We start from the raw sequence: 57,671 nt of genomic DNA, 5'->3' as shown, positions 1-57,671 counted from the left end.
AATTTATTTTCCAAAAACTGCCAATTCCGCCATCAAAAAGTCAATAAATTGCCGCGCAGTTCGTCCCGAACGTCCATTATGACGAGTCGCCCATTGTAGGGCGCGAAACTGTAAATCTTCAGGACTGATTTTAATTCCCCCTTGACTGGCTAAATGTCTTACCATATTCAAATAGGTATTCTGGTCAGCAGGTGGAAAGGTTAAGGTTAAACCAAAGCGATCGCTAAAGGATAATTTTTCCTGTACCGTATCCCAAACATGAACTTCATCTTGATCTTTCGGGGAAGGTCGATCTTCAAAATATTCTCGAATTAAATGGCGACGGTTAGAAGTCGCATAAACAATCACATTTTGCGGACGGGCGGTGAGGTTTCCTTCTAATACGACTTTTAAGGCTTTAAAAGCATCATCATCTTCTTCAAAGGATAAATCATCCACAAAAATAATAAATTTCTGCGGTACTCCTCGTAATTGTTCTACCACTAACGGTAAGTCTTTTAAATCGGATTTTGCCACTTCAATTAAACGTAAACCGCGATCGCTATATTCATGTAATAACGATTTAATTAAGGAGGATTTACCCGACCCACGACTGCCATATAATAAAACATTTAAAGCTGGATATCCAGCCAATAATATTTCTGTATTTTTTAATAAAAGATCCCGTTGATTTTCATATCCGATTAACTGGCTCAAATGCACTGGATCAGGGTGATTAATAGTTAATAATTTGCCATTTTGCCAACGAAACGCATCGGCTTGGGCAAATAAACCCGTTCCAAATTTATGATAATGATTCGCTAAACTTTCTAAGGCTTCTGACCAATTTTCTAAGGTTTTAAATTTATTTCGTAAGGGTAATTCTTGGATTTTTTCTAACGGTTCCGGTTGCGGTTGCCAAATTATGGGGTTTTCCGATAATTGGGCGACGGTTCTTAACCAATGGCTGATTTTTTCCCCGTTATATTGATAGAGACTTTGGAGGATTTTTAAATCTTGTTTTGCCGCTTCAATTAAAACCGGAGGCAATTGCTCAAGAGAGGTTTGTTGGGCTTGTTGGGTAAAGGGATTATCCGCCCTTAAAATTTGAGTAATTAGATGTTCTTGCCAACTTTGTTGATATTTGGCTTGGACTTGAAACCAACTACCATAAGCTTTTAAACAATTTAAAATACTCGATTCACTATGATGAAATGTTTCTAAAAGATATAAAAATGCTTGCCCGATTTCATGATCAAAAATATCTTGATACAGTAGTAGGGTGGCAACCTGACGCTGTAGGAACCTAACCTGTGAAATAATGGGGCTATTCAGAGAAGACATAAAATAGGATTAAAAAGTAACAAATAGGAATTAATGATTAACTTCGTATTATAGCAAAAAATGAGTCGATAATACCATAAACTTTTATAACGTTAAATTTTAATTTTTGATACAATTTAGAAGAATTGTTAATCCATAGATTCCTAGAAGTTGTATAAAGAAACTTTGTAGTTGTTTTTTGGGCATGGGTTATGATGGATTTTGGGGTAATTGCGGCGATCGCCTACGGTTTATTAGCATTTATCGGTGGTATTGTGGGTTATACTAAAGCCAAAAGTAAGATTTCTCTATTTGCGGGTTGTTCCACAGGAATTTTACTGATTTTGGGTGGTATTATCCAAATCCAAGGAGTAAGCTGGGGATTAATATTCTCCATTGTGCTTTCGGTTTTTCTGATGATTACCTTTATTTCTCGTTTACTCAAAACCCGTAAATTTATGCCCTCTGGATTAATGATTATTGCCGGATTTATAGCAGTTACGATGATGGGGTATCAACTACAAATGGTTTTATAATCAAATTTTATAAGGCAATATTCAATGGGCTTTTAGCCATTTTACCAACATTTTAAATCATTAAAAGTCCGGTAGAGATTGCTATATAGCTATCCGTGTAGGATTTGTGGAAAAAATCCCGTAGGGGTTTGGTCTCCAAACCCTCTTTGCACCTGGGTTGGATATTCCAACCCCTACAATAAAATATTACAAATCAAAAAATATTACAATATATTTAAAAATTGCTACATGATAGACAAAATGTCGTACGACGGTTAACCTATAAGCACTGGGATATTACTTATTGCGGAGTTTGAAAGATGAACTATGAATATCTTAACCGTTCCAGTTCTTCCTGTAAACTTAGAACGTCTGAATCGTTTACTCAGGGGAAATTGTCACCTGCAACAAAAATTGCTATACCTGTTCCTGAAACAAGCTGAAATCCGAACTCAGAGCTTGCGCCAAGGGATTGTCAATCGGGATTTTATCAGTATTAAACAACAAGCTCATGCTTTAAGAGGATCAAGTGCAACCGCAGCCATATTACAAATCCCAGAAATTGCGGAACAACTCGAAAATCTCGCCGAAGCAGAAAATTTAGAAGGAGCAATGGAGTTAGTTGAAAAACTACAAGAGTGTTTAATTCGGGTTCGAGTTTTTGTCCAAGAAGAAACTTTATCTCAATCAACTCTTTGATATCTAATTAATAGAATGGCTCTTATAATTAGATTTCATATTAATTAAGCAGCACTCGTACCTAAAATCTTCCTAGCGAGCGGGGACGCTCGCACTAATATTCAGGGAGATAATATTAACTCCAATCAACTCAAAAAACCTTACTCAATCCAACCGGAACGTAAAGCCCGAACCGCAGCTTGAGTACGATCATCCGCACAGAGCTTATTCAGAATACTGCGAACATGGGTCTTAACCGTTCCCACCGTAATATAGAGTTTTTCAGCAATTTCAGCATTACTCCGTCCAGCCACAATTAATTCTAAAACCTCCAATTCCCTGTCCGTTAAAGGACAAGATTTTAAAAATTCTTGATACTCAGCTTCTACCGCATTAATCATCACGGTTTTCTGATCACCCGCAGCCGGAATATCCGGTTGTTTTTTCTTCGCTTGTTTGAGAACTGTGCGGGCAATCACGGGATCAATCCAAGCATTGCCTTCATAGGTTGTATAAATCGCATCCTTGAGTTTATCAATACTCACATCCTTAACACTATAGGAATCTGCACCCGCTGCAAAAGCTCCCATGACCGCATCGTCATTATCGTGCATGGTCAGAATCAGAACCTTGGTTTCCCGCGCCCCACTACTGGCAATATGTTGCTTAAACTTTTGGGTTAATTCAATGCCATCCATATCCGGTAAACCGATATCAATAATGGCAATATCAGGCTGGGTTTGTTTGAGAATTTCCAAACCCGTTTTTCCATTAGCCGCCTCCCCAACAATCTTAATATTACTGTCCTGTTGTAATGCCGTTCTCAAACCCACCCGGGTTAAATCATGATCCTCTACCAGAACAATATTGATTTTAGTCATAACGGAATTTTCCTAATTGTTGTAAAAGTCTGTATTATTTGCCAATTTGTTGTTAAAATTAATCACAAATTCAGGGCGAATATTAACCTCATCACACTGTATCTTTGAAAAAAATTTCCCAAATTATGCCCCGTTCTATTACCCCACCTCCAAAATCCAGCGATCGAATTTTAGCCGTTGACGACTCCCCAGATAACCTATTTTTAGTAGAAGCTATTTTAGCCGAAGAAGGATATGAAGTTGTCTGTAAACCTGATGGCATTTCTGCCTTAGCCTTGATTAAAACCCATCCTCCTGATTTAGTATTATTAGATGTAATGATGCCAGGGATTGATGGCTATGAAGTCACTCGACGGATTCGCAAAAATCCCGATCTTCCCTTTATCCCCATTTTATTAATTACTGCCCACGATCATTCTAGCGTGGTTGAGGGATTAGATGCCGGGGCGGATGACTTCATTCGCAAACCCGTTGAAGTTGATGAACTTTTAGCCAGGGTGCGATCGCTCCTAAGACTTAAACATAGCATTGATCAACAGAAAGCGATGTCTCGACAACGGGAAGACTTTGTTTCCCGCCTGACCCATGATCTGCGGACGCCTTTGGTAGCAGCCGATCGAATGTTACATTTATTCCAACAAGGTGCCTTGGGGGAAATTTCTTCTCCAATGGCAGAAGCGATCGCATCCATGATTAAAAGTAACCAAAACCTTCTGCAAATGGTTAATACCTTACTAGAGGTTTATCGGTATGAAGCGGGTAGAAAAACCTTAACTTTCTCCTATTTCGATTTAGGTCAATTAGTCCAAGAAGTAATAGCAGAACTCAGCCCCCTGATTCAAAATAAAGAATTATCCCTGCAATTTACCCCTTCCCAGGATTGTCTAACCCATGCCCCGGTTATTATTGGCGACCCCTTAGAAATTCGGCGGGTTGTTACCAATTTAGTGGGAAATGCGATTAAATTCACCGATCGGGGGAGTGTCAAAATTCGTCTGTATTCAACAGAAATGCAACTCAATATTAGCAATCAGCCTCAAAAAGTCATGATTTTGGAAGTTGAAGATAGCGGAATTGGTATAGCTCCCGAAGATCAAGTTCTCATCTTTGAACGATTCCGTCAAGGCGATAATAAACGTTCGGGTAGTGGGTTAGGATTACACCTGATTTCACTAATTGTAGAAGCCCACAAAGGCATGATTCAAGTAAAATCCCAAATCGGTCAGGGAAGTCTATTTAAAATTTGTTTACCCGTTAACCCCCAATTCGGCGGTTAAGAACAGGACGAGTGATGTCTGTTTGACTTATACTGATAAGTTGCCCTAATTTAAACCTTAGTTTAACTTTCATTAAGAGTCATGCGAACCCACTACTGCGGCAATCTCCGATCCACCCATCTTGGCGAAACTCTCACCCTCTGCGGATGGGTTGATAGGCGTCGCGATCATGGGGGTGTAATATTTTTAGATTTACGCGATCGCACGGGTATTGTTCAAATTGTCAGCGACCCAGAACGAACCCCTGACTCCTACAAGGCCGCCGAAGGTCTGCGAAATGAATATGTAGTTAAAATCACCGGGCGAGTCTCCCAACGTCCCCCCGAGTCCCTCAACCCCAAATTAGCCACCGGAGAAATTGAAATTTACGCCGAACGCATTGAACTGCTGAATGGACTGGGAAAACAATTACCCTTTCAAATTTCCGCCTCAGAAACCGAAACAGTTCGGGAAGATTTACGCCTCAAATATCGCTATTTAGATTTACGTCGAGAACGCATGACTCGCAACTTACAATTGCGTCATGAAGTGGTCAAAGCCATGCGGCGGTTTTTAGAAGATCAAGAGCATTTTATTGAAGTTGAAACCCCCATTTTGACCCGTTCAACTCCTGAAGGAGCGCGGGATTATTTAGTTCCGAGTCGAGTTAATCCTGGAGAGTGGTTTGCTTTACCCCAATCGCCCCAACTGTTCAAACAATTATTAATGGTATCAGGATTTGATCGGTATTATCAAATTGCTCGCTGTTTCCGAGATGAAGATTTACGCGCTGATCGCCAACCGGAATTCACTCAATTAGATATGGAAATGAGCTTTATGACCCAGGAAGGAATTCTGGCGTTAAATGAAGCATTAGTTGCTCATATTTTTAAAACCGTTAAAGGCATTGAAATTCCCCTTCCTTTCCCCCGTTTAACCTATAAAGAAGCCCTAGATCGTTATGGGAGTGATAAACCCGATACCCGCTTTGGTTTGGAGTTAGTGGATGTTTCCGATATTGTTAAAAATTGTGGTTTTAAAGTATTTTCAGGGGCCGTTACTTCCGGGGGAACGGTAAAAATTTTACCGATTCCGGGGGGAAATGAAGCGATTTCTAATATGCGAATTAAACCCGGTGGCGATCTGTTTAAAGAAGCCTGTGAAGCGGGGGCTAAAGGGTTAGCATTTATTCGGGTACGGGAAGATGGCATTGATACCATTGGTGCGATCAAAGATAATTTAACCGCCGAACAAAAACAGGAAATATTAACCCGAACCAATGCTAAAGCAGGGGATTTACTGTTATTTGGGGCGGGGGATATTGCTACGGTAAATAAAACCTTAGACCGTTTGCGTCTATTTATTGGGAAAGAATTAGAACTGATTGATCCGAGTAAAATTAATTTATTGTGGATTGTTGAGTTTCCGATGTTTGAATGGAATGACGAAGAAAAACGTTTAGAAGCCCTACATCACCCCTTTACTGCTCCCTATCCCGAGGATATTCATGATTTATCCCAAGCCCGGGCGCAGGCCTACGATTTAGTCTTAAATGGCTATGAAATCGGCGGTGGTAGTCTACGGATTTATAAACGGGAAATTCAAGAACAGGTATTTTCAACTATTGGATTAACCCTGGAGGAAGCCTACAGCAAATTTGGCTTTTTATTGGAAGCTTTTGAATATGGAACCCCTCCCCATGGCGGTATTGCCTACGGTTTGGATCGATTGGTTATGTTATTATCGGGAGAGGAATCTATTCGAGATGTGATTGCATTTCCTAAGACCCAACAAGCGGGTTGTTTATTAACTAATGCCCCTTCAAGTGTTGATCAAAAACAGTTAAAGGAACTCCAGGTTACTTCCACTTACAAACCCAAAACCGACAAATAAACCCATTCCACATTCAGTTGTGAAAAAAACTATGGGGGTTGGGTGCGTAAGTTCCGAACCTATAACGCTTCCCCCATTAACATGATTGATTTAACCAATTCATTAAGTAATGGTGCTAAAGTTTTTTAAATCAGTAAATATAATCGTTGCGGTTAAAGTTTGGGGCGGGAAAACTCCTGATTAGATAAGATTAAATTTATAGGTAGAGATATTGACGGAATGATTCAAGCAAGTTAACCTTGATTATCAACACTAAAATCCCGTAGGGTGTGTAAGGATAGCCTAAGTACAAACTCACTAAATTCTGTTTAACAACATCTAAAAATAAGGGGTAGCATGGTTAAAATCAATGGTGTGATGATGCAATGTTTCCACTGGTATCTTCCGGCCGATGGAAGCCTGTGGAATCAAGTCAAAAACAACGCCCAGGAATTAGCTGATGCAGGAATTACGGCTTTATGGTTGCCTCCGGCTTATAAAGGAACTGGGGGCGGGATGGATGTGGGATATGGGGTTTATGATATTTATGACTTGGGAGAATTTGATCAAAAAGGCTCAATTAGAACTAAATATGGCACTCGTCAACAATATTTAGATGCCATTAATAGCCTGCATAAATCAGAAATTGAAGTCTATGCAGATACGGTATTAAATCATAGAATTGGGGCGGATGGAACCGAAATTGCCAAAGCAACTCCCTTCCCTAATAATAATCGTAAAACCCCTAAAGGAGATTTACGAGATATTAAGGCTTACACAATTTTTAACTTTCCGGGTCGGAAAGGAAAATATTCTACATTTGAGTGGCATTGGTGGCATTTTGATGCCGTTGATTATGATGAATTCACCAAAGAATCGGGAACAGTTTATTTATTTGAAGGTAAGACTTTTGATGATTATGTTGCCCTAGAAAATGGCAATTTTGCCTATTTAATGGGGGCAGATTTAGACTTTCAAAGCGAGGAAGTCAGAAAAGAAATTAGCAACTGGACAAAATGGTATCTTGATACTACGGGTGTCGATGGATTTCGCTTAGATGCGATTAAACATATTTCGGCTTGGTTTTTTCCTGATTGGTTAGATGAAATAGAAAAATATTCAGGTCGGCAACTATTTACTGTGGGGGAATATTGGTCGCCTGATACTAGCATATTGAATTGGTATTTAGACACCGTAGGTGACAGAATGTCGGTATTTGATGTTAGCTTACATTACAATTTTCACTACGCCAGTAAAGCAGGAGGATATCATGATATGCGGACGATTCTGGATGGAACATTAGTCAAAGACCGTGCCATGAATGCCGTTACTTTTGTGGAAAATCACGATTCCCAACCATTACAAGCCCTAGAATCCGTGGTAGAACCATGGTTTAAACCCTTAGCTTATGCAATTATTTTATTACGTCAACAGGGTTATCCTTGTATTTTTTATGGTGATTATTACGGCGCAGAATATGAAGATAAAGGACGGGATGGTAATACCCATAAAGTTTTTTTACCCTCCCATAAACAGTTTATTGATCAATGTCTTTATGCGCGCAAAAATTTCCTTTACGGCCTTCAATATGACTATTTTGATCACCCCGATATTATTGGTTGGACTTGTCTAGGAGACGAACAACATCCGAAAGCAATGGCGGTGATTTTAAGTGATGGGTCGGAGGGAATTAAACCGATGGAAGTTGGGAAACCTAATACTAAATTCTATGACCTGACGGGGAATATTAAAGAACCCATTGAAACTAATGATTCCGGTTGGGGTGAATTTTCTTGTAAGGGGGGTTCGGTTTCCATTTGGGTTCAGGAGTAAGGAATTACGAATTACGAATGGAGAACACCAGATAATAAGCTGTTGAGCATCTAAAATTGTAGGGGGACGGCGCGCCCATTGGTATCAAGTTCATCTGAAAAACCATGATTATAGCTGAGATTAGCTCCCCCTAAATCCCCCATAGTAAGCGAGATATTATTACTAGATTTATCGATATTTGTCTGTCTTCTATACAACCAGAAGAAAAGTTAGAAGTGGTAGATAAATTAATTAACTTTATCCAAAGATTTGATGATGATCTAGGGTATATTAAAGATTACAATTCTTGAATATATTAACCCTGAGAATTTCGGTTGTCCAAATTTACCTATTTTTTTAATTAAAATGCACAGAATTGCAGCCACACCAGGGGGATGGAACCCCGATACAGACGGAGTTATTTTTATTGAACAAACCCCGGCGCCGATTATTTTTTTAACGGCGGCGGATACGGATATTCAAACCTTAGCCACGGTAGTTTCTAAACTTCCGGCGGATTTTCCCCCGTTGCGAGTCACTAATTTATTGCAATTACAACAACAATTAACCATTGATACCTACGCAGAAACTGTTTTAGAAAAAGCTCAAGTCATTATTTTAAGACTGTTAGGAGGACGTTCCTATTGGTCGTATGGGTTGGAAGTTTTACAAGATATTTTTGCTAAAACCAAAACTCAATTAATTATCCTTCCGGGGGAAGATCGTCCCGACCCTGACTTAATCAGTCATTCCACCGTATCGTTATCAATTGTTGATCAAGTTTGGCGCTATTTAACTGAAGCCGGAGTTGATAATTTTGCCAATGCTATGCTATTAATTGGCAATCATATTTTTAATAAAAATTATCCGATTATTCCTCCAGTAACTATTCCAAAAGTTGGTTATTATCCCTGGAATCAAACCGTAAAATCAGATGATTATATTGCGACTGTTGGAATTGTATTTTATCGCGCCCATTACCTATCTGGCAATTTAGATCCGATAGATTCCCTCTGTCAAGCATTAGTTAAATTAAACTTAAAACCTATTCCTATTTTTGTTTCTTCTTTACGAGATCCCGATCTACAAACGGAAATTTTAACCTATTTTAATTCCGGTATTCAATTATTAATTAATACTACCAGTTTTTCCATTTCTTCAACTTCAGAAGATGAAAGTCAACCGCCATTATTTTCCTTAGATATTCCGGTTTTACAAGTTATTTTAAGTGGGGGAAGTTTAGAACAATGGGAGAATAATTTTATGGGACTTTCACCGAGGGATATTGCTATGAATGTCGCCTTACCCGAAGTGGATGGACGGATTATTAGTCGAGTGGTTTCTTTTAAAGCGGTGGAAAATTGGCATCCTACCTTAGAAACTAATGTTGTGCGATATGTAGCGGTACAAAATCGGATTAATTTTGTCGCGGAGTTAGCAAAAAATTGGGTTAATTTAGGGAAAAAAACCGCATCAAAACGACGAATTGCTATTATTTTAGCGAACTATCCCTGTCGAGATGGGCGCTTAGGAAATGGGGTGGGTTTGGATACGCCAGCCAGTTGTATTCAAGTTCTAAAAGCCTTAGAAGAAGCAGGATATTTTCTGGAAAATTCGCCTGAAACCGGAGAAGAATTAATTGATCAATTAACAACAGGAATTACCAACGACCCGGAAGGTTGGGAGTTGCGATCTATGGATCAAAGTTTATCTTTTAAAGACTATCAAGACTATTTTTCTACCTTACCGCTATCTATTCAAACTGCTATTAATAACCGATGGGAACATCATTTTCAAGAGGAACAAAAGACCTCTAAAGGCTTTGCTATTTCAGGCATTCAACGGGGGAATATTTTTATTGGAATACAGCCCTCAAGAGGATATGATCTTGACCCAAGTTTAAATTATCATGCCCCGGATTTAGAACCCACACCGGATTATTTGGCGTTTTATTATTGGTTGCGATCGCAATTTCAAGCCGATGCTATTATTCATTTAGGAAAACATGGAAATTTGGAATGGTTGCCGGGTAAAAGTGTAGGATTATCAGAAAACTGTTATCCTGAAATTGCTTTAGGGGCGTTACCAAATTTTTATCCCTTTATTGTTAATGATCCAGGGGAAGGAACCCAAGCCAAACGCCGTTCCCAAGCGGTAATTTTAGACCATTTAACACCCCCTTTAACCCGTTCAGAACTCTATGGATCATTACAACAATTAGAAGGGTTAATGGATGAATATTATCAAGCCCAAAGTTTAGATCCTTCTCGGTTATCGTTGATTTCAGAAAGAATTATTCAGTTAATTCAACAGGAAAATTTAGAGGCAGAATTGGGTTTACCCAAACTGAATAAACAAGCGGTTTTACAAGATCAAAATTCTATTTTTACTGAATTAGATCGATATTTATGTGAATTAAAAGAGGCACAAATTCGGGATGGATTACATATTTTTGGTCAATGTCCCCAGGGTGAACAATTAAGGGATTTAATCATCTCTATAGCCCGTCATCCTGACACTAAACGATTGGGTTTGAGTCGGGCGATCGCCCAAGATTGGCAATTAGATTTTGATCCCTTAACTTCAGATTACGGGGAAATTATTAATCAAACTATTAATAATCAATTCTGTCGCACCGTTGGGGATGGGGTGGCAGTGATTGAAGAATATGCTATTAATTTAATTGAAGAATTACCCCCCCTAGCCCCCCCTTGTCAAGGGTGGGGACAGGAGTTTTTAATAACAATTCCAGAAAACCACCCAAAACCTTCAGTTCCCTCCATTACTAAGGGGGTCAAATCTATGGAATTAATCCAAAAAGAATTAAGCTGGATTCAGAATAAATTATTACCCAATTTATTGAGAACATCAGAAGAAATTACTAATTTATTAAAAGGTTTAGAAGGTCGATTTATTCCCAGTGGTGCATCGGGGGCGCCAACAAGAGGAAAACCCAATGTTTTACCCACCGGACGTAATTTTTATTCCGTTGATATTCGGGCTATTCCCACGGAAACCGCCTGGAGAGTGGGAGAATTAGCAGCATCCGTATTAATTGAACGTTATACTCAGGAAAATGGCGAATATCCCCGCACTTTGGGGTTATCAGTTTGGGGAACTTCCACCATGCGAACTGGGGGAGATGATATCGCTGAAGCCTTAGCATTATTAGGGGTCAAACCTGTTTGGGATTATCCTTCGCGGCGAGTAGTTGATTTTGAAATATTACCTGTTTCGATTTTAGGTCGTCCCCGGGTGGATGTGACACTAAGGATTTCAGGGTTTTTTAGAGATGCGTTTCCCAATTTAATTGATCTATTTGATCAAGCGGTAATTGCTGTTTCTAATTTAGATGAAACTGAGGATCAAAATCCTTTAGCTGCTCAAGTTCAAAAAGAAACTCAATTTTGGATAGCAGAAGGGTTAACAAAAGAACAGGCAAATTTGCGATCGCGGTTAAGAATTTTTGGCTCTAAACCTGGGGCCTATGGAGCGGGTTTACAAGGATTAATTGAATCCCAAAACTGGCAAAATGATCAGGATTTAGCCACCGCCTATATTAACTGGAGTAGTTACGCTTATACCAGTACAAATTCTGGCTATCAACAGGGAATTTCCGCCTCCGAAGCCTTTGAAAATCGGTTAGAAAAGATGCAAATTGTTCTCCAAAATCAAGATAACCGAGAACATGATTTATTAGATTCCGATGACTATTATCAATTTCAAGGAGGAATGACCGTTGCGGTGAGAACTTTGACGGGGAAAAATCCTGAGATTTATTTCGGAGATAATGCTATTCCTGAAAACCCAAAAGTTAAACTTTTAAAAGAAGAAATTGCTAAGGTCTATCGCTCCCGGGTGATTAACCCGAAATGGATAGCTGGAGTTATGCGACATGGCTATAAAGGAGCTTTTGAACTATCAGCAACCGTCGATTTTTTATTCGCCTATGATGTGACGGCAAATTGTGTTGAAGATTTTATGTATGAAGGGGTAGCCAATGCTTATATTTTTGATCAGAAAGTCCAACAATTTATTCAAGAAAAAAATCCCTGGGCATTACGCGATATGGCAGAAAGATTATTAGAAGCGCATCAACGCCAATTCTGGCAAACAGCGAGTCAAAATATGATCGAACAGTTAAGGGCAATTGTTCATGAAGCCGAGGGAATAATTGAAGGCAAGGTTTAACGGGATAGTTTTGATTTATAATCGGACAAGAGAAATCCCGATTAACCGAAATTATCTAATTCCAGCTAACAATTGCTATGAGTCTATTGTCCATATTAAGCTTACTCATGAGATCAACCCGTAGAAATAGTGGGGTGATGGCGATAGTTTCTCTGATGATATTAATGGTTGGGTGTTCATTCAAGGAATCCTCTCAACCTTCTGTTGCTTCCCAAACTGCGATCGCCGCTTCTATTACCCCTAATTCTCAACCGTTGAATCAGAATAAAATATCAGGAAAAAACGAAAATTTACTCTCTCAAAATCCTACTAAATCTCAAATTTGTATCGAAGAAAATCCCTTTGATGAATCGGTTAAATTTGCCCTACAAGCCTCTAATTTAGCTCAAACCGCCCAATCTCAATCCGATTGGGATGAAGTCGCCCGCCTCTGGTTACAGGCGGTGGCGTGGATGCAAGCGGTTCCTGCTAATAGCCCTAAACGCATCTTTGCTGAGAAAAAAGTAGTTGAATATATGCGAAATTTAACCTATTCTCAACAGCAAGCCGCCCGTTCGGGTTCAGTTTCCCAGTTTCCTAGTTTTGATAGTGAACCTTTAGATCAACAATTAAAATTATATTTGTCTTATTTAAGTACCGTTGGTAGACCAGATATTTTAATTGTGGGAAGTTCTCGCGCATTACAAGGGGTTGATCCGGCACAAATGCAGCAAGCTTTAGCTAAAAAAGGATATCAAAATTTAAGGATTTTTAACTTTGGGGTGAATGGTGCAACGGCGCAAGTTGTCGATTATATTTTAAGAGAAGTTTTAACCCCAGAACAATTGCCTAAATTAATAATTTGGGCCGATGGAGTTCGGGCATTTAATAGTGGTCGAATTGATCGAACCTTTGAGGCAATTATGGCTTCCCAAGCCCATCAAAAAATAGCTGCTGGCATTCGCCCCCAATTAGCTAAAGCCGAACCAAATTCTCAAAGCAAATGTTATCAATTGCCGAACTCTTGTAAACATAAAGATAACTCTAAATTTCAGTTTAAAACTTCTAATTTTATTAAAAAAAATGATTATAATTTAGCTGATAATTCTTCTGAAAATGCCCCATCTAACTATCAAAATTTATTATATCGTCCTTCAGAATTTAATTTTTCTGCTACTCTAGTTTCCTTAAATTCCATTGAAGCCAACGGTTTTTTGCCCCTATCCGATCGCTTTAACCCGAATACTTATTATCAACAAAAACCCTATGTTTCGGGAACCTATGATGGCGATTATCGAGGATTTAATTTAGGAGGAGAACAGGCCAGAGCCTTTGATTCAGTTGTGGCATTTGCTAGTTCTAATAATATTCAATTAGTTGTTGTCAATTTACCGATCACAGATGATTATTTAGATTCTGTTCGATGGTCTTCTGAAGTCGAATTTAATCAACAAATGAAACAGTTATCTCAGGAATATGGCTTTATTTTTATCAATTTATCAGAAAAAGCCTTAAGGCAATATCAATATTTTGTTGATCCGAGCCATTTAAACCGCTATGGAGCTAGTTTAGTGGCGCGAGAAATCGCGGCTAACCCGACAATTCCTTGGCCGCGTGTCAGATAACATTAACAGGGTTTATTGTATTAATAAACCCTGTTTTCCCAAAAAATTATTGAGAGGGTAAATCACCAAAGCGATCGCGGTATTGTTGCAATAAGGTTTCCATTTCTGCTAATCGTTGTTGAGCATTGTCAGCCCGTTGGCGTTCCTGTTCTAATTGTTCGCTAACTTCTTGATAGGAGAGAAAGGGGATACCATCGGGACGATAAATTTCTAATTCTTCCCCGGATAACTCATAGCGAATGCCTAAACGGGGACTCACCCAACCGTTAATTTCTTCAATTACATCTAAACCCATTTCCCGACGAAACCACCCTTTCAATTGATTCCTGTCCGGGTCATAGATATAATATTCTTCTACTCCATAACGGTCATAAAATAACAGTTTTTTCTCCATATCCGTTTGGGAATTACAAGGAGAAAGAATTTCAAAGACAACTTGGGGAGGAATTCCATCTTCTTGCCATTGTTTATAGGATGGGCGATCGCCTTTAGGTCTGCCCAAAGCAATCATCACATCCGGTGCTTGCACAATTGTATTGCGTCCTTCCACGGGATACCAAAACAAATCTCCGGCGACAAATACATTCGGATCATTTGCATAAAGTTGATCTAAATTCTGTTTAATAATAACAATCCAACGGAATTGTTTTGTATTATCAGCCATTGGTTTACCGTCACTTTCTGGATAAATAATATCAGAAGATGGCAGAGATTGTAGTTGAACCATAACTTTATTTTAGCTCTATCAGTCTAGTGTAACCAATTTATCCAATTTTGGTAACAGATCAGGGATAATAATAACAAGACGATGAGAAATAATAGGATAGTATCGTGGAAATTAAACAGGTGATCATCGCCCATAAAGCCCGAGATCCGTTAAGCAAACGCTGGGCGGAACAATATGCTAAACATTTAGAACAGCGTGGATGTCATGTCTTAATGGGGCCCAGTGGGGCTAAAGATAACCCCTATCCGGTTTTTCTCGCTTCTAGTAATGTTTCCATTGATTTAGCAATTGTCTTGGGTGGGGATGGCACAGCTTTAGCCGCTGCCCGACATTTAGCTCCCGAAGGAATTCCAATTTTAGCGGCAAATGTCGGGGGACATTTAGGATTTTTAACTGAATCTTTTGAAGATGTTGAAAATACGGAATTAGTGATTGATCGACTATTTGAAGATCGCTATGCGGTGCAAAGTCGGATGATGTTACAAGCAACGGTTTATGAAGGAAATCGCACGAATTTAGAACCCGTGAGCGATCGCTTTTTAGCCCTAAATGAAATGTGTATTAAACCCGCTTCCGCCTATCGAATGCCCACCTCATTTTTAGAGATGGAAGTGGATGGAGAAGTGGTTGATCAATATCAAGGAGATGGTTTAATTGTCGGAACTCCCAGTGGTTCCACTTGTTATAATACCTCCGCCGGGGGGCCGATTTTACACCCAGGAATGGCAGCGATTAGTGTGACTCCTATTTGTCCTCTGAGTTTATCCAGTCGTCCGATTGTTTTACCTGCGGGTTCTGTTGTTAGTGTTTGGCCGTTGGCTGACACGGAACATGATACCAAACTCTGGATGGATGGGGTATTAGCCACCTCTATTTGGCCGGGTCAACGGGTGGATGTTTCCATGGCAAATTGTGAGGCAAAATTTATTATTCTGCGGGAAAATTATTCGTTTTATCAAACCTTACGAGAAAAATTACAATGGGCTGGGGCAAGAATTAGACATATTAATAATCATCGGAATTGAAGTGAATAGGAGACTCTCATACAGGATTAACTCGATCAGAATCCGAAATCCTCAAGCTCACCTTTGTAGATGGAGGTATAAAACTTCTATGTAGGTTGAATTGAAGCCAATGGAAACCCGATTGCAACACCTAATCCAAGAATTAGAAGACTTGGTAGAAGGAGAAACAGAAAGTTCAGACCATCCCTGGTTAACTCGAACAGTTTTAGAGCAGTTATTTCATCAAAAATATGGATCTACCCTAGAAAATATATTACAAGATTATGGTTATTTTGACCTGAAAACATTTCTGAGAAAAAGCCATATTTTTGCTATTTATGAAACACCAATTCCTCAAAATTTTTATATTTCTTTACTCCGAAAAACGGTTCCTGGTTATCGCCAATCTTCAATCAACAATCAATCAATGTTTTATACAGTAAAACGTCCTTGGAAAGTTGAGAAAAGTACGATCAAAGATTTGCCGAATCAAGGATATTCTAAAAAATCTGCTAAAGTTTCCCCAAAAAATAAGAGTTCAAAGCCAATCTCTAAAAAGTTTAATCCCACTAATAAAAAAATTCAATCTCAGGATGATTTAAAATTTTGCTTAGTAGAAATAGTTAAATATTTACTATCAAATAACCGAGAAAATTATGTCAAAATTGATGAAATAAACACAATATTTTACAGCAATTATGGTCAGAATCTCAGAGAAGTCAGGTGTAATATTTTTCCCGATATTAAATTGATAGATATACTGCAAACTATTCCAGAACTCAAATTAGAAAAAATACAGAATACTTGGCGGATTACTCTTGGTAAGTAGTCAAACAAAAGTTATTCACTGATCAAGACGAATAAATTTCTCCTGAATTAAATAGTTTAACTTTAACCTTTATGATTTGTTGTAGTTAGGGATGCGTGATTATGGTATTTTCTCGCACCCCGACAACGGTAGCCAGTAATCCTAAACAATAAACTAAGAGCTAGTTTTTTTGCTAGTAGTTGAGGATTTTTTAGTGGTGGTTTTGGTGGTTTTAGCTGTGGTTTTAGAAGCTGTTTTTGTCGTTTTAGACTTACTCCTAGAACTCGAACCCGAATCCGCCTTTGCCGCCAACAATTCCAACGCTTGGGCTAGGGTAAACGCCTCTACCGCCGCATCCTTGGGTAAGGAAGCATTGATTTTCCCATGTTTAACATAGGGCCCATAACGGCCATCATAAACATTCACAGGTTCATCATCTGCGGGATGGGTTCCTAACTCGCGTAAAGGCGGAACTTCTTTTTTACCCCGTCCTCCTCGACCACTGGTTTTCGGTTGGGCTAACAGTTCTAAAGCCCGTTCTAAACTAACGGTTAATACGTCATCAGGGGCTTTCAGCGACCGATAATCCTTACCCTCTTTCCCCTGGTCATGGACAATGTATGGCCCAAACGGCCCCAAGGCGGCTTTAATCTTAGCTTCGGTTTCAGGATGGGTTCCCAACAGTCGGGGTAGGGCCAATAACCCCAAAGCCATTTCCAGGGTGACGTTTTCCTTATCAACGCCTTTGGGAATAGACACCCGTTTCGGTTTTTTACTGTCTTCGGCTTCTAACCCCAATTGCACATAGGGGCCATAGGGGCCGATTAATATATAAATAGTTTCTCCCGTTTCCGGGTGAACCCCTAATTTTTCTGGCCCTTCGGTTTTTTGTCCCACCAATTCCCGAATTACCTCCGGGGTTAAATCCGCCGGAGTTAAATCCTGGGGAATGGAAGCGGTAATCATCTCCTCTCCCGTTCCCGCCTCAATATAAGGGCCAAACTTACCGATACAGACGCGATATTGAATGGGATCATTTTCATCCCCCAACTGTTCTAACTCAATAGTTCGGGCGACTTTGGTATCAATTTTACTGGCTTGGTCTTTAACCTGATTTTCCAGTCCCGCATCGCCTAAATAGAATTTTTCCAAATAGGGTAGCCAAGGAGCTTCTCCGGTAGCAATATCATCCAGGGTGTCTTCCATGCGGGCGGTAAATCGCAAATCCACCAAATCCGGGAAGTATGTTTCTAGGAGGTTGGTAACCGCAAAGGCCGTAAAAGTTGGAATCAGGGCGTTATTTTTTAACTGAACATATCCCCGATCAATAATGGTTCCAATCACGCTGGCGTAGGTACTAGGGCGACCAATGCCTTCACTTTCTAGGGTTTTAACTAAAGATGCTTCCGTAAATCGGGCTGGGGGTTGGGTTTCGTGTCCCACTACATCTAACTTTTTGCAGTCGGGATGGTCACCCACTTTCAGGGGGGGTAATAATACCTCTTGGTCTTCCAAGGCCGCTTCTGGGTCGTCGGAACCCTCCACATAGGCCCGCAGGAACCCGGGAAAATCAATCCGTTTCCCCGTACTGCGGAATCCGGCATCCTCAACCTTTAACTCAACGGTAATATTGGTTTGGCGGGAGTCGGCCATCTGGGAAGCCACGGTACGCTTCCAAATTAAATCATAGAGGTTGAGTTCCGCCCCACTCAGGGCTGTTTCTTGGGGAGTACGGAAAGAACTGCCCGCCGGACGGATGGCTTCGTGGGCTTCCTGCGCTCCTTTGGATTTCGTCGTATATTGTCGGGGTTTGGGACTGAGGTAGTTTTTCCCATATTTTTGTTCCACACATTCCCGGGCGGCGGTAATCGCTTGCTCTGATAAATGCACAGAATCCGTTCTCATATAAGTTATATAACCCCGCTCATACAAACTCTGGGCCGTTTGCATGGTTTGACGGGCACTTAACCGGAGTTTACGGTTGGATTCCTGTTGCAAGGTGGAGGTGGTAAACGGAGGAGAGGGTTTGCGAGTAACGGCCTTTTCCTCTAAGTTGGCAACCGTCCAGGGTTTACCCGATAACCTTTGTTTTAAAGCGTCCGCTTGGGCTTCATCTAGTAAAACGACCTTCCGGCCAGCGGCAATTTTTCCCGTACTTTCATCGAAATCGCTCCCGGTTGCGACTTTTACCCCGGCCAGACTCACCAGTTTAGAATCAAATCGACTCTGGGTATGTTCCAGCAGGGCTTTTAAATCCCAATATCCCCCAGACCGGAAGGCCCGACGCTCCCGTTCTCGGCTGACCAGTAAACGCACGGCCACGGACTGTACCCGGCCGGCGGATAATCCCTTGGCAATTTTTTTCCACAACAGGGGGGAAAGGGTATAACCATAGAGGCGGTCGAGGATGCGGCGGGTTTCCTGAGCATGAACCAGTTCTTCATCAACGGTGCGACAATTTTTTAGGGCTTCACGAATTGCCTCTTGGGTAATTTCGTGAAACACCATCCGTTTAATGGGGACTTTCGGTTTCAGAATTTGGAGTAGATGCCAACTAATACTCTCTCCCTCGCGGTCTTCGTCAGTAGCGAGCACGAGTTCGTCCGCTTCTTTGAGGGCGGCTTTGAGTTCTTTAACAATTTTTTGCTTATCTTTGGGGATAACGTAAATGGGTTCAAAGTTCCCTTCCACATTCACCCCCAATTTAGCCCAGGTTTCTCCCTTATATTCTTCGGGGATTTCCTCAGCAGAGGGTGGAAGGTCACGGACATGACCCATTGAGGCTTCTACCCGATAACTCGATGGTAAGAAGTTGCGAATGGTACGGGCTTTGGTTGGAGATTCAACGATGACTAAAGTTGACATAGCACCTTCTCAGGTTACAGCAAACACCGGACTTGGGGAATGAAGAAAAGCGTTGGGAATTGCTTTTGTTGACAATATTAGCACCACCTTTACCCACAAAACTTTTCACAAACCCTGAAAGGGTTAGGTGAGGGGATATCCACACACTCAGGATATGATTAAATTTTAGATGCACAACTGAAGACAGTTGAAGCTGGATCTGAACGATAGCAAAAATTTCTAGTCAATCCATCACCTAAATAACTATGAGTAATCACCTTCTTGTCATTGAAGATTCAGAATTTGACTCTGAAGTTCTCCAAGCAGAATCACCGGTTTTGGTCTATTTTTGGGCGGGTTGGTGTGGCCCTTGTCGGCTTGTGTCTCCTTCTATGGAAGCGATCGCCACAACCTATAGCGATCGCTTAAAAGTGGTGAAAATGGAGATCGATCTCAATCCGATTACCGTGAAATCCTATAAAGTAGAAGGAGTTCCCGCTTTAAAATTATTTAAAGCCGGGGAAGTTGTCCAGTCCCATGAAGGAGCCATTCCTAAATCTAAATTAATCGATTGGCTAGAAGCTGGTTTATCTGCATAGGAAAAGTTGCTTTTTAAATAGAAACTTTCAAGACCGCTATACACTCCCCTAAATTGGGTCTGAAGCCCTGCTATTAGGGTGGTAGAGGCTCCAGATCTAATTTTTAGGGTTGAAAAACAAAAATAGGTAGACTAAGCCCTGATAAAAAATTATTGCCACTGTCATTCTGAATGGAGCGATCGCGCCATGAAGAATATCGCCATTATCAGTATGCAATTTATTTTATTTTACCGCTTACCATTAATCAGTGAATCGCTTTTCTCCTATCATTTCAAAATCTGGGAAGCCATCACTTTGACTTCTGAATTCATCTTTTCAATTTTAGCGGTAAAAATATTCATAGAGCAATCCTAAATAGGTTGTATAGCAAGAGGCAATAGGGAATAGGCAATCTCGCTATAGGTAAATACTTACTGTGAGCAGCTTTTAGCTTTCAAGAATGTCCTAATAGATGTGGCGACTGCTATAACATTTCAATACCGTTGTTTTATCCTATAATAAATAGGAATGAATAAAAATCCTAGGTAAAACTTAGGGGCTTTAGACTCTTTTTTTGTAATTCATTATGAAATTTGCTAATCGTTTAGACCTATTACGCTCTAATGTTTTTGCTGATATGGATCGAGCTAAAGCCAAGGCTGTATTAGCAGGACAAGATTTAATTGATTTATCCTTGGGTTCTTCCGATTTACCCGTGGCTGATCATATTATCACCGAAATTCAGGAATCTTTATCCGATCCGAGTACCCATGGTTATCTGTTATTTCGCAATACCCAGGAGTTTCGGGAAACCGTCGCCCATTGGTATCGCAACCGCTATGGTATTGCCATTGATCCAGAAACCGAGGTTTTACAATTAATTGGTTCCCAGGAAGGAACGGCCCATCTGCCCCTGGCCATCCTCAACCCGGGTGATTTTGCCCTCCTGCAAGATCCGGGTTATCCCTCCCATCTGGGCGGGGTATATCTAGCCGGAGGTCAAATGTATCCGATGCCTTTACGGGCGGAAAATGACTTTTTACCTGTGTTTGAGGATATTCCCGAAACCGTATTAACACAATCTCGGATGATGGTTTTGAGTTATCCCCATAATCCCACCTCCGCTACGGCTCCTTTATCCTTTTTCCAGAAGGCAGTGGAATTTTGTCAAAACCATGATTTAGTGTTGGTTCACGATTTCCCCTATATGGATTTTGTCTTTCCCCGGGGAGAACAAACTATAGCTGAATTAGCCCCATCTATTTTACAAGCCGATCCGAATAAAACCGTTTCCATTGAGTTCTTTACTTTTTCTAAGTCCTATAATATGGGGGGCTTACGGGTGGGGTTTGCCATTGGTAATGCGGAGTTAATTTTGGCTTTACGCCAGATTAAAGCGGTGGTTGATTTTAACCAATATCAGGGAATTTTGAATGGGGCGATCGCAGCTTTAACCGGGCCCCAGGAGCATATTGCCCAGAATATGGAGATCTTCGCAGCCCGACGGGATGTGTTTATTCAAGCAATGCAGAATATGGGCTGGAATATCCCGAAACCCGAAGCGACCCTCTATATTTGGGCAAAACTCCCTGAGCCCTGGTCAAAGGATTCTATTGGTTTTTGTCAACAACTGGTGGACAAAACTGGAGTCGCCGCTTCTCCGGGGGCAGGATTTGGTAAATCTGGTGAAGGATATGTCCGATTTGCCTTAGTTCATCCCCCAGAGGTCTTAGCAACGGCCGTAGATCGGATTGCCGAATTTCTAAGAACATCCTAACCTACCTTTTATGCTCAGAAAAACCCAGAATCAATCATTTTAAATTATCAATAATTAACTGTAAATTTATTCTGTGCCGGGGTAGGAACAGCTTTTGAACCCGAAATCTTAAAAGTTGTTAATAGATTAAAAATTTAGCTCCCTTCCCCGATACACTCAATAGGCAGATCAGTCCAGAATTCCCAAGCTATTATGTCTAGTACAACCTCGCAACCTTCAAATTCCGATCCAACAACCCCGATAACCCGCCATCAAATTGTGATTGTTGGGGGAGGAGCCGGAGGCATTACCGTCGCCGCCCAACTAATGCGGAAAAATTCTAGCCTCGATATTGCCATTATTGAACCCTCAGATAAACATTACTATCAACCCGCTTGGACGTTGGTGGGTGGGGGAGCCTATGACATTGAAGATACAATTAAGGATGAAAAGGACTGTATTCCTCCAGGTGTCAAGTGGATTAAAGCATACGCGGATAAATTTGAACCCGAAAATAATTTAGTGATTACAAAAGATGGTCAACGGATTAATTATCAATACTTAGTAGTTTGTCCGGGAATTCAAATTGATTGGCATTTAGTTGAGGGATTAAAAGATGCGATTGGGAAAAATGGTGTTACCAGTAATTATTCCCTGGAATATGCCCCCTATACTTGGGAATTGTTGAAGAATTTTAAAGGGGGAAATGCAATTTTCACCTTTCCCTCCACACCGATTAAATGTGGAGGAGCACCCCAAAAAATTATGTATTTAGCCGATGATACTTTCCGCAATAATGGGGTACGGGAAAACAGCCGGGTGATGTATTGTACGGCGGTAGCTAAAATGTTCCCAATTCCGGGCTATTGTGAAGCCTTGGAAAAAGTGGTGGAACGTCGGAATATTGAAGTAAATTATAAACATAATCTCAAAGCAATTCAACCGGAAACAAAGGAAGCCATTTTTACGGTGACAACGGATAACGGTGTGGAGGAAGTCAGGATTAAGTATGATTTCATTCATGTCACACCGCCTATGAGTTCTCCTGATTTTATTAAGAATAGTCCCTTAGCAGTGCAACCTGGAGGATGGGTGGATGTGAATAAAACCACGTTACAACATAATGTTTATCCGAATGTTTTTGCCTTAGGAGATGCGTCTTCTTTACCGACTTCTAAAACGGCGGCGGCAATTCGCAAACAAGCACCTGCTTTAGTGGAAAATCTCTATGGTTTAATTCATGCTCAAAAACTAACGGGAAGTTATGATGGTTATACCTGCTGTCCGTTAATTACGGGTTATGGAAAAACAATTATGGCGGAGTTTACATACGAGAATAAACCCGACTCTAGTTTTCCCTTTGATCCTACACAAGAACGCTATAGTATGTGGTTAGCCAAGCGTTATGTTTTACCTTGGTTATATTGGAATCGGATGTTAAAAGGCGCGCCCTTTGAAGCGGAGCGTTTGAAGAAGTTAACCGGTAAATAACGTAGTAAGCCCTTTAGGGCTTCCATAGACAGTTGACTATGAACAGTCAACCGTCAACCATCAACCATTTAAAACTCAATAGTTTGTGGCGCTCTGGGGAAAGGAATTATATCCCGAATATTCCCCATCCCCGTCATAAATTGTACCACTCGATCAAATCCTAATCCGAATCCGGCGTGGGGGACGGTTCCATATTTTCTCAATTCCAAATACCACCATAATTCCTCTGGGTTTATTCCTAAAGTTTTCATGCGGTTTTCTAACATTTCTAACCGTTCTTCCCGTTGGGAACCTCCGACAATTTCTCCAATCTTAGGAGCTAAAACATCCATCGCCCTAACGGTTTTTCCGTCCTCATTTAAGCGCATATAAAAGGCTTTAATTTCTTTGGGATAGTCCGTGACAATTGTGGGCTTTTTAAAGTATTCTTCCGCTAAATAACGTTCATGTTCTGATTGTAAATCCAACCCCCAACTCACCGGATATTCAAACTGTTTATCCGCTTTTTCTAAAATTGCGATCGCTTCGGTATAAGTAATTCGTCCAAACTCATTATTAATAATATTATTAGCCGTTTCTAATACCGATTTATCAATCCTTTCATTGAAAAATTCCATGTCTTCAGGACATTTTTCTAACACCGATTTAAAGATATGTTTCAAGAAATCTTCGGCTAAATCCATATCCCCTTCTAAATCACAAAAAGCCATTTCTGGTTCAATCATCCAAAATTCGGCTAAATGGCGAGAAGTATTAGAATTTTCCGCCCGAAATGTCGGCCCAAAAGTATAAACATTGCCAAAAGCCATCGCCATAATTTCCGCTTCTAATTGCCCACTTACGGTTAAATAAGCTGGTTTTCCAAAGAAGTCTTGACTATAATCTACTTGTTGAGATTCTGTTAGGGGAATATCCTTTAATTTGAAATTAGTTACACTAAACATTTCCCCCGCTCCTTCACAATCACTGGAAGTAATAATCGGAGTATGAACCCATAAAAAACCCCGTTCTTGGAAAAATTCATGTACCGCCGAAGCACAGGCATTTCTCACTCGAAAAACTGCCCCTAATGTATTAGTCCGGGCGCGTAAATGCCCAATTTCGCGGAGAAATTCAAAGGAATGACGTTTTTTCTGTAGGGGGTAGGTTTCGGCGTCTGCATCCCCATAAACCTTAACTTCAGATGCTTTTAATTCTATCCGTTGTCCCTTGGCGGGAGACTCGACTAATACCCCGGAAATTTCTACCGAAGCACCTGTATTTAGTTGTTTTAAAATATTTCCATAGTCGGCTAAATCGGGATTTAATACTACTTGCAAATTAGCTAAAGCTGAACCATCATTAACTTCTACAAAGGTAAATTCTTTTAATTCCCGTTTGGTTCTGACCCAACCCTGAATTGTTACGATTTCGTCAGGTTTACCAGTTCTCAAAAGTTGAATAATTCTACTCACGGTCATGTTGTTTTATCCTTTTGGCTACTATAGCAATCCACACCGAGGTTATAATATTTTATGGTAGGGGTTGGGTCTTCCAACCCTCTTTGCACTGGGTTAGGAGACCCAACCCCTACGATAAAATGCTACAACCACTACACGGATTGCTATATATTATTCCTAGATTAGCGAAAAATGGAGCGATCGCCAATAAAATAACATTAATTAACTAAATCCATGTTCAGCTAAAAACTCTGGGGTAATTTCTGTTAAGGCGGAAATAGCGGAAATACTATCATAACTTTCAACGGAATTCAAGTTTCCTTTGAGATAACTTTGTAAAAACTTACCAACATATTTTCCTAAAATATCCGCTTCAATATTAACCCAACTTCCCGGTTGTAAATAGCGTAAATTCGTTTCTTGATAACTATGGGGAATCACCGCCACTTGAAACCAATTACCCTCAAGATCACAATCAGAAATTGTTAAACTAATCCCATTGACCGCAATGCTACCTTTGGGCACAATATAAGGGGCAATTTGACGTCGCCAAATATTGCTGGCATTAACGGGAGCACCAAACCGCATTTCCCAAGAACTTGCTGTCGGAATCACGGACTGGAGACAACCGACTCCATCAATATGACCCGTAACAAAATGTCCCCCTAACTTACTTCCGGCTCTCAGGGACGTTTCTAAGTTAAAATAACCATCTAAACTCTGTCCCAGTTTTGTCCGATTTAAAGTCTCAGGAGACGCCGTGGCGATAAACCCCTTGTCCCGAATTTCTACCACCGTCAGACAAACTCCATCCACTGCTACACTATCGCCGATGGCCAAATCCTGGAAAATTGAGTCTACATCTCCCAAAACGCAACTAATTTGGAATTGATCTTGTCCTATAGGTTGAAGGGTTGCCAGCGCTTGAATGAGTCCTGTAAACATAGAGCAGTTAGTTGTTAAAGGTTGAGGTGTTGATGGTTGAGGTGTTCACGCTTAACGGTTAATACCTCAACGGCTAAAATCCAATGTCGATTCCGACAAAAATCAAGGCATACTGGAATAAAGTCGGTGTGAGTGTGTATCGCTTAACCACTGAGTTTGTCGGGAATATTTGATAGAGAGGCTAATAAACCCAATGATTGAAATGAAAGTCGCTGGAATTGCACTCGACGCGGCTACACGCAGCCCCATTATTCTACTGCGAGATGCAGTCGAGAGACGTGCTTTACCGATTTATGTGGGCCAGGATCAAGCCAAGTCCATCCTCGGTGCTTTAGAAAATCACAAACCACCCCGACCCCTGACCCATGATCTATTTGTTAATCTTCTCGAAACTTGGGATATGACCCTGGAAAAGATTATCATTCATTCCTTGCAAGATAGCACGTTCTATGCAGTGTTAATTGTGCGTCAAGGGGAAATCAGGAAGGAAATTGATGCTCGTCCTAGTGATGCCATTGCTATTGCTTTACGCACCGATAGTCCCATTTGGGTGATGGAGGAAGTGATTGCAGATGCTTCTATTCCCGTGGATAGGGACGCGGATGAGGCGGAAAGACGGGCGTTTCGAGACTTTATCTCTAACTTGAGTCCTTCGGATTTAATCAAACGTTCAGAATTGAATAAAACCGATGAAACACAATAGGAGAGAGGGGGGAGCAGGGGGAGCAGGGGGAGCAGGGGGAGCAGGGGGAGCAGGGGGAGCAGGGGGAGCAGGGGGAGCAGGGGGAGCAGGGGGAGCAGGGGGAGCAGGGGAGGCAGGGGGAGCAGGGGGGAAATGCGTCTTGTACTTGCTAATAACCAAAAACTAATAATAACTAATAAGCAAGAGTTAATCATCAACTAATCATCAATATATCAATAATGCGTTATAGGCGGTTTGGGAAAACGAACCTGGATCTTTCTTTATTTTCCTTGGGTACAATGCGTTATTTAGCATCTCCAGAAAATGCCTGTTTAACAATCAAAAAAGCGATTTCTCTAGGGATAAATCATATTGAAACCGCACAGGGTTATGGTCAAAGTGAGTCTTTTTTAGGGGCGGCAATATTGGGGGGTTTATCCCTGGAGCGATCGCAATTTTATATTACGACTAAAATCACCCCCAATTCTAACCCAGATGTGTTAGAAAAAAAAATTGATCAATCCCTAGAACGCCTGAATTTAGATTACCTAGACTGTCTAGCAATTCATGGAATTAATACCAGAGAACACCTAGAACAAACCCTTCAAGGATTATCAGGAGTTGAGAAAGCGATCGCCGATGGTCGAGTTCACCATTTAGGGTTTTCAACTCATGCTCCCCTTGAAATCATTTTAGAGGCAATTCAAACAGATTTATTTCAATTTGTCAATCTGCATTATTACTATTTCTTTCAAAGAAATGCGATCGCCCTTGAGTTAGCGGCTCAAAAAGATATGGGGATTTTTATTATTTCTCCGATGGATAAAGGTGGACAACTTTATGCTCCTCCAGAAACCTTAAAAAATCTCTGTGAACCGATTTCTCCCCTAATATTAAATTACCGATTCTTATTAAATGATCACCGGATTACAACTTTAAGTTTAGGGGCGGCGACCCCCGAAGAATTAGATAACCCTTTTTTAAAAGTAGCTGATAACGATATTGAATTAACCTCAGAAGAAATAGCCATTTTTCAAAAATTAGAAACCCAAAAAATAGAACGTTTAGGAACAACAAAATGCAGTCAATGTGATCAATGTTTACCCTGTCCAGAACAGATCAATATTCCCGAAGTATTACGGTTAAGAAATTTAGCCCTGGCTTACGATATGATCGAATTTGGCAAATATCGTTATCAAATGTTTGAAAATGCCGGTCATTGGTTTCCAGGTAATAAAGCAAATCGTTGTAACGACTGTGGCGACTGTTTACCCCGTTGTCCTGAACAATTAGACATTCCCACTTTATTAAGAGATACCCACGAACTGCTGAAAGGGCAAGAAAGAAAACGACTTTGGGAATAAAAATTATCTTCCTTCGTCTCTTTGTGGTTCATTTAATCATATCATAATTTATGAATTTTATCAATAAATTAGCTAAAATTTTTATCTATATCTTGATTTTTAATAGTTTCATTTATCCAGTGCGATCGCAAACATCTCCAGAAATTTCTCTGAATAAACCTACCAAACACTGTTTTTCAGAAGATGCTGTTTTACCCTTTCCTCCCCTATCTCAAACCGAACCAAGCATTCCTAATCTTTGGTTAGCCGAAAAACTCTATGAAGACAAAGTTATGAAAACTTGGTATATTGAAGATGGTGTTGTGCAACTTTCACCTAATCTTTATTTAGATTCTTTTATAACATTAGTAGTAGACCGAGAAAAATGGAATGCAGAACAGTATTTAGGACAATATGTACTGGTCAATCGATTTGCGACCGTAGCTCAAAGTTATGGTTATAATTTGCGAGTTTGTAACCTTCAAGGGGATTTACTTGCCTATTATTACTGTGATTTTACCATATCTCCTTTAGAGTGTAAGGTTAAAATTCGATCTACTGGTTTAAGAAGACGGGATTTTAAATAATTGTAAAATTAATTTTAATATTTGGATCAAGGGATAACCTATAAAAAGTTTTGAATCAACAACAAAATATTACTCTGAATCAATCGATCGCACTGGCTAATTTATTTCACGTCGATTCTAGTTTATTTCTGTTTAATTAACACTATTTACCAATACAAAACCGACTAAATATCCGATCTAAAACCGATTCTGTAACTTCTTCTCCCGTGACTTCCCCTAACGCATGAATCGCACCTCGGAGATCAATTGTCCAGAAATCAAAGGGAAGTTGATCATTAATGGTTGTTTCCACCTGTTCTAAACACAATTTAGCACGGGTTAAAGCGGCGGCTTGACGTTGGTTAATGGCAAACTCCAAATTAGCAGCTTGAATATTTCCTCCGTAAACTGAATTTAATATTGCTATTTCTAAATCTGGAATACCTTGATTTAACCCGGCTGACATAGAAACTATCTCAATATTTTCTATCATTAAACTGTGAATTATGGTCTGTTTCAACTCCTCTAATTGCTCTGAATGAACCTGATCAATTTTATTAATTATAACAATAAAATGACGGTGTTTGATCTGTTGATAAATCTCTAAATCTGCTTCCGTCAAACCCACAACAGCATCTAAGGTGAATAACACTAAATCGGCAGATTGGGCGGCTTGATGCGATCGCTCAATACCAATTTTTTCCACTTGATCTTCCGAGTGACGAATTCCGGCGGTATCTAAGACTTGAATTGGGATTCCTCCCACAACTAATTGCGATTCTACCACATCCCGAGTGGTTCCAGGTAAGTCCGTAACAATGGCGCGATCGCTCCGACTCCAAGCATTTAATAAACTCGATTTTCCCACATTCGGACGACCAACAATTGCAACTTTTAACCCGGTTCTTAATAGTTCTCCCGTGTCAGCCGTTGCTAAAAATTGCGATAATTGTTCTAAAACTTGATGAATTTGGGCGATAATTTCTGACTCATTTAACGGGGGCAAATCTTCCTCAAAATCCACTCTGGCTTCAATTTCAGCTAAAATATCTAAACAGGTTGCCCGTAATTCTCGAATCGGATGGGCTAATTTTCCTTGTAATCCTGCTAAAGCTGTTTGTGCGGCCGCAATGGATTGAGATCCGACTAATTCCGCTACACTTTCGGCTTGGGTTAAATCTAATCTACCATTTAAAAAAGCTCGCAGGGTAAATTCTCCGGGTTGTGCCAATCTTGCCCCTAATTCTATACACAATTGCAAGACTTGTTGAACCGCAATTATCCCCCCATGACAGTGAAATTCTACCACATCTTCCCGGGTATAGGAACGGGGAGATAACATTAATAATAACAACACTTCATCAATGTTTTTTTTAGTTTGGGGATGGCGAATATACCCATATAAAATTCGGTGACTTTCCCAAATTTGTCGTCCGGGAGTATCAAACAACTGTTGGGCAATCGATTGAGCTTCACTCCCCGACATCCGCACAATTCCGACACTTCCCTGTTGCGGTACAATAGCCGTGGCGATCGCCACAATTGTTCCCCCAGTTCCCAAAAATTCAGCCATTTTTTCCCATTGATAACATCAATTTTATCTGTAATTTTAACGTAAAAAATATTAAGCAATAGTCAATAAAAAGAGTTCACCCCCCCCTGCCCCCCCTGCCCCCCCTGCCCCCCCTGCTCCCACTGCTCCCTCTGCCTCCTACTTACCCTCCACAAACCTGTTCAATCAACTCCACAACTGCACTGCGAGTTAGTTTGTCCTGACCCTCTGCTAATACATTTAAAGTGGCATGGGCCAAAGCTAGAGGAATTCGGCAAAAATCCAAGGCGGGGCCAGAGGGTAACGCCTCGGTGTAGGCATCTGCTAAGGCTAAATTCCGTTTTGCATAGCTGTGCATTTGTTCCGATGTCCAACCTTCGGGAAAGAAATCCACCCCTCGACTCCCATCATCCTTGTAATTCCGCAGAATATTCACCGCCTGTAACCCTCGACCAAATCCAATGGCATGAACTCGGTGCGTTTGTGTACCATCGTACCAAGCCCACAAATCCGACAACAACAGCCCCACAGCCCCCGCCACACCGAAGGTATATTGATCTAACTCCGCTTCGGTTTCAATTAGCCAATTGCGTTCAGCCCAAAACGCCATCCGGTCAGCCATCGCCGCCGTTGCATCCCAAATCCGAGGGCCAATTCGTTCCGGGGCTAATTTAGCCCATTCTCCCACCCGTAGGGTGACTTCTTCCAAGGTTTCCGTATCGGAAAATTCCGCAAACCAATCATCCACAATGGTTTCTCGACACACCGCCGCTTGAAAATTTTGGCTCATCCTATGCAGCAATCGGGCTTTTGTGGCATTATCCAAACCGGGATGATCTTCAACTTCATCAATCGCCCGCATACACAAATACGCAGACGCCACGGCTTCTTGGAGCAAAGGAGGTAAACGATTAATGGGGATATAAAACGTTCGACTTGTATCTTGCAGGACGGACAGGGGATCTTTTTGCCAATTCATTCATTTAACTCCTCACACCAAGTTAGCCCTTTAATTGCTGTACTTTCGCGCTCGATATTGTACACCGGAATCGGTCTCATACTCCAAAGCGGAATCTGGACTTCCCTAGGCTATCATCGAAAAAATGGGTAGAAACCCCGTCGTTCTAAGACGGCTTTGTGTTAGAATGTGGATGGTCACTGACCCACCCGTGACGATGGATTCAGACAGCCTAACGAGCGAAGCCCAGTTGTACTGGCGGCGCAGAAAAATCGGTAGACCGGGAAAATGAGGATAGGGCAATGGGCAGTCCACCCCTAGAATCAACACAAACTTCAGAATTCTCTTTTTGAGACTTCGACACATAAGAACCGCAGGGCTGGCGGGGATAGTCTGTGGAGCGAACATAAGACCAGAAAACTCCTTGTGGGTGGAGGCAGTTGCTGGGAAGCAGAAACCTAAATCGTGAGGTTTGGGAATCACCGTCCGTTTTACGGCGGTGAGGATGTCAACTTGTCAGTAACAGTGTTGATCAGATAAGCTGTAGTCAGGGTAAATCTCCAAACGTAACACTATGCTGCAAGCGGCGACGCAGAATCAAGGTGCTATTGGGACGCCAGCGAAGTTTGATGTTGAACTTCGCAAAGTGTTCAAAGTTTTTAATGGGGAAACGGCTGTTCGTGGCGTGGATCTCGATATTCGTCGAGGAGAATTTTTTAGTATTTTGGGGCCATCGGGTTGCGGTAAAACCACAACACTGCGACTGATAGCCGGGTTTGAAATGCCCTCGGCCGGAGAAGTCCTAATTCGGGGTCAGTCCGTTACCCAAACTCCCGCCTATCTGCGTCCGGTGAATACGGTATTTCAGAGTTATGCCCTGTTTAACCATTTGACGGTTTGGGAAAATATCGCCTTTGGACTTCGGCTAAAACGCCTCATCAAGCCGGAAGTTGAGGAAAAAGTTCGGGAAGCCTTAGCTTTGGTCAAAATGGAGTCCTTTGCTAACCGTTATCCCTCTCAACTATCCGGGGGTCAGCAGCAACGGGTCGCTTTAGCCAGGGCTTTAGTTAATCGTCCGGCGGTATTATTATTAGATGAACCTTTAGGGGCTTTGGATTTAAAACTGCGGAAACAAATGCAGGTAGAACTCACCAATCTCCATCGCAATTTGGGTTTAACTTTTATTATGGTTACCCACGACCAAGAAGAAGCCATGAGTCTGTCTGATCGAATTGCTGTGATGCACGATGGCAGAATTGAACAAATTGGCAGTCCTAACGAGATTTATGAATATCCTCAAACTCCTTTTGTTGCCGATTTTATTGGGGATACCAACCTATTTCGGGGTACGGTTGAAGGTGTCGATGCTACCAGTTTATTTATAGTTACAGAAACCGGATTAAGTATTGAAATTCAACAGATTGAAATTCCAGGTATTCAACTCCCCCAGCAAGATTTAAGAACAGGTGCATCGGCGGTTGTTAGTGTGCGTCCTGAGAAGGTGACATTGAGTTTTTATCCCGTGGGCAACTCGGTGAATTGTTTTGAAGGTCGTTTATTAAATACAATGTATTTGGGAACCCATATTCAATATGTGGTGAAATTATTATCAGGGGAAAATGTGATGGTTCGTCAATCTAAAACCTTCGATAGTTTACCCGATAGCAATACCCCCATTTATGTCTGTTGGGGAACAACGGATTGTTTAGCACTACCCGACCAAAAATAAACCCGTAGTAAGTCCTTCAGGACTCTCTTAACTCTCAACTCCATTGAATTTAGATAGCCCGATTTTGCCATACCAAAAAATTAAAAACAAACCATTAAACTGTTAAGCAGTTAAACTTTATATTCTAGCCGTTGATAGTGAAACCCTACAGGTTTAGATATGAAAACTTCAGAAAAACTGTTTTTTCTTGCCTTACTTCCTCCTCAACCTATTCAAGATCACATTACGGAAATTAAACATTATTTTGCTCAAACCTATAATAGTTGCCATGCCTTGAAATCTCCTCCCCATATTACTTTACAACCCCCGTTTAAATGGTTAACTGAAAACCTGCCAACTTTAGAACAACATTTAACAACATTTGCCATTAATCATCCCCCTATTCCGATCACCTTATCGGGGTTTAATGCTTTTCCTCCGCGTGTCCTGTTTGTAGATGTAATCAAAACACCAGAATTAATTCATATTCAACAACAGTTAATGGATAATTTAGCACAACAGCTTAATATTGTTGATGAAGTTTCTAAAAAACGTTCGTTTTCTCCCCATATTACCGTCGCTTTTAAAGATTTAAGTCGAATAGCTTTTAAAGCCGCATGGCTAGAATTTGCCCAACGTCAGATTTATTTCGAGTTTATTGTCCCTCAATTAACTTTATTAATTCATAACGGACAAACCTGGAATATCAAAACCGAGTTTCCTTTCCTTAATCTTGATTCTCGTCTGTAGTCTATTATTGGCCATTTGATAAATTTTTCGCCGATTTCCAGGGAATTTACTTGACAAAATCCCCCGGACGAGATACAATATTTATAGGGTTGACATGGGCATACGCTTGACTAATTGTTCAACACAGGCACAAATCAAAATCAAGGATTAAAGTCACTCGAATCCTGACGGTAGTTAGGTTGTGGCAACAAAAAAAACGAGTATGGAGGGACTCGAACCCCCGACCCTCAGGACCGGAACCTGATGCTCTATCCACTGAGCTACATACCCACACTTTTATTAATGTAGCATATTCTTGAGAAAATATCATTTTATTTTGGGAATTATGGACTCAATCCACATTTCAGGGATTCGCAGCTACGGCTACACCGGATATTTACCCGAGGAACAGGTTTTGGGACAATGGTTTGAAGCCGATATCACCCTGTGGTTAGATCTAAGACCCGTGGGGAGTAGTGATGCGATCGCCGATACCCTCGACTACCGCCAGACCATCAAAACCGTTGAGAACGTGATTAAAACCAGTAAGTTCGCCCTTTTGGAAAGATTAGCCACGGAAATTACCGACACCCTATTACAACAACCCCGAGTGGAAAAAGTGCGGGTACAGTTAACCAAACCCGCCCCCCCCATTCCTGATTTTAGTGGCAAAATCCAAATTGATATCACCCGTTAAGTGATCAGTTATCAGTCATCAGTTATTAGTCATCAGTTATTAGTCATCAGTTATTAGTCATCAGTTTACTGATCACCGATTACCATTGGGGCGATGATCGGAGTAGCTTCACAGCTTGTTCCGGGTTGAGTGGGGCGCAGAAGAAATACCCCTGGCCAAAATCACAATTTAACTGTCTTAATTTTTTTAGTTGTTGGGCGGTTTCTATGCCTTCTGCAATCACATTCATCCCCATTTTTTGAGCAATATTAATAATCACGGGAACCAGGCCAAATTGTTGAGGATCTTCGTCTAATTCCCCAATAAAAGAACGGTCAATTTTCAAGGTATCAACGGGAAATGAATGCAGATAACTCAAAGAAGAATATCCCGTGCCAAAATCATCTAAACTGATTTGAATTTCCCGTTGTCGTAACTGATTTAATATAATTTGTGCGGTTTTAACATTATTCATAATGGCACTTTCTTTGATTTCCAATTTTAAACAGTTATAATTCAGATGGGTTTGTTCAACAATTTGATCCAGTTGAGAAATTAAGTTGTTTTGGCTAAATTGTCGAGGGGTGAGATTAATACTAATAGTTAAGGGAATTTCCGAAAATCGTTGTTGCCAATGATAGATCTGTTCTCCAGCTTGTCGCAAAACAAAATTACCAATTTCCGTAATTAAACCCGTTTCTTCAGCTACAGGAATAAACTCATTAGGAGAGATTAAACCCCGTTGGGGGTGCTCCCAACAAACCAAGGCTTCAAATCCCACAATTTTACCAGTTTTCAACGCAATAATCGGCTGATAATTGACTCCCAGTTGTTGTTCTTTGATTGCCGTGCGTAAATCCGCATCAAGCTGTAAAAAAGATAGGGCATTTTTATACATACTAGGATCAAAAACTTGATAACAGGAAATACCTCGGGATTTTGCCCGATACATCGCCGTATCCACATCGCGTAAAATTTGTTCCGGTCGGGTATATTCCGGTTGACTATAAGCCACTCCAATACTGGCATTAATATAAATTGGATAGGATAGAATAGAAAAGGGTTCCGCCAAAATAGCAATAATTTTCTCCGCCGTTTGAATAGGGATTTCAGGTTCGGTTAAATCCGTTAATAAAATCGCAAATTCATCTCCCCCAAACCGGGATAAAATATCAGTATGGGATAGGGTAGATTTTAACCGTTGGGCAATAGCAACTAATAATTGATCCCCAACGGAATGTCCCAAAGAATCATTAATCACTTTAAACCGATCGCAATCCAAAAATAACACCGCAAAGAGATGATTGGGATGATCTTGTAATTGTTTAATAGTCGATTCCAAATGTTGAATAAATAAGACTCGATTGGGCAGGGTCGTCAACTCATCATAAAGAGCTTTTTTCAGTAATTGAGCATGAACATCTTCCAGTTCTTGGGTACGTTCTTTCACCCGTCGTTCTAATTCTGTGTTCAATTTTACAATTCTTTGGCGGGCAAATTGTAACGATAATTGATTTTGAACCCGGACTAAAACCTCATCAAATTGAAACGGTTTAGTAATATAATCAGCCCCCCCAGCCGCAAAGCCTTTAATTTTATTTTGAACTTCATCTAAAGCACTTAAAAAAATCACTGGAATATCGGCGGTTTCAGGATTATTTTTAATCTGTTTACACACCTCATACCCATCCATCTGGGGCATCATAATATCTAATAAAACAATATCAGGTAGTTGAATTTCAATCGCCCTCAAGGCAATGATTCCATTTAAAGCTTGACGGACTTCATAGCCGCGGCGGATCAACATTCTCGATAGTAAACGCAAATTTTCAGGATTATCGTCGATAATCAAAATATTGCCTTTATAAATCTCAGTTTGGTTCTCAATCATTGTATGTTTTTCGCAGAATCTTCAGGTTTTTTTGCCCATTCCATCACTTGATCAAAGCGAAAATTATCCACTAAATGGTTCAAATATTCAGCCGTTGCTTCATATTCAGGAGGGATTTGACTAATTAACTGGAGTAGTAAGCGATCGCTACATTGAGCCGCCGCATGATAGAGTTGTTCCACCCATTCGAGCGGCATCATCTGTGAGGGAGTGGCAGAAACCGGAGGTTGAGTCATAGTAGCACTATCGGACTGGGTAAGTAATCCCGATGATTGAGATAAAAATGGGGGCGCATATTGATACTGCACCTTTAAATATTCACCTATTTTGTCTAAAAGTTCATCCTCTGGAAAAGGAGTATATAAAAAGTCATCACAACCCACCGATAAAGCCAACTGTTTATCCGTCTCCGACCCCGATGGAATCATCCCTAGAATAATCGTTTGATGGGGGTTGACACCCTCGAATTCGGCGTCAGAATTGATCGACCCCTCCACGGGAATTTCCCAGGGAAATTCCTCCTGACGAATTTTTTGAATCGCCTCATAACCATTCAAAATCGGCATCCGCATTTTGATCAAAATTAAGTGAGGTTTCCACACCCGCCAAAGGGTCAAAGCTTGATCCCCGTTTTCTGCTTCCTGGACGGTAAAACCCATCTGTTCCAAAAATTCAGTCAGATGGGCAGCCGTGGAAATTTGATCCTCAGCCACCAACAGACGATAGTTGAGTTGATTCGGGGATAGACCTATAATTTTTCCCGAGGAAAATACCGGAGATTGCGGTGAAATTTCGGGGAGTTGGACAGGAATTACCAACTTTAATTTTATCCCCTGATTTGAGGAATGTTCTATCATAATTGTTCCTTCCATCAGGTGCAGAAATTGTTGGCTAATGGGTAAACTTAATTGTTCTGTATGGTGGAAGGTGAGACTGCGTTGAATCGATGTAAAGGGTTTAAATAAATCCTGAACTTCCCAGGATTGTCTATTTGATACAGTGGTTTCAATTTCAAATTCCAGTCGAATATTTTGGGTAGAATAATTGGACTCCAAACCCGAGGATTCCCAAGGGGGGAATAAGGGTTTAACTCGAAATCGAAGCGTCCCCGATTCTGTCCAACTCATCAAATGTCCCAAACAATTCAACAGAATTTGTCTGAGTTTATTTTCATCGGTAATAATCCATTGAGGAAGATTTTCAGCCCGTTCTAATTCAAATCCTAATCCTAATGCTTTAATTTTTGTTTTGAGTAAATCTTGAATATAATCTAACCCTTGAAATAAATCAAAGCGAGTCGGATTTAAGCTGATCTGGTCGGCTTCTAGCTTAGACATCTCCAGAATATCATTAATTAAGGCTAATAAATGTTTACCACTCCGATGAATAATCCCAATCTGTTCTTGTTGTTCAGAACCTAGGCTAGAATCAAGATTCATCAGTTGTGTAAATCCCAAAATTGCATTCAGAGGAGTGCGTAATTCATGACTCATATTTGCTAAAAATTCACTTTTAGCCCGGTTCGCAGCATCGGCAGCTTCCTTAGCTTGAGAAAGTTCTTCTGATTGTTGTTGAGTATGGGTTAATAAAGCCACTTGTTGCAATGCCACTCCCAATTGGGCACCAATTTGTACCACTAAATTAATTTCTGATGCTTGCCACTGACGTGGACTTGAATGTTGATAGACCGCTAACAGTCCCCATAATTTTAACTTAGCCCGAACCGTGGTAGAACTTTCGAGTGTAACGTCCACCGTGGGTGACACCATTTGACAAAAAATCGGGACAATTAAATAGGCTTTAACCTGCATCTGTTCCAATAAATGTAAATAACAATCGGGAAATCCAGCTTGGTAAATATCAGAAATACACAAATAACTCAAGCCATCACGATGCACTCCTTCTTGAATATCTCGAAGATAGGTATCTTGAATTTTATCTTCCTGATTTAAACTCGATAAAACGCAATTTTCCGGTTCAAAACTGCTCGGATCAAAGTGTAAGTCTTGAATCGATTGATAGATTAAGGGTTGATAACCTGATGTCAAGGATTCTGCCACAAATTGACCTTGACCATCGGAATTAAACTGATAAATTCCCACACGATCACTATTTAGTTCATAACGGAGTTCCTGAGTCGCCGTGGCAAAAATTGTCTCCGCATCCAGAGTTTGACGCATTCGACCAATAATTCGCGCTTGGGTTTGTTGACGCTGGGCTGTTTCCCGCAGTATGGTTTCTGCCTGTTTAGTTTGGGTAATATCAATAATTAAACCATCCCATAAAACGCTGCCATCTGGTTGAGATTCAGGACGGGCATTTCCCTGCAACCATTTAATTTGACCATCCTGATTAATAATCCGCCAGGTATAACTCCATGGCTTTAAACTTTCAGCCGAATCACAGATGGAATTGAACACTCCTTGAAAATCTTCAGGATGAACTTTTTCAAATAATTGATGCACATTAATCATCGCCTGGGCGGGAGATAAACCATATAAATCCCAACATCCTGAACTGGCATAGGGTAAACTCATAGAACCGTCAGGATGTAAGACAAATTGATAAATCATCCCGGGTATATTATCCGCTAAATTTTGATAGCGGGTTTTACTCCGTTCTAATGCCTGTTGGGTTTCTTCCGTGGTTTGACGAATGGCAATTAATTCCCCCACCAGTTTCAACCAATTCTGGATTTCTAATGTCCATTCAGTACATCGATGGAAGTTCATAATCCCCATAAATCCCTTAGCTTTTCCACCTTTAATTAAGGGAATGAAAATCAGGGATTGACAATTGAGACGCCTTAGAGTTCTTTGATCCTGGGAAAGTAAATCGGGAAACTGATCCAGATCGGAAATTGCTAGAATTTCAGTTTTTTTCAGTTGTAATTTTTGATGAATAGCTGGAATAGTTTGACCGGATAAAACTGGACAATAATTCTGTTCACTTTGTTGTTCCGTTTGCCACCATTGGGCCGTGATTTTCCAAGGCACAAATTCAGAGTTAGAATTAAAAATAAATGCCCAATCACAGTCAAGGAACTGACAAACTTCTTGCAGGGTATAACGAATGGCATTTTCTATAGTATCATTAATAAATAGCCGAGAAATATGGGTCAGCAGGTTATCCATGCGGGATCGATATTGCAGTAATTCCTCTGCTAATTGCCTCTCTAGTTCGGCACCTGCCCGCTCTGCAAAAATTTTTAAAATGGATTCTTGACTCAGATTCAGTTGTTTATTTTGGGTATCTATTATTACTAATATCCCAATCACGTCTCGATTAGAATCAAATAAAGGAATTCCCCAATAGCTTTGAGCTTGTAATTCAGCTAACTCTGGATCATTCGGAAATAAAATCTGGACATTTTCACTAAAATGACAGGGTTGAGCCATTTTAATCACCTGATCACAAGGGGTTCCCGATAATTCATAAACCCTATGATCTTGCCAGTTTTTTCCATTCCAAAACGCCAAGGTAGTTAATTGGGGCGGGGATGATTTTAAAAGTTTAAAAACGCCAGCATAATTCACTTGTAAAACTTCAGCTAAATAGTAAACACAGGAACGAAAAAATTCTTGACCTGTTTTTGCAGCCGTTCCTTCTACAATTAGTTGTAAAGCTCGTTCCGTTGTTTTGTGTTCCGTAATATCCGATGCTGTACCTCTGATCCCAATTAAATCTCCCTCGGAACTATAAACAGGAAAAGCATTCACTAATAAATGCACCCATTTTCCCTCTTTAGATATACTAATCACATGATTTCTAACTAAGGATTGACCTGCTAAAATAGGTTGAAATATCTTTTGAACATAAGAGACTTGATCCAGGGGGACAAAATAGGAAAATAGTTTCCCGATCACTTCTTCCGGTTCATATCCCATAATTGTTTTCACCGCCGGACTCACAAAGGTATAATATCCTTGTAAATTCACTGACCAAATAATATCCTGAGACGTTTCAACTAAATTCCGATATTTATTTTCACTTTTGATTAATGCTTCTTCAATTTTTTTCTTGTCTTTTTGCGATATTTTCTTTTCGCTGATATCATTAAAAATTGATAAAATATAAGTTTTTGTTTCTAAAACAATCAGTTCTTCTGACAATAATAATTGTTTAATTTCCCCGGTTTTGGTTCGTTGCCCAACGACCTGATTATGAATGGGTTTTCCCTGTTGAATTTTTTGGATTAACTCCTGTTCATCTTGAGGATTCAGCCACAAATTTAAGTCTATCGCTCGTTTACCAATCACTTCAGATTCTTGATAGCCAAAGGTCTTGAGAAAACTAGGGTTAACATCTAAAAAACATCCCTCTTTGTATGTTCTTAAGGTAATTGGATTCGGACTGTTTAAAAAAACTTTAGAAAATTTTTCTGACCGTTGTTGACGAGCTTCTATTTCAGCTTTCAGTTGAAGATTTTGAATTTTGAATTGATGATGTAAACCTTGGATTGTTAGTTGATGGTGAATTCGAGCTAGAACTTCATCTTTTTGTAACGGTTTGGTGATATAGTCCGCCGCCCCCCTTTGAAACGCTTTTACTTTTTCCGATACTTCCTCAATTACACTCACAAAAATAACGGGAATATGCTGAGTAGTCATATCCGCTTTCAAGCGTTGACAGACTTCATACCCATCCAAACCCGGCATCATAATATCCAATATGATTAAATTGGGCAAAGTCTCTACAGCCATCTTTAATCCCAATTCCCCAGAATTCGCCAATTGAACTTGATACCCCTGCAACGTTAGAAGTTTCCCCAAATATTTCAGGTTAATCGGAGAATCGTCAATAATTAAGATATTAAGTGCTTGATATTCAGTAGCATCCATAATCGGTTATCAGTCATCGGTTATCAGTTATCAGTTGGACGTGCGGTGAGGGTGGCAATGTTGCTGCTTCTGCTATTGGCGCATCTGTGCCAGTCATCAGGTATCAGTGATCGACTCTGGAACTGATAACTGTTGACTGATAACCGATAACTGATTCTAGGCTTTTCTTAAGAGTTCTGCCCGAATTGAGCCGCCTTTCCATGTCCAGTCCTCCCGTTCTTCGGTGGGGACAAAACAGGCCCATAGGCTTCCCGGAGAAACTTCATAGAAATTTTGAATTTCTGCGATCGCCACGTCTCCCCAAGGCGCTCTCACCTCAATCAAATCCCCCAAATGAAACACTTCACCCCCTTGATTTTGAGCTTCTTCGAGTTCAACCCAAGGTTTAGGCGGGGTCACATCGGGGCGACGGGGCCTACTAAACGAAGGTTTATCCCGATCAGATGGCGAATTAGCGCGGCGGACTGACTTTTCACTTCCGGCGGGTGTGAGTCGAATCTCCGCCACCGGTTTCGGTCTAATAATTGCCGGAGTTTTCTCATCCATGAATAAACGGCTCCATCCAAATTGAATATCACGGGTTCAGATCAACATTCTAATCCAACAGACATCAGAGTAACACGGACAACAAAAAGCTCAATTGTTAAGAAATCGAGGATTTTTCCCCTCGCCCTTACCCCCAATTGGATATCGGTATCATCTTGAAATACCCACAAAATGAATTTGCCCTGATAAACGTGCTAGGTTAGTTTTAGGCAATATGCTTGTTCCTATTTCCCTAGCCTTGCTGTTCCCCGACCGTTGTATCTTTCGGAATCTGAGTTAATCGGGTTGTTTTTTGTAGCAGCAAAGATTCACCGTTTCAGGAGTCACCCCGTCATGAATCAAAAACCCCAGGATCTTCGTCGTAGTGCCGCCGAAAAATTTATTGAGTCTTTTGATCAAGAATTATTACGCGCATTCCAAGAGTCGGAGGCAGTGACTCCTAACCCACAGCCTGCACCTCCAGAACAAAAGGTCTCCGTTCCCCCTCCCCCCAAAGTCCGCGAAGCCATTAGCTTATCGGATTTGGAAGCTGCGATCTCGGATATTGAACAATATCTACATGATCAACATATTGCAACTTCGGACGAGTCCCCAGAATGACTTGTTCTAAATAGTTTGGCGTTGGGCTTCATAGAGCATCAGGGCGACGGAAATCCCCACATTCAGGGATTCCACCCCTCCCTGTAATGGAATTTGAACCTGATGGTCTGCTAGGGCTTGAATATCGGGAGAAAGTCCAGCCCCTTCATTCCCAAATACCAGGAGAGTTGGCCGGGTCAGATCTAATTGCCAATAGGACATCGAAGCCTGGGGAACTGTCGCTACAATTTGTAATCCTTGTTGCTGAAAATGGCTGATATCCCTGGCTAAGTTAGGGCTAACGGTTTTATTTAAACGAAACCAAGCCCCCGCAGAAGCCCTTAATACTTTCGGGTGGTCTAAATCGACACTATCGGCACTCAACCACAACCCCTCTACCCCCGTGGCCGCAGCTGTCCGAATAATGGTTCCCAAGTTACCTGGGTCTTGCAGGGTTTCTAAAGCAATGCCTAAACCTTGAAGGGTTTGGGGTTTAGAAGGAATTCGAGGTGCGAGGGCAATCACGCCATCGGGATGAACGGTTGTCGCCATTGCCTCCAATACTTCAGGACTCACCCATTCGCATCGGGGGGTATCTTGGCTTAAACGTTCAAGCAGCGGTTGATGACGCCCTTGCCAGGAGGAGGTATAACACACCGTGGTTAGGGGATAACCTACCTCACAGGCGGCTTCTACTAAGTGGGTTCCTTCGATTAAAAATAACTGGTGTTCTTTACGTCCCTTGGCTTGATGCAGTTTGCGAATTTGCTTTACCAATGGATTTTGCAGACTCGTTAACATAAGACCTGATGGATAAACAACAATAGGGGCGCGAAAATCACACCCCTAACCGTTCAATGCGGAACCCGGGACTTGAACCCGGAAGTCTTTGCAAACACTAGAACCTGAATCTAGCGCGTCTACCAATTCCGCCAGTTCCGCTTTTTTATTTAATTGCACAATTATTAATCCTGCCATAGATTCTAAAACTTGTCAATCCCCCAGGATTGAGAATTTGACGGGCAACACTGGAGGAAAAGGCCAAAAATTGTGGCTATTGCCGTTCATTTAGGGGATAATCAGGATCGCCGAGTCCACCCATCCGGTCAGGGGGCCAAAACCGCACCGTTGCCCGACCAATAATATTCTCCCGGGGGACAAAACCCCAATAGTGGCTATCGTAGCTATTGTTGCGGTTATCTCCCAAAACTAAATACTGGCCTTCGGGAACTGTTCCCGGCCCCCAGTTATATTCGGGTCGTTCGGCAATATACTTTTCTGGGAGAGGTTGACCATTGATAAATACGGAACCGTTTTTCACCTCTACCGTTTCACCAGGTAAACCGATAATTCGTTTGATGAAGGCGTCCTTATATTGTTTTTTCAGTTCATCTGTGGGGTTAAAGACCACGACATCCCCCCGATGGGGGCTAACCAACTTATAGCCGACCTTATCAATAATCAATCGATCATTAATTTCTAAAGTCGGTAACATTGACCCAGAGGGAATATAGCGGGCTTCGGCAACGAATGTCCGAATCCCCAGGGCTAAAAAGATGCTCAAACTAATGGTTTTCAGGATTTCTACCCAGGGGTTTTCTTCCGGTTGAGAGGAAGATTTAACGGGATCTGGTTCTTGATTGGGTAGGCTGCTCATAAGCGGGTGGTCACAGAACAAAAAACTACATTCATCATATCAAATTTGTCTACAATTGGGGGTTGATAGTTCCCTGCGGTGACAAATTTGCGGTTAAATAGTTTTATAGCAGATTAGATCAAGGTAATTATGTCTGAATTTTATAGTGTATTAATTAATCAAGCCCGAATTTTGTTACCCAATGGTGATTTTTTACTTGGAGATGTTGCTATTATTCATGGTAAAATTGTTGAGATAGCTCCAGAAATTGATCATCATACCCTAGGGGAAGATGACTGGGAAATTATTGATGCCCAAGGGTTGACTTTATTGCCAGGTGTGATTGATCCCCAGGTGCATTTTAGAGAACCGGGTTTAGAATATAAAGAAGATTTATATACGGCCAGTTGTGCCTGTGCCAAAGGGGGAGTGACTTCTTTTTTAGAAATGCCCAATACCCGCCCCTTAACCACCACCCAAGCCCTTTTAGATGATAAATTAAGACGGGCGGCGGAAAAATGTATTGTTAATTATGGCTTTTTTATTGGGGCGACGGCGGAAAATTTACCAGATTTATTAGAAGCTAATCCCACCCCGGGAATTAAAATTTTTATGGGGTCAATGCACGGGGATTTATTAATTGATCAAGAAGAAATATTAGAAAGTATTTTTGCGAAAGGCGATCGGTTAATTGCGGTTCATGCGGAAAATCAAGCTCGAATTAATCAACGTCGTCAAGAATTTGCGGGAATCACAGATCCGGCAATTCATTCTACCATTCAAGATAATCAAGCGGCATTAGAAGCCACTCAACTCGCGTTAAAACTTTCTAAAAAATATCAACGACGGTTACATATTCTGCATCTGTCAACGGGGGAAGAAGCGGAGTTATTACGTCAAGAAAAACCAGACTGGGTAACAGCAGAAGTCACACCTCAGCATTTGTTATTAAATATAACAGATTATGATAAAATTGGCACCTTAGCCCAAATGAATCCCCCCTTGCGATCGCCCCAAGATAATCAGATATTATGGCAAGCATTATTAGATGGAGTAATTGATTTTATCGCTACCGATCACGCCCCCCATACCTTAGAAGAAAAGGCGAAAGGCTATCCGAATACACCCTCGGGAATGCCAGGAGTTGAGACTTCTTTACCCTTAATGTTAACACAAGCGATCGCCGGAAAATGTACGGTTCAACAGGTATCAAATTGGATGTCTACCGCCGTGGCAAAAGCCTATAAAATTCCCAATAAAGGGAAAATAGAAGTGGGTTATGATGCGGATTTAGTGTTAGTAGATTTAAACAATTATCGTCCGGTATTACGGGAGGAAGTGTTAAGTAAATGTGGTTGGAGTTCCTTTGAAGGATGGGAGTTAACTGGATGGCCAGAATATACCCTAGTTGGGGGAAAAGTGGTTTATGGAAATGGAAAAGTTAATTCAGAAGTTCGCGGTCAGGCGTTAAGGTTTGATGCTTCTTAAAAAAACTGTAGTAAGCCCTTTAGGGCTTTTTTATTGGGAATATATTATTATCCCAATAAAAAAGCACACCCTTCGTTTAAATTGTAGGGCGTGTGCATTTTAAATAATAATAGAAAAAAATACAGATTTTACTGACGTTGACTGGTTATGAGAACGAAATTCTGATTCCCATGTGACTGATCGTCCGTAGACTGATTGTCTATGAAAGGGGATCATAATTTCATGGAACAGTCTAAAACACAAGTTTTAAAGGCTTTAGGAATTTTGATTAGACAATATCGAATGTCTATTAGAATTTCTCAAGAGGAGTTAGGGTTACGTTCTCACCTAGATCGAACCTATATATCTGGACTAGAACGGGGTGTAAGAAACCCTTCTTTGACGGTTCTAGTTTCTCTTGCTAGTGGTTTGAATATTACTGTTTCAGAACTGCTTGAGAACTTAGAAACAGAGATAAGGAATGTGGAGTGAACCCAGAATCAGCAGAAAGTTTAAAATCCAAACTTAAATCAGGTACATCACAGTATAAAGTTTTCGATTTATTATCTGATCAAAAGTGGCATTGTCGCAACTGTGAAGGGAAAAAAGTTGCTTCTAATCAATACGCTGGAGGTGGCGGAATTCAAGGTTTAGAACGAGGAAATAGAAGCGGTCGTCCAGGGTTAGTGATTGAAACTAAGCGAGAATTATGTCAAGTTTGCCAAAAAATTACCACTTGGGATCGATGGACAGGAGAAACTAGGGAAGCGAATGCTTCTGCTAATATTCCTCCTAAATTAGTGAAAAGAATTTTAGAAATTTACAGTCATACAGATGTGATTGAAAATCGGAAACGGAAGGATCATGAGTTAGTGATTGATCATCGTTTTCCAATGGGACGGTGGGGTCAAAGTGAACCGAATCATGATGTTAATATGAGTGAAGCTGAAATTAGAAAGAAATTTCAACTCCTCAAAAAAGATGATTCTGGAAATCATAATCTTTTAAAGTCGAGAAGTTGCGAGAATTGTATTAAAACAGGAAACCGAGGAACACCATTAGGAATCAAATTTTGGTATGCAGAAAATGAAATATGGCCTAATCATATTCCTCAATCGGGTTCGGAAGCCGAGGAAGGATGTGTCGGTTGTGGATGGTATAATTTTGAGGCTTGGCGAACTGCTCTTAATGCAACTCTAAAGCAAGTTGAATCTCAGAAGTTTTTGGAATAGTTGATAAATCTTTCTCTTTCCCTAAACTAATACTGTCTAAATAGGGAATCAGAGCATATCCAATACATTCTGCTAAACGGGGAGGAACTGCATTTCCAATTTGCCACATGGCTTTTTTCATCGTTCCTTCAAAGATAAAAGCATCAGGAAATGACTGTAATCTAGCCATTTCACGGGCAGAAATTACTCGATTAAGATAGGGGTGAATATGGGTTCCGCCGTGATTTTCTTTAATCGTCATACTAGGTTTACCCGGATATTGACGTTTGAACGCATCAAGATAGGTTTCATATAGAGAACCTCCGGCGGGAACTTGTGCAATTCGCTGCATATATTCAGGGGAATGACGAGTCCATTCATGATTAATTTCAGGAATGGGTGTATATTCAGGAAGATCGGAAATAGCCGATTCAATGGGTTGATATTGTTCCGGTTGAAGTTGAGGTTTGGGATAAGGGTTTTGGAGTCCAAATCTATTGGCAATAAATATCGCTCTAGGTCGAATTTGAGGCACTCCATAGGTAGCAGATTCAAGAATAACAACTGAAATATCCGAGTAACCAATGGATTGAAATTGTTCAAATATTTCTTGTTTAATTTCCCCATTTTTCATTGTTAAAATACCGGGTACATTTTCCATGACAACATACCAAGGCAGAATTTCTGACACAACACGAATAAACTCTTTAAATAAGTTATTTCTGGGATCATCGGGGTTCCGTTTTCCTGCAACAGAAAATCCTTGACAGGGAGGGCCACCCACAATAAGATGAATCGGAGGGAAATGCAATTTTTCTAACCATTTTATTGAGTTAAATTCATGAATATCACCACAAAAATAATTACAATTAGGAAAATTTTTTTGATGTGTAGCTGAGGCAATGGGATTAATTTCAACACTGACTACAGGATTAAATTTAGCTTGAACTAAACCTTGAGTGAATCCCCCCGCACCACAAAAAAGATCGATAAAGTTATAGTTAAATGAGGATAAGGGCTGATTGTCAATATCAATAAAGACTTGATTGGGATCACGCTGATTTGTTAACAGTTCGCGTTGAAGTTTCTGATAGCGACCTAATTTTGCTTGTTTTGTTTTTTTTGCAGTGGATTCTATTTGCCCAGCCGAAAATAAAGATAACTGTAAATCCATACCGAATACCTACAAATGTTGAATTTTAGACAAAATTTTTAAAAATCGCCTAAAATATATTTTTTTATTTAAGACAAAAAAATATATTAAATAGTAATTATAAGTTAATTTCCAAAAATTGTCAAAGATGTCCTAACACCCCTCCAATGAAAATCCAGTTGATTGAGGATAAAAAAGCACACTCTGTCTTTAAATGGTAAGGCGTGTGCTTTTTCATGATTCTATTTTGAAATTCAATTAGTAGACTTTTAACTGACTAATTTCTTAGCTAATTCCGTTGCTTGACGATAGGCTTTAATCGCTTCTTTCAGATCACCCTGTTCTCGTAAAGCATCACCTAATTTATGGTAAACTTGCCAAGCATTCGGTTCTAATTGGATAATTTGGCGATAACAATTAATCGCAGATTCCCAGTCTTGAGATTCAAACCAAATATCCCCTAATGTTTCTTGAATTGAAACTAATTTGGGATTTAATTTCACCGCTTCTTGATAGCAGATAATCGCTGCTTGCCATTGTTGCTGTTGTAAGTAAATATCTCCTAATAACGCTTGAGTTTCTGCTAACCAACTGCTTGTACTTGAGGCTGAAAAATCAGTATTTTCCGATAATATATGGGTGGGATTGAGTTGTTGAATTGCCACTTGATAGGCTTGCTTATAATGGGCGATCGCCGCTTCTAATTGATTTTGCTGTTGTAACCCCTGGGCTAACCGTTGATGGGCAATAACGTGCTGGGGGTCACGCTCCAATACCCGCCGATAACAGATCATCGCTTGACTAATTTGTCCCCGTTTCCAGAGGGCATTTCCCAAACTGAAATAATCCTCTAATGTGGCTTTTTCTGGGGCTAATTGCAGGGCTTCATACAGACAATCTTCAGCATTTTCTGAACGTCCTACTGTTTGCCACAGGTGAGAAAGTTGATGGTAAGCTTGGGGCTGGGGTTGAATTAAAATGGCTTGTTGATAACAGGCGATCGCTTGTTGCCATTGTTGTTGTTGAGCAAAAATATCCCCTAATTCTAAATACAATCTTTCGTTTTTGGGCTGTTGAGAAATTGCTTTTTGGTAACAAAATTTAGCTTTTCCCCAGTTTTTTTGTTCAACAAATACCTTAGCTAATAGTTGATAAATAGCCACATCTTTAGGAGTTTGTTGTAAAAGTTTTTGACATAAACGCAAACAGGATTCATATTTTTGTTGCTGATAATAAATCTGGGCTTGTTGTAGAGAAATCGGTTCGGTTATGGTAGGATTAACAGGATTTTCTGAAATTATAGTTGCAGAAGATACTCCCATTGTTAGGACAGATTGAGTGGGTAAATTCCCCGCCATTAATAAGAGAATTTGCCGATAGTCAGAACTTCCCGTAATGCCTTTATTCTGATGCAAAAGGGCTTGGGTCAGGTTTTGTAGTGCTAATAGTAACCGAGGGTTTAATTCCAAGGCTCGACGATAGCAAGAAACTACCTGTTCCCATTTTCCCTGGGAGACTAATACCTTTCCTAAACTATTATAGGATTCAAAGAATTTAGGATTTAAATGAATCGCTTGTTGATAAAAACTTTCCGCTTCTACTAATTTTCCTTGGGCTGCGAATAATTCTCCCAAATTATGATAGACTTCAATGGGGTTAGAATTGCCTTCCAGGGCGCGACGATAACTAATTTCGGCTTGATCAATTCTGCCTTGACGGAATAGAATATTACCCAGGGAAAGATGTTCCTCTGGTTTGATATTTTGAGGTTCTAAACTAAAGGCTTGATACCAGCAAGAAGCCGCTAGTTCTGGTTTACCAATTTTACTCCAAACCTTTCCTAAATTTCGATGAGCTAGGGCTAAATCGGGTTGTAATTTTATCGCTTTTTGATAGGAATGAATAGCAGGTTTCCACTGTTTGAGTTGGGCATATAAATTCCCTAAATTAGCATGAACAATAGCTTCATTCGGTTTAAAATTAACAATATATTGATACCATTTTAAGGCTTCTTCCGGTTTACCTAAACCCTGTAAAGCTTTTCCTAACAAGTGATAAGCCTCAACGGTATTCGGGTAAAGTTGAATCACTTTTTGACATTCCTGAACAACCCGTTGATAGTTTTTCTGTTCAAAGTAATTTTCAGCCGTTTTAATACTATTTTCTATTTCAATTAAATTAGATTCTGTCAGGGTTATATTTTCTTGTTTTGAGAGGCGAAACAACTCTAAGGATGTGGGATTTTTACCTAAAGAATTTGCTTCGATCACCGTCAATTCTCCCGAGGGGTGATGATGTCCATTTTTATGAGAAGAAGTAGTAACCATATTAATGCTTGAACTCCTGTGATGATTTGGCGATGGAATTTGTTGTAACTCTAAGGAAATTTCAGCCGGATTAATTAAGGGCTGATCTCTGGCTTTAAACCGAGTAGAAACTGGGGAGATTGCAGTTTGATTCTGGAGGTCAGAATCTAAAATTTTGAGAATTTTTTCTAAATTATTAATTTTGACATAAATATCCTCAATTAAGGGAGATTGATACATTAACTTTCGCAAAGGATAACATTTAAAAACTTCCCCCGTGATATAATAATGTTTGAGTTTTAATTGTTGACTAATTACCCAGTAATAGTGACGAATATAATGGGGAGAAACCAGTTCAATAACAATGGTTTCAGGACGACAAAACATCAAATTTGTCAACCCCGCACCATGGGGGGCAATAATGACTTTAGCATGGGCAAATAAACGGGCTTGTTCTGCAACAGATAAAGTTTCTAATTCAACCGGAACAACTCCCCATTCACTCAGGTAAGTAATCACATCATTTTCATTCAAAACCTGCCGATATTTAGCTTGGTTTCGACGAATAAAAATGCGTTCTGGATAGGGATGATTAGAGGGAGTAATCTCCTCAGTAAATAACTGACGGTTAAAGTTGATTACTTCAGGAGTAACCCATCCCACCGACCCGGTAAAGGACGGAATAATCAGTTGTTTGGCTTGGATATAAGGATGGCGATCGCTTTCTATAATTTTAGATGCAGGAATCCCTAACTTTTGTAAGGTTTCTCGCTGAAAAGCAGCTTTAATACTATTAATTAAAAACCAATCAATTCCTTGCCAATTTGGTTTTTCCTGCTGTAAAATTGCAAAGCGAGGCATGATATCAACCATCCAATGAAAATAGACATTTCCTGATAATCCCGATAACACAGCAACGGAACCGGAAACTTTTTCTAAAGGCGGAAATTCCTCTAAAGAAAAGACTTGATGTTGTTTCCAATCAATTGGATCTGATCCGGGTAAGGGAGTGGGATAAAATCGGGATAAATCGGTTAAAAGTTCATTTTTGGAGTTGAGAATTGCAATCGCATTACAAACATTCCACCAACTTTTCTGAGGGGCAATCCATGCTTTTCCATGGGGGATAATAGTAATAGATGGGGGTGGACTATCCCAGGGCAGATCTCTGGGTTGAGAACAGTCATAAATTCCATCATCTAAACGAGTGGGATTTAAAAGTTTGAACACTCGATTTAAACAGATCGGACAGTCTAAACCCTGACATTGGGGATGGTTAGAATCCGATTGATCAAAATTAGCATTTAGTTTAACTTTTAAACCCGCTAATTTCTGCTTTTTGTGGTCTGGTTTTTGCTGTTCTAATACCCACGTTAACCGTTGATAGATTTCCGGCTGTTCTGGATTAATTCCTAATGCTTGATGATAATAAATTGCCGCAGAAACAAACTTTTTTTGCTGGACAAAGGATTCTGCTAATTGTAAATAGGGATTAATCCAATTCGGGTCGGCTTTAATAGACTGTTGATAATAATATTCTGCTTGCGAATAATTGCGATATTCTGCTAAAGTATTTCCCAGATGAAAATGAACCTTAGCAAAATCGTGATAAACCTCTAGGGATTGGGGATTCTGTTGTAAACCCTCAATTAATTTTCCACAGGTAATTCTCGCTTGATCAAGTTCGTTATCCCCTTTTAACTGTTTAACATTCTGACAGTAAGCAGTCATAAAAGGTTGTTCTAACTCAATAATTCTTTGCAAATGAAATAGGGATTCTGCCAGTTGATCCTGTTTTAAGAGTGAGTTTGCACATTCACTATGGGCAGAAATTGATTCCGGTTCAAACTGAATCAGTTGTTTAAAATACTGAATAGCTACTTCATGCAACCCTTGTTTCTGAAAAGCCTTACCTAAATTTAAGTAGGCTTCTTTTAAATCCGGTTGCAGTTGAATCGCTTGTAAATAACCGGCGATCGCTCCATCAAAATTGCCTTGTTTAAAATAAGTATGGGCAAGGTTATGATAGAGTTTGGCTGACTGTGGACAATGAATTAACCCCTGTTTAAAGGTTTGAATCGCGGCTTCCCAATTCTCTTTCTGAACCCAAATTAATCCCAAATTAATATAGGCATTAGGAGCTTCAGGATTCAGTCGAATCGCGATTTGATAGCTTTCCTCGGCTGCATCGATTAAGTCCTGTTTTTGTAGCGCAACCGCTAGATTATAATAGGCTAAATCGGAATCAGGATCTTGAATCACGTCCTGTTGATAGCGTTCAATTTCCCTCCGTAATTGGTGATTTGAAATCCCTATTGTTGACAGGGCTAGGGATGAACCTTGACTTCCCGCAGATGGATGTATTTTCTTGACATCAAAAGATAGTAACACAGGAGGATTGTCCGATAATTTTGTGTTATTAATAGGACGATTATTCATGGGAGATGGGATGAGCACAAATGGGTTAATTCTTGCTTAAATTAAGCGGAAGTTATTGTCATTAAGGTTCAAGTTTGCACCCATTTGAATCATAGGAGTTGCTTGTCCTTGTTTATCGAGGTAATACAATGTTCCCGTTACATTGTCATAGACTAGGTTGGCGCTACCTGCTACTAAAGTATTATTCGGATCAAAGTTTCCAATGACAGTCAATTCTCCAGACTCAAGAGAGCCATCTGTTTTTGTACTGATAGCATTAAATAAATCTGCATCTAGGAAAATTTTGTCTTCTGTCACGCTAAAGTCGGTGAGGGTATCTAGCCCAAATTCGTCTGTAATGCTATTGGGTGTTGATTGACCTGTAAAGACAAAGCTGAAAGTATCTGAACCTAAACCGCCAATCAAACTATCATTACCTTTATCCCCACTTAGGTAGTCATTTCCATCTCCACCGATGATCGTGTCATTGTCTTGACCACCATAGAAGGTGTCCTCCCCATCTCCACCGATGAGACTATCCTGACCTAAACCTCCGTAGATCAAATCATTTCCGACTCCACCGGAAACAACATCATCACCGAGATCTCCAAATAACCAGTCATCGCCTTCTCCCCCATCTACGGTGTCATTGTCTTGTCCAGCGTAGACGGTATCATTGCCCGAACCAGCGATAATGGAATCATTGCCTTGGTTACCAAACAGAACATCATTGCCAGTTCCGCCAAATATCAGGTCGTCTCCTTCATCTCCAAAGATAAGATCATCTCCTCCACCGCCATCGACCGTATCGTTACCTTTTCCGGCATAGATGGTATCGTTTCCCTCTCCTCCGTATAGGAGATCATTCCCTTGGTACGCCAGGATAACATCATCTCCATCACCAGCACAGACTCCATCATCCTGATTACCCAGAATAATTTTATCGCTGCCATTAGAACCAATTAGACTATTAGATTTATCGGCAAACCCTTCTATAATAAACCCTCCATCTTTGGAGTCAGGGATGGGTTGTATTAGGTTGGGTTCCGTTGGATTTTGACAGGGTAAAGACATAGTAATAACCTAATTTGTAATGATAGGGCGATAAACCAATCGGTTTTTGAAGTTGAAATTTCGACCTTTTAAAGTTTCAACCCTGAGCCTTTTAGAGAGAGACTGGAAACAAGTCACAGATAAGGGTATTAGCTTGTCTTTGGTTAGGGGGCAAATTATGAGGATCATGATTAATTTCGGGGGGTTAAGTTGTTGTCGTTGTTCAGTAACTCTTGATCCCCCTGGAAGCCCTATCGTTATTTGGGATCTCAGGTTAGAGTTTTCTGAAAACTGCTACCCCTACATACCAGTATTTAAACAAAGATCAGGATTGCCACCAAAACAATTTATATAAACAAATACCCAAGAATAATGAAAATTTATGGTTTTGTATAAATGAACAGTAATCCGATCTATAACTTGTTGCAAACAAGACTAAAAATCTTGATTAATTAAGAATAATTTTCAGGAAATCCGTGATGATCAGGTATTCTATTTTTAGGTAATCTTCCTGATCTGACTGGATAGGGCAAACTTAGTTTAAATGACTCCTGAACCGGATTAAAGATGAAAAAAAGATTAATTTTTTCTTAACTTATTTGTAAAAATATAGGCATCAAAAACCAACCTTAACCCAAAGAATCTTCCGCCACAGACTGAATTAATTCCAATTAGTTCCCCAATCATCTTAACTTATTGTCTTATTGTCTTTGTGGTTACTTTAATAAAGGATTTAACCAATACAAAATTTGTTTTTTAAGTTGGTTTAAATCTTGATAAACCGCTTGTTTAATCCACTGACCAATAGCATCTAAGGGGGTAAAGGTTTCTCCCACTGACCAGCTAACATTTTGACCCAGGGGAGTTTGATGATCGCCATTTAATTTTTGTAAGGTGGTTAACCCGGGGAACTTTTGATCTAAAATATGATGTAAATTAGAAGTTTGATCGAGAGTATCTTTAGAGAATTTAATTAAAAGATTTCTTCTAATTCGATAGCGATCGCTGACTAAAATATTAGTTTCTTCGGGAGAGGGTGTAAACTCTACATCCATAATTTGAGAAAGTTGTTCCACTAAAGGAATTGACCGACGGGCGGGATAATTATTAAAAGACATTAAAATATTTCCCGAACGTTCTATGGGAAATAAAGAACCCATTAATAAATGAACTTTACACCCCATACTATGTCCTAATCCATAAATGGGTAAGCCTCGCCGTTTTAATAATTGCAAATCATATAAATCATATAATCCATCTTCAAATATCTCGAAAACTTCTTGAGCGATCGCAGTATGATCTAGGGTATTGATAAAAGGAGTCGCCACAATTGCATAACCCTGATGAGCCAGTTCTTCAAGTAACCAACGATAGGTTAAATGGGGTGCAGTTGCCACAAAAGCCCCCCCCAAAAAATGCACAATTGCTTGAGGGCGGGGAGGAAGCAACACCCAATTTCCTGAAATAGAAAGCCAGTCCATTTAATTTTTTATAATTGTTATTTTGACATAAAATTAATACCCTCTATGAGCATAATTTTGACCATGTTATAGAGGGATTTATACTAATTATACCTAAATTTAGGAATTTTGGGCAGGTCTAATTATGCTTTATTTCGATAGGATTTGGCAAGCATTTGTGCAGCGAAGACACCACCGATAAATCCAAATAAATGTCCCTGCCAAGAAATCCCATATTGTGAGGGAAAAACACCCCAAATTAAGCCCCCATAAAGCCAACCGACAACTAAGGATAAGGCAATAGAAGCAAAACTGCGTTCAAAAAATCCTCTTAATAGGAGAAATCCTAAATATCCAAAAATAACTCCACTTGCTCCAATATGAATTGTGTTAGGCGAACCAAATAACCACACCCCCAAACCACTGAAAATCATGGTGATGAATGTGACAATAAAAAAGTCTTTAACATCCCGCAACATCACAAACCAACCTAGTATAATCAAGGGTAAGGTATTAGCAGCTAAATGGTTGAAATTTCCATGTAAAAAAGGAGCAAAGAAAATACCTTGTAACCCTTGAATATGATGGGGACGAATTCCTAAGCGATTTAAACTACCTCTAAATACAAAAAAATCAATAATTTCCATTATCCACAGGAAAGCAACAATTCCCCCTAAAATTAGGATATGGCTTTTGAGTTCCTGAGTCAGTGATGTTTCAGTTCGGTTAGACATAATCGTTTAGGGTTGGAAGATAACGTGATTTTAGTTAACTACAAAACTAGCTCCCGTCGTTTCGGATTCGGCTAAGATTAATTATATGATAGTCAAAATTCTAGTCAATTGTCTATGAAAAATGTTAAATTAGGAAAATATCTTAGCTTAAATGATTTTTGTACTTGTACAAACACTTATCAAAAATATTCCGATAAAATTAATCCCTATCCTAATTCAGCAGCATCTATTCAGGCATTAAAAAACCTAAATTATTATATTGTTGATCCGGTTATTGATTATTTTGGTTTGGCTAAATTTAAACTTACCTATGGTTTTTGTTCTGATGAATTAAGGATTTATTTAGACAGAAAAGATCCGACTACCGGAATAAAAAATGGTCGCGTAGCCCCTAAATTGGATCAACATATTGCCCATGAAGTTAAAAAAAATGGAGAATATTACTGTCAAAGGTTAGGTGCGGCTTGTGATTTCCTAATTTTAGATTTAGATAGTGATCAATTAGTAAATTGGATTTTAAAACAACGTCTTCCCTTTGATTCTCTTTATTTTTATGGTAAAAATCGACCGATTCATATTAGTTATGGCCTCCAACATAAACGCGATATTTGGACATTTACTACCACAGGGAAACCGACTCAAAAAGGAATTGAACTTTGGATTAAAACCGCAAAGGAGTTTTTGTAGATTCTCTGGTTTTAAAAGAAAACTTCCGATGTTGTTTGTGAACACCAGAAGTATTGAATAGAGTTAAATTAAACCGTTAATTGACACTGGGGACAATTACATCCTGTAATGGGGGTTTTACTGTGATCTGTTGTCCAATTTGAGGCTAAGGCTGGGGATATTTGATTGAGATTCAAGGCAGGTTTAATCAGGGTTTGAGGAGAAATTTTAAGGGTTAAAAATGCAATTCTAGTAGGAATAATGGGGGTCAATTGAGCGATTAACCTATGGGTCTGGCGAGAGACAAACATCGGTTGTGTGAGTGTCAAAACCGAGATCACAAAAACACTCAATGCTAGAATAAAAATCGGGAATTTCTTGAGCAAGTTCATAGATAAAATGATCACAATATTGTGTTTTAACCTGTTACCTATTTGGGGGAATCGGATCAGGATGATACATTTATTATAGAACAAGTTTCAATATTTCATCCTGAAATTGAAAATTTAGTTTAAACTGGGTAAGATCAACTGATCATAAATTTTGTAAATATTAAAGGAAAATGAATCATGAAAGCAACTGTATCCCGTTTGATCATCTTACTACTTGCTATTGGTGAAGTGTTTACAAGTTTATCGGCGATCGCCTTAGCAGGTGGCCCCCCTCCAGGTAAGCCAGCACGACCTCAAGCCGCACCCGCAACCACCCAACCTAATCCTAACTCTAATTCAGAAAAAGATGATCTTCCCCCTCGATTTCCCCTACCAAGTGCAAGAGTTGGTGCGGTGAATGGAATCGTCACTATTAAATTAATTAATAATAGTAATGTCCCGATTCAATATCAACTAATTGGAGGAACTCGTCAAGAATTATTAGCCAAAAATGCCACAATTCAAGTCCAAGGTTCACCCCCAATTACTCTTACCTATCAACGCCAGGATGGGGGATCATTATTGGTCAGACCTAAGCAAACTTCCCCTGGAGTTTTAGAAGTGCAATTTGAGGTAACAAATAATTTTAGTCTCGATACAAGATCCCTGAATATTACGGAAGCGGGATCGGTATTTTTAAATTAATTTTAATTCGACTACCGCACCTCTAAATTTAAGGCTTTAAAATCTGTTGATCGACATCTGGATCTAATCCAGAAACTAAGCCATTTTCATTGAAATAAATTTGACGAATATCAGCAGGTAAATTCTCCTCTAAAGTGCGATATGCTCCTTTTAATAGTTCTTTTACTTCATTCGGAGAAACCGACTCTCCCTCGGCTTGTAAATAAGCAGAAATTCGAGTTTCACTCCAATGAAATGTTTGGGCCATCACCAGAATTAACCTCAATAAAGGTTCCATCCGATCTAATACTAATCCCACATAACACCACAGAGGAGGAGGCGCTGCTGATAAGGAATATTGGATAGATTCAACCGGGGGTAAATCCGCTTGATTAATACAAACTGCGGTAATATTAATTAACCAATTTTGTAGCGTATTTCCCCCCTCTGTGCTGTCTTGTTCTCTTAAATTTAACGGGCGCATTTCATAAAAAATATGTCGCCAGGTTTGAGAGAATAAATAATCCGCTTGTACAGGCGATCGCACTGAATGACGAATTAAAGTATAGACAATTAAACCGTAACGGCAGAAAATAGCAACAAAGTATTTCCCCTGATCAGGATAATTCTGAAACAGAGTTAACAATTCCTGGTCTTTATGATGAAATAGGGATTTGACCAGTGTATGGCCTGATTCGGGTATTTGAAGCGTTTGCACGGCAACTCACAGCAAATTTT

The 57,671-nt window shown here is 40.1% G+C and carries 44 protein-coding genes and 2 tRNA genes; 24 read left to right on the top strand and 22 right to left on the bottom strand.

The genetic code is table 11. The features are described 5' to 3' along the window. Positions 1-3: 3 nt before the first annotated feature. Positions 4-1,323 (bottom strand): ATP-binding protein, encoded by a 1,320-nt coding sequence (locus tag AC2D3N_RS02235; protein WP_484692639.1) that lies wholly within the window; start codon positions 1,321-1,323, stop codon positions 4-6. 191 nt (positions 1,324-1,514) lie between these two features. On the opposite strand from AC2D3N_RS02235, the gene AC2D3N_RS02230 reads away from it, so the two are divergent. Further along, a complete protein-coding gene (locus AC2D3N_RS02230) occupies positions 1,515-1,838 on the top strand; it encodes a TMEM14 family protein (RefSeq protein WP_339394341.1) in 324 nt (107 codons plus the stop codon). 306 nt (positions 1,839-2,144) lie between these two features. Further along, positions 2,145-2,516, top strand: a complete 372-nt coding sequence (locus tag AC2D3N_RS02225; RefSeq protein WP_484692638.1) for an Hpt domain-containing protein — start codon at positions 2,145-2,147, stop codon at positions 2,514-2,516. Between the two features lie 140 nt (positions 2,517-2,656). Here the strand turns inward: AC2D3N_RS02225 and AC2D3N_RS02220 are convergent, their stop codons facing one another. Next, complete coding sequence (locus AC2D3N_RS02220) at positions 2,657-3,376, bottom strand: response regulator (protein ID WP_484692637.1); 720 nt, start codon at positions 3,374-3,376, stop codon at positions 2,657-2,659. A gap of 125 nt (positions 3,377-3,501) precedes the next feature. Between AC2D3N_RS02220 and AC2D3N_RS02215 the strand changes: the two genes are divergently transcribed. The 5 genes from AC2D3N_RS02215 to AC2D3N_RS02195 all read left to right on the top strand — a co-directional run bounded on the left by AC2D3N_RS02215 (position 3,502) and on the right by AC2D3N_RS02195 (position 14,111). Next, positions 3,502-4,653, top strand: a complete 1,152-nt coding sequence (locus AC2D3N_RS02215; RefSeq protein ID WP_079677296.1) for a sensor histidine kinase — start codon at positions 3,502-3,504, stop codon at positions 4,651-4,653. An 81-nt stretch (positions 4,654-4,734) separates the two neighbouring features. Further along, complete coding sequence (aspS, locus tag AC2D3N_RS02210; protein WP_079677295.1) at positions 4,735-6,525, top strand: aspartate--tRNA ligase; 1,791 nt, start codon at positions 4,735-4,737, stop codon at positions 6,523-6,525. A gap of 336 nt (positions 6,526-6,861) precedes the next feature. Beyond that, positions 6,862-8,337 (top strand): alpha-amylase, encoded by a 1,476-nt coding sequence (locus AC2D3N_RS02205; RefSeq protein ID WP_079677294.1) that lies wholly within the window; start codon positions 6,862-6,864, stop codon positions 8,335-8,337. Between the two features lie 345 nt (positions 8,338-8,682). After that, positions 8,683-12,507, top strand: coding sequence for a cobaltochelatase subunit CobN (gene cobN, locus AC2D3N_RS02200; RefSeq protein WP_484692636.1), 3,825 nt, complete (start codon positions 8,683-8,685; stop codon positions 12,505-12,507). A 107-nt stretch (positions 12,508-12,614) separates the two neighbouring features. Continuing rightward, complete coding sequence (locus AC2D3N_RS02195) at positions 12,615-14,111, top strand: hypothetical protein (RefSeq protein ID WP_484692635.1); 1,497 nt, start codon at positions 12,615-12,617, stop codon at positions 14,109-14,111. A gap of 46 nt (positions 14,112-14,157) precedes the next feature. On the opposite strand, the gene AC2D3N_RS02190 is transcribed toward AC2D3N_RS02195, so the two are convergent. Then, positions 14,158-14,838, bottom strand: a complete 681-nt coding sequence (locus tag AC2D3N_RS02190; protein WP_484692634.1) for a Uma2 family endonuclease — start codon at positions 14,836-14,838, stop codon at positions 14,158-14,160. Positions 14,839-14,942: 104 nt separating this feature from the next. On the opposite strand from AC2D3N_RS02190, the gene AC2D3N_RS02185 reads away from it, so the two are divergent. Beyond that, positions 14,943-15,863, top strand: a complete 921-nt coding sequence (locus tag AC2D3N_RS02185) for an NAD(+) kinase (protein ID WP_079677289.1) — start codon at positions 14,943-14,945, stop codon at positions 15,861-15,863. A 109-nt stretch (positions 15,864-15,972) separates the two neighbouring features. Beyond that, the gene (locus AC2D3N_RS02180) at positions 15,973-16,671 is read left to right on the top strand and encodes a hypothetical protein (RefSeq protein ID WP_484692633.1); all 699 of its coding nucleotides are present in this window, start codon (positions 15,973-15,975) and stop codon (positions 16,669-16,671) included. A gap of 153 nt (positions 16,672-16,824) precedes the next feature. Here the strand turns inward: AC2D3N_RS02180 and topA are convergent, their stop codons facing one another. Continuing rightward, positions 16,825-19,515 carry a type I DNA topoisomerase gene (topA, locus tag AC2D3N_RS02175; RefSeq protein WP_484692632.1) on the bottom strand — a complete coding sequence of 897 codons (2,691 nt, stop codon included), beginning with the start codon at positions 19,513-19,515 and terminating at the stop codon, positions 16,825-16,827. Between the two features lie 245 nt (positions 19,516-19,760). Here topA and AC2D3N_RS02170 point away from each other — a divergent pair, with 245 nt between their 5' ends. From AC2D3N_RS02170 to AC2D3N_RS02160, 3 genes are all read left to right on the top strand, one after another. After that, on the top strand, positions 19,761-20,093 hold the full coding sequence (locus tag AC2D3N_RS02170; RefSeq protein WP_079677286.1) for a thioredoxin family protein: 333 nt from the start codon (positions 19,761-19,763) through the stop codon (positions 20,091-20,093). Positions 20,094-20,658: 565 nt separating this feature from the next. Next, positions 20,659-21,849 (top strand): LL-diaminopimelate aminotransferase, encoded by a 1,191-nt coding sequence (locus tag AC2D3N_RS02165; RefSeq protein ID WP_484692631.1) that lies wholly within the window; start codon positions 20,659-20,661, stop codon positions 21,847-21,849. A 192-nt stretch (positions 21,850-22,041) separates the two neighbouring features. Next, positions 22,042-23,319 carry an NAD(P)/FAD-dependent oxidoreductase gene (locus AC2D3N_RS02160; protein ID WP_484692630.1) on the top strand — a complete coding sequence of 426 codons (1,278 nt, stop codon included), beginning with the start codon at positions 22,042-22,044 and terminating at the stop codon, positions 23,317-23,319. Between the two features lie 68 nt (positions 23,320-23,387). Here AC2D3N_RS02160 and asnS read toward each other — a convergent pair whose 3' ends face one another. Together asnS and ribE are read right to left on the bottom strand one after the other, a co-directional pair. Beyond that, a complete protein-coding gene (gene asnS / locus AC2D3N_RS02155; protein ID WP_484692629.1) occupies positions 23,388-24,779 on the bottom strand; it encodes an asparagine--tRNA ligase in 1,392 nt (463 codons plus the stop codon). A gap of 201 nt (positions 24,780-24,980) precedes the next feature. After that, the gene (ribE, locus tag AC2D3N_RS02150; protein ID WP_484692628.1) at positions 24,981-25,703 is read right to left on the bottom strand and encodes a riboflavin synthase; all 723 of its coding nucleotides are present in this window, start codon (positions 25,701-25,703) and stop codon (positions 24,981-24,983) included. 193 nt (positions 25,704-25,896) lie between these two features. On the opposite strand from ribE, the gene AC2D3N_RS02145 reads away from it, so the two are divergent. The 3 genes from AC2D3N_RS02145 to AC2D3N_RS02135 all read left to right on the top strand — a co-directional run bounded on the left by AC2D3N_RS02145 (position 25,897) and on the right by AC2D3N_RS02135 (position 28,315). Then, the gene (locus AC2D3N_RS02145; protein ID WP_079677341.1) at positions 25,897-26,406 is read left to right on the top strand and encodes a bifunctional nuclease family protein; all 510 of its coding nucleotides are present in this window, start codon (positions 25,897-25,899) and stop codon (positions 26,404-26,406) included. Between the two features lie 218 nt (positions 26,407-26,624). Further along, positions 26,625-27,749: an aldo/keto reductase gene (locus AC2D3N_RS02140; RefSeq protein WP_484692627.1), complete on the top strand. Its 1,125-nt coding sequence runs from the start codon at positions 26,625-26,627 to the stop codon at positions 27,747-27,749. Between the two features lie 50 nt (positions 27,750-27,799). Beyond that, positions 27,800-28,315 (top strand): hypothetical protein, encoded by a 516-nt coding sequence (locus AC2D3N_RS02135; protein ID WP_144017663.1) that lies wholly within the window; start codon positions 27,800-27,802, stop codon positions 28,313-28,315. Between the two features lie 142 nt (positions 28,316-28,457). Here AC2D3N_RS02135 and mnmE read toward each other — a convergent pair whose 3' ends face one another. Further along, positions 28,458-29,867, bottom strand: a complete 1,410-nt coding sequence (mnmE, locus tag AC2D3N_RS02130) for a tRNA uridine-5-carboxymethylaminomethyl(34) synthesis GTPase MnmE (RefSeq protein ID WP_079677339.1) — start codon at positions 29,865-29,867, stop codon at positions 28,458-28,460. 142 nt (positions 29,868-30,009) lie between these two features. Further along, positions 30,010-30,825 (bottom strand): squalene/phytoene synthase family protein, encoded by an 816-nt coding sequence (locus AC2D3N_RS02125; protein ID WP_484692626.1) that lies wholly within the window; start codon positions 30,823-30,825, stop codon positions 30,010-30,012. Between the two features lie 553 nt (positions 30,826-31,378). Here AC2D3N_RS02125 and AC2D3N_RS02120 point away from each other — a divergent pair. Together AC2D3N_RS02120 and AC2D3N_RS02115 are read left to right on the top strand one after the other, a co-directional pair. Continuing rightward, positions 31,379-32,533 (top strand): ABC transporter ATP-binding protein, encoded by a 1,155-nt coding sequence (locus tag AC2D3N_RS02120; RefSeq protein WP_079677337.1) that lies wholly within the window; start codon positions 31,379-31,381, stop codon positions 32,531-32,533. Positions 32,534-32,692: 159 nt separating this feature from the next. After that, on the top strand, positions 32,693-33,262 hold the full coding sequence (locus AC2D3N_RS02115) for a 2'-5' RNA ligase family protein (RefSeq protein ID WP_484692625.1): 570 nt from the start codon (positions 32,693-32,695) through the stop codon (positions 33,260-33,262). 197 nt (positions 33,263-33,459) lie between these two features. Here AC2D3N_RS02115 and AC2D3N_RS02110 read toward each other — a convergent pair. Then, positions 33,460-33,532, bottom strand: a tRNA-Arg gene (locus AC2D3N_RS02110). Between the two features lie 55 nt (positions 33,533-33,587). Between AC2D3N_RS02110 and folB the strand changes: the two genes are divergently transcribed. Further along, positions 33,588-33,938 (top strand): dihydroneopterin aldolase, encoded by a 351-nt coding sequence (gene folB / locus AC2D3N_RS02105; protein ID WP_026794359.1) that lies wholly within the window; start codon positions 33,588-33,590, stop codon positions 33,936-33,938. A 79-nt stretch (positions 33,939-34,017) separates the two neighbouring features. On the opposite strand, the gene AC2D3N_RS02100 is transcribed toward folB, so the two are convergent. From AC2D3N_RS02100 to AC2D3N_RS02090, 3 genes are all read right to left on the bottom strand, one after another. Next, a complete protein-coding gene (locus tag AC2D3N_RS02100) occupies positions 34,018-35,808 on the bottom strand; it encodes a putative bifunctional diguanylate cyclase/phosphodiesterase (protein ID WP_484692624.1) in 1,791 nt (596 codons plus the stop codon). Then, positions 35,805-40,649 carry a PAS domain S-box protein gene (locus tag AC2D3N_RS02095; protein WP_484692623.1) on the bottom strand — a complete coding sequence of 1,615 codons (4,845 nt, stop codon included), beginning with the start codon at positions 40,647-40,649 and terminating at the stop codon, positions 35,805-35,807. Before AC2D3N_RS02095 ends, AC2D3N_RS02100 begins: the two co-directional genes overlap by 4 nt. Positions 40,650-40,805: 156 nt before the next feature. Next, the gene (locus tag AC2D3N_RS02090) at positions 40,806-41,195 is read right to left on the bottom strand and encodes a hypothetical protein (RefSeq protein ID WP_484692622.1); all 390 of its coding nucleotides are present in this window, start codon (positions 41,193-41,195) and stop codon (positions 40,806-40,808) included. A 333-nt stretch (positions 41,196-41,528) separates the two neighbouring features. On the opposite strand from AC2D3N_RS02090, the gene AC2D3N_RS02085 reads away from it, so the two are divergent. Beyond that, the gene (locus AC2D3N_RS02085) at positions 41,529-41,795 is read left to right on the top strand and encodes a hypothetical protein (RefSeq protein WP_079679674.1); all 267 of its coding nucleotides are present in this window, start codon (positions 41,529-41,531) and stop codon (positions 41,793-41,795) included. Positions 41,796-41,801: 6 nt separating this feature from the next. Here AC2D3N_RS02085 and AC2D3N_RS02080 read toward each other — a convergent pair whose 3' ends face one another. The 3 genes from AC2D3N_RS02080 to lepB all read right to left on the bottom strand — a co-directional run bounded on the left by AC2D3N_RS02080 (position 41,802) and on the right by lepB (position 43,431). Further along, the gene (locus AC2D3N_RS02080; RefSeq protein ID WP_079679673.1) at positions 41,802-42,575 is read right to left on the bottom strand and encodes a TrmH family RNA methyltransferase; all 774 of its coding nucleotides are present in this window, start codon (positions 42,573-42,575) and stop codon (positions 41,802-41,804) included. 57 nt (positions 42,576-42,632) lie between these two features. Next, positions 42,633-42,716, bottom strand: a tRNA-Leu gene (locus tag AC2D3N_RS02075). 112 nt (positions 42,717-42,828) lie between these two features. Further along, positions 42,829-43,431: a signal peptidase I gene (lepB, locus tag AC2D3N_RS02070; protein ID WP_079679672.1), complete on the bottom strand. Its 603-nt coding sequence runs from the start codon at positions 43,429-43,431 to the stop codon at positions 42,829-42,831. Positions 43,432-43,560: 129 nt separating this feature from the next. On the opposite strand from lepB, the gene AC2D3N_RS02065 reads away from it, so the two are divergent. The 3 genes from AC2D3N_RS02065 to AC2D3N_RS02055 all read left to right on the top strand — a co-directional run bounded on the left by AC2D3N_RS02065 (position 43,561) and on the right by AC2D3N_RS02055 (position 46,109). Next, entirely contained in the window at positions 43,561-44,898 is a 1,338-nt protein-coding gene (locus AC2D3N_RS02065) for a dihydroorotase (protein ID WP_484692621.1), read from the top strand. Positions 44,899-45,120: 222 nt separating this feature from the next. Next, positions 45,121-45,369, top strand: coding sequence for a helix-turn-helix domain-containing protein (locus tag AC2D3N_RS02060; RefSeq protein ID WP_484692620.1), 249 nt, complete (start codon positions 45,121-45,123; stop codon positions 45,367-45,369). Further along, on the top strand, positions 45,366-46,109 hold the full coding sequence (locus AC2D3N_RS02055; protein WP_484692619.1) for a restriction endonuclease: 744 nt from the start codon (positions 45,366-45,368) through the stop codon (positions 46,107-46,109). The genes AC2D3N_RS02060 and AC2D3N_RS02055 overlap by 4 nt, the downstream gene beginning before the upstream one ends. On the opposite strand, the gene AC2D3N_RS02050 is transcribed toward AC2D3N_RS02055, so the two are convergent. The 5 genes from AC2D3N_RS02050 to AC2D3N_RS02030 all read right to left on the bottom strand — a co-directional run bounded on the left by AC2D3N_RS02050 (position 46,063) and on the right by AC2D3N_RS02030 (position 55,212). Then, the gene (locus AC2D3N_RS02050; RefSeq protein WP_484692618.1) at positions 46,063-47,262 is read right to left on the bottom strand and encodes a DNA cytosine methyltransferase; all 1,200 of its coding nucleotides are present in this window, start codon (positions 47,260-47,262) and stop codon (positions 46,063-46,065) included. The genes AC2D3N_RS02055 and AC2D3N_RS02050 overlap by 47 nt on opposite strands. 248 nt (positions 47,263-47,510) lie before the next feature. Next, positions 47,511-51,986, bottom strand: coding sequence for a tetratricopeptide repeat protein (locus tag AC2D3N_RS02045; RefSeq protein WP_484692617.1), 4,476 nt, complete (start codon positions 51,984-51,986; stop codon positions 47,511-47,513). Between the two features lie 36 nt (positions 51,987-52,022). Beyond that, positions 52,023-53,039 (bottom strand): calcium-binding protein, encoded by a 1,017-nt coding sequence (locus AC2D3N_RS02040; RefSeq protein ID WP_079679668.1) that lies wholly within the window; start codon positions 53,037-53,039, stop codon positions 52,023-52,025. A gap of 695 nt (positions 53,040-53,734) precedes the next feature. Then, the gene (locus AC2D3N_RS02035; protein WP_484692616.1) at positions 53,735-54,499 is read right to left on the bottom strand and encodes a DUF1350 family protein; all 765 of its coding nucleotides are present in this window, start codon (positions 54,497-54,499) and stop codon (positions 53,735-53,737) included. A gap of 122 nt (positions 54,500-54,621) precedes the next feature. Beyond that, positions 54,622-55,212, bottom strand: coding sequence for a rhomboid family intramembrane serine protease (locus AC2D3N_RS02030; protein ID WP_079679666.1), 591 nt, complete (start codon positions 55,210-55,212; stop codon positions 54,622-54,624). 114 nt (positions 55,213-55,326) lie between these two features. On the opposite strand from AC2D3N_RS02030, the gene AC2D3N_RS02025 reads away from it, so the two are divergent. Then, a complete protein-coding gene (locus AC2D3N_RS02025) occupies positions 55,327-55,899 on the top strand; it encodes a hypothetical protein (protein ID WP_484692615.1) in 573 nt (190 codons plus the stop codon). Between the two features lie 68 nt (positions 55,900-55,967). On the opposite strand, the gene AC2D3N_RS02020 is transcribed toward AC2D3N_RS02025, so the two are convergent. Continuing rightward, positions 55,968-56,285, bottom strand: a complete 318-nt coding sequence (locus tag AC2D3N_RS02020; RefSeq protein WP_484692614.1) for a hypothetical protein — start codon at positions 56,283-56,285, stop codon at positions 55,968-55,970. 162 nt (positions 56,286-56,447) lie between these two features. Between AC2D3N_RS02020 and AC2D3N_RS02015 the strand changes: the two genes are divergently transcribed. Beyond that, entirely contained in the window at positions 56,448-56,954 is a 507-nt protein-coding gene (locus AC2D3N_RS02015) for a hypothetical protein (protein ID WP_484692613.1), read from the top strand. Between the two features lie 28 nt (positions 56,955-56,982). Here AC2D3N_RS02015 and AC2D3N_RS02010 read toward each other — a convergent pair whose 3' ends face one another. Next, entirely contained in the window at positions 56,983-57,651 is a 669-nt protein-coding gene (locus AC2D3N_RS02010) for an RNA polymerase subunit sigma-70 (RefSeq protein WP_079679662.1), read from the bottom strand. Between the last annotated feature and the right edge of the window lie 20 nt (positions 57,652-57,671).

The organism is Planktothrix sp. PLAVEN19ND (assembly GCF_057220675.1).
Note: the sequence above shows the minus strand (reverse complement) of the source record. Positions and strands in the feature narration are given on the sequence as shown.

Bases quoted from the DNA above. Each gene is read 5' to 3' on its own strand.
- AC2D3N_RS02080 (WP_079679673.1), bottom strand. From the start codon at position 42,575: ATGTTAACGAGTCTGCAAAATCCATTGGTAAAGCAAATTCGCAAACTG.
- AC2D3N_RS02085 (WP_079679674.1), top strand. From the start codon at position 41,529: ATGAATCAAAAACCCCAGGATCTTCGTCGTAGTGCCGCCGAAAAATTT.
- AC2D3N_RS02145 (WP_079677341.1), top strand. From the start codon at position 25,897: ATGATTGAAATGAAAGTCGCTGGAATTGCACTCGACGCGGCTACACGC.
- AC2D3N_RS02215 (WP_079677296.1), top strand. From the start codon at position 3,502: ATGCCCCGTTCTATTACCCCACCTCCAAAATCCAGCGATCGAATTTTA.
- AC2D3N_RS02025 (WP_484692615.1), top strand. From the start codon at position 55,327: ATGAAAAATGTTAAATTAGGAAAATATCTTAGCTTAAATGATTTTTGT.
- AC2D3N_RS02115 (WP_484692625.1), top strand. From the start codon at position 32,693: ATGAAAACTTCAGAAAAACTGTTTTTTCTTGCCTTACTTCCTCCTCAA.
- AC2D3N_RS02040 (WP_079679668.1), bottom strand. From the start codon at position 53,039: ATGTCTTTACCCTGTCAAAATCCAACGGAACCCAACCTAATACAACCC.
- AC2D3N_RS02225 (WP_484692638.1), top strand. From the start codon at position 2,145: ATGAATATCTTAACCGTTCCAGTTCTTCCTGTAAACTTAGAACGTCTG.
- folB (WP_026794359.1), top strand. From the start codon at position 33,588: ATGGACTCAATCCACATTTCAGGGATTCGCAGCTACGGCTACACCGGA.
- AC2D3N_RS02030 (WP_079679666.1), bottom strand. From the start codon at position 55,212: ATGTCTAACCGAACTGAAACATCACTGACTCAGGAACTCAAAAGCCAT.
- AC2D3N_RS02050 (WP_484692618.1), bottom strand. From the start codon at position 47,262: ATGGATTTACAGTTATCTTTATTTTCGGCTGGGCAAATAGAATCCACT.
- AC2D3N_RS02180 (WP_484692633.1), top strand. From the start codon at position 15,973: ATGGAAACCCGATTGCAACACCTAATCCAAGAATTAGAAGACTTGGTA.
- mnmE (WP_079677339.1), bottom strand. From the start codon at position 29,867: ATGGCTGAATTTTTGGGAACTGGGGGAACAATTGTGGCGATCGCCACG.
- AC2D3N_RS02135 (WP_144017663.1), top strand. From the start codon at position 27,800: ATGAATTTTATCAATAAATTAGCTAAAATTTTTATCTATATCTTGATT.
- AC2D3N_RS02095 (WP_484692623.1), bottom strand. From the start codon at position 40,649: ATGGATGCTACTGAATATCAAGCACTTAATATCTTAATTATTGACGAT.
- AC2D3N_RS02035 (WP_484692616.1), bottom strand. From the start codon at position 54,499: ATGGACTGGCTTTCTATTTCAGGAAATTGGGTGTTGCTTCCTCCCCGC.
- AC2D3N_RS02170 (WP_079677286.1), top strand. From the start codon at position 19,761: ATGAGTAATCACCTTCTTGTCATTGAAGATTCAGAATTTGACTCTGAA.
- AC2D3N_RS02100 (WP_484692624.1), bottom strand. From the start codon at position 35,808: ATGATTGAGAACCAAACTGAGATTTATAAAGGCAATATTTTGATTATC.
- lepB (WP_079679672.1), bottom strand. From the start codon at position 43,431: ATGAGCAGCCTACCCAATCAAGAACCAGATCCCGTTAAATCTTCCTCT.
- AC2D3N_RS02205 (WP_079677294.1), top strand. From the start codon at position 6,862: ATGGTTAAAATCAATGGTGTGATGATGCAATGTTTCCACTGGTATCTT.
- AC2D3N_RS02045 (WP_484692617.1), bottom strand. From the start codon at position 51,986: ATGAATAATCGTCCTATTAATAACACAAAATTATCGGACAATCCTCCT.
- AC2D3N_RS02230 (WP_339394341.1), top strand. From the start codon at position 1,515: ATGATGGATTTTGGGGTAATTGCGGCGATCGCCTACGGTTTATTAGCA.
- AC2D3N_RS02165 (WP_484692631.1), top strand. From the start codon at position 20,659: ATGAAATTTGCTAATCGTTTAGACCTATTACGCTCTAATGTTTTTGCT.
- AC2D3N_RS02220 (WP_484692637.1), bottom strand. From the start codon at position 3,376: ATGACTAAAATCAATATTGTTCTGGTAGAGGATCATGATTTAACCCGG.
- aspS (WP_079677295.1), top strand. From the start codon at position 4,735: ATGCGAACCCACTACTGCGGCAATCTCCGATCCACCCATCTTGGCGAA.
- ribE (WP_484692628.1), bottom strand. From the start codon at position 25,703: ATGTTTACAGGACTCATTCAAGCGCTGGCAACCCTTCAACCTATAGGA.
- AC2D3N_RS02160 (WP_484692630.1), top strand. From the start codon at position 22,042: ATGTCTAGTACAACCTCGCAACCTTCAAATTCCGATCCAACAACCCCG.
- asnS (WP_484692629.1), bottom strand. From the start codon at position 24,779: ATGACCGTGAGTAGAATTATTCAACTTTTGAGAACTGGTAAACCTGAC.
- AC2D3N_RS02235 (WP_484692639.1), bottom strand. From the start codon at position 1,323: ATGTCTTCTCTGAATAGCCCCATTATTTCACAGGTTAGGTTCCTACAG.
- AC2D3N_RS02195 (WP_484692635.1), top strand. From the start codon at position 12,615: ATGAGATCAACCCGTAGAAATAGTGGGGTGATGGCGATAGTTTCTCTG.
- AC2D3N_RS02190 (WP_484692634.1), bottom strand. From the start codon at position 14,838: ATGGTTCAACTACAATCTCTGCCATCTTCTGATATTATTTATCCAGAA.
- topA (WP_484692632.1), bottom strand. From the start codon at position 19,515: ATGTCAACTTTAGTCATCGTTGAATCTCCAACCAAAGCCCGTACCATT.
- AC2D3N_RS02060 (WP_484692620.1), top strand. From the start codon at position 45,121: ATGGAACAGTCTAAAACACAAGTTTTAAAGGCTTTAGGAATTTTGATT.
- AC2D3N_RS02120 (WP_079677337.1), top strand. From the start codon at position 31,379: ATGCTGCAAGCGGCGACGCAGAATCAAGGTGCTATTGGGACGCCAGCG.
- AC2D3N_RS02125 (WP_484692626.1), bottom strand. From the start codon at position 30,825: ATGAATTGGCAAAAAGATCCCCTGTCCGTCCTGCAAGATACAAGTCGA.
- AC2D3N_RS02065 (WP_484692621.1), top strand. From the start codon at position 43,561: ATGTCTGAATTTTATAGTGTATTAATTAATCAAGCCCGAATTTTGTTA.
- AC2D3N_RS02090 (WP_484692622.1), bottom strand. From the start codon at position 41,195: ATGGATGAGAAAACTCCGGCAATTATTAGACCGAAACCGGTGGCGGAG.
- AC2D3N_RS02140 (WP_484692627.1), top strand. From the start codon at position 26,625: ATGCGTTATAGGCGGTTTGGGAAAACGAACCTGGATCTTTCTTTATTT.
- cobN (WP_484692636.1), top strand. From the start codon at position 8,683: ATGCACAGAATTGCAGCCACACCAGGGGGATGGAACCCCGATACAGAC.
- AC2D3N_RS02015 (WP_484692613.1), top strand. From the start codon at position 56,448: ATGAAAGCAACTGTATCCCGTTTGATCATCTTACTACTTGCTATTGGT.